Annotated in this window: 59 protein-coding genes and 1 other RNA gene (2 of these 60 cut by a window edge); 39 read left to right on the top strand and 21 right to left on the bottom strand. The window is 46.7% G+C overall.

The window, feature by feature from the left end:
* The 8 genes from L4D09_RS07110 to tldD form a co-directional block, all read left to right on the top strand.
* On the top strand, positions 1-801 hold the 3' portion of the coding sequence (locus L4D09_RS07110) for a rod shape-determining protein (RefSeq protein ID WP_428456797.1). It extends 243 nt beyond the left edge of the window; 801 of the gene's 1,044 nt are visible here — the last part of the coding sequence; its start codon lies beyond the left edge, outside the window; the stop codon is at positions 799-801.
* Between the two features lie 40 nt (positions 802-841).
* Positions 842-1,702, top strand: coding sequence for a rod shape-determining protein MreC (gene mreC, locus L4D09_RS07105; protein WP_428456796.1), 861 nt, complete (start codon positions 842-844; stop codon positions 1,700-1,702).
* On the top strand, positions 1,692-2,180 hold the full coding sequence (gene mreD / locus L4D09_RS07100) for a rod shape-determining protein MreD (protein ID WP_428456795.1): 489 nt from the start codon (positions 1,692-1,694) through the stop codon (positions 2,178-2,180). Before mreC ends, mreD begins: the two co-directional genes overlap by 11 nt.
* A 109-nt stretch (positions 2,181-2,289) precedes the next feature.
* Positions 2,290-2,868, top strand: coding sequence for a Maf family protein (locus L4D09_RS07095; protein ID WP_428456794.1), 579 nt, complete (start codon positions 2,290-2,292; stop codon positions 2,866-2,868).
* 8 nt (positions 2,869-2,876) lie between these two features.
* Complete coding sequence (gene rng / locus L4D09_RS07090) at positions 2,877-4,346, top strand: ribonuclease G (protein WP_428456793.1); 1,470 nt, start codon at positions 2,877-2,879, stop codon at positions 4,344-4,346.
* Between the two features lie 18 nt (positions 4,347-4,364).
* Entirely contained in the window at positions 4,365-8,261 is a 3,897-nt protein-coding gene (locus tag L4D09_RS07085; protein ID WP_428456792.1) for a YhdP family protein, read from the top strand.
* Positions 8,262-8,329: 68 nt separating this feature from the next.
* Positions 8,330-9,148, top strand: a complete 819-nt coding sequence (locus L4D09_RS07080; RefSeq protein WP_428456791.1) for a carbon-nitrogen hydrolase family protein — start codon at positions 8,330-8,332, stop codon at positions 9,146-9,148.
* 54 nt (positions 9,149-9,202) lie between these two features.
* Positions 9,203-10,648: a metalloprotease TldD gene (tldD, locus tag L4D09_RS07075; RefSeq protein ID WP_428456790.1), complete on the top strand. Its 1,446-nt coding sequence runs from the start codon at positions 9,203-9,205 to the stop codon at positions 10,646-10,648.
* 124 nt (positions 10,649-10,772) lie between these two features.
* Here the strand turns inward: tldD and yjgA are convergent, their stop codons facing one another.
* Positions 10,773-11,297 carry a ribosome biogenesis factor YjgA gene (gene yjgA, locus L4D09_RS07070; RefSeq protein WP_428456789.1) on the bottom strand — a complete coding sequence of 175 codons (525 nt, stop codon included), beginning with the start codon at positions 11,295-11,297 and terminating at the stop codon, positions 10,773-10,775.
* 168 nt (positions 11,298-11,465) lie between these two features.
* Here yjgA and pmbA point away from each other — a divergent pair, with 168 nt between their 5' ends.
* A complete protein-coding gene (gene pmbA, locus L4D09_RS07065; RefSeq protein WP_428456788.1) occupies positions 11,466-12,809 on the top strand; it encodes a metalloprotease PmbA in 1,344 nt (447 codons plus the stop codon).
* A 105-nt stretch (positions 12,810-12,914) separates the two neighbouring features.
* Here pmbA and mgtE read toward each other — a convergent pair whose 3' ends face one another.
* From mgtE to L4D09_RS07000, 13 genes are all read right to left on the bottom strand, one after another.
* On the bottom strand, positions 12,915-14,273 hold the full coding sequence (gene mgtE / locus L4D09_RS07060) for a magnesium transporter (RefSeq protein WP_428456787.1): 1,359 nt from the start codon (positions 14,271-14,273) through the stop codon (positions 12,915-12,917).
* Positions 14,274-14,468: 195 nt separating this feature from the next.
* Positions 14,469-14,744 (bottom strand): HPr family phosphocarrier protein, encoded by a 276-nt coding sequence (locus L4D09_RS07055; RefSeq protein WP_428456786.1) that lies wholly within the window; start codon positions 14,742-14,744, stop codon positions 14,469-14,471.
* Positions 14,741-15,592: an RNase adapter RapZ gene (gene rapZ / locus L4D09_RS07050; RefSeq protein ID WP_428456785.1), complete on the bottom strand. Its 852-nt coding sequence runs from the start codon at positions 15,590-15,592 to the stop codon at positions 14,741-14,743. Before rapZ ends, L4D09_RS07055 begins: the two co-directional genes overlap by 4 nt.
* A 40-nt stretch (positions 15,593-15,632) precedes the next feature.
* On the bottom strand, positions 15,633-16,082 hold the full coding sequence (gene ptsN / locus L4D09_RS07045) for a PTS IIA-like nitrogen regulatory protein PtsN (RefSeq protein ID WP_428456784.1): 450 nt from the start codon (positions 16,080-16,082) through the stop codon (positions 15,633-15,635).
* A 2-nt stretch (positions 16,083-16,084) separates the two neighbouring features.
* Positions 16,085-16,372 (bottom strand): ribosome hibernation promoting factor, encoded by a 288-nt coding sequence (gene hpf / locus L4D09_RS07040; RefSeq protein WP_428456783.1) that lies wholly within the window; start codon positions 16,370-16,372, stop codon positions 16,085-16,087.
* 26 nt (positions 16,373-16,398) lie between these two features.
* The gene (locus L4D09_RS07035) at positions 16,399-17,880 is read right to left on the bottom strand and encodes an RNA polymerase factor sigma-54 (protein WP_428456782.1); all 1,482 of its coding nucleotides are present in this window, start codon (positions 17,878-17,880) and stop codon (positions 16,399-16,401) included.
* A 114-nt stretch (positions 17,881-17,994) separates the two neighbouring features.
* Complete coding sequence (lptB, locus tag L4D09_RS07030; protein ID WP_428456781.1) at positions 17,995-18,720, bottom strand: LPS export ABC transporter ATP-binding protein; 726 nt, start codon at positions 18,718-18,720, stop codon at positions 17,995-17,997.
* Positions 18,721-18,727: 7 nt separating this feature from the next.
* Positions 18,728-19,231 carry a lipopolysaccharide transport periplasmic protein LptA gene (lptA, locus tag L4D09_RS07025; RefSeq protein WP_428456780.1) on the bottom strand — a complete coding sequence of 168 codons (504 nt, stop codon included), beginning with the start codon at positions 19,229-19,231 and terminating at the stop codon, positions 18,728-18,730.
* On the bottom strand, positions 19,218-19,775 hold the full coding sequence (gene lptC / locus L4D09_RS07020) for an LPS export ABC transporter periplasmic protein LptC (RefSeq protein ID WP_428456779.1): 558 nt from the start codon (positions 19,773-19,775) through the stop codon (positions 19,218-19,220). The genes lptA and lptC overlap by 14 nt, the downstream gene beginning before the upstream one ends.
* Positions 19,772-20,323: a 3-deoxy-manno-octulosonate-8-phosphatase KdsC gene (gene kdsC / locus L4D09_RS07015; protein WP_428456778.1), complete on the bottom strand. Its 552-nt coding sequence runs from the start codon at positions 20,321-20,323 to the stop codon at positions 19,772-19,774. The genes lptC and kdsC overlap by 4 nt, the downstream gene beginning before the upstream one ends.
* Positions 20,323-21,294: a KpsF/GutQ family sugar-phosphate isomerase gene (locus L4D09_RS07010; protein ID WP_428456777.1), complete on the bottom strand. Its 972-nt coding sequence runs from the start codon at positions 21,292-21,294 to the stop codon at positions 20,323-20,325. The genes kdsC and L4D09_RS07010 overlap by 1 nt, the downstream gene beginning before the upstream one ends.
* A 14-nt stretch (positions 21,295-21,308) precedes the next feature.
* Positions 21,309-22,274 (bottom strand): calcium/sodium antiporter, encoded by a 966-nt coding sequence (locus L4D09_RS07005; RefSeq protein ID WP_428456776.1) that lies wholly within the window; start codon positions 22,272-22,274, stop codon positions 21,309-21,311.
* 174 nt (positions 22,275-22,448) lie between these two features.
* The gene (locus L4D09_RS07000) at positions 22,449-22,607 is read right to left on the bottom strand and encodes a hypothetical protein (protein ID WP_428456775.1); all 159 of its coding nucleotides are present in this window, start codon (positions 22,605-22,607) and stop codon (positions 22,449-22,451) included.
* A 105-nt stretch (positions 22,608-22,712) separates the two neighbouring features.
* Here L4D09_RS07000 and mlaF point away from each other — a divergent pair, with 105 nt between their 5' ends.
* From mlaF to murA, 7 genes are read left to right on the top strand one after another with little or no spacing between them, the layout of a single operon-like run.
* Complete coding sequence (gene mlaF / locus L4D09_RS06995) at positions 22,713-23,564, top strand: phospholipid ABC transporter ATP-binding protein MlaF (RefSeq protein WP_428456774.1); 852 nt, start codon at positions 22,713-22,715, stop codon at positions 23,562-23,564.
* Positions 23,564-24,346 (top strand): lipid asymmetry maintenance ABC transporter permease subunit MlaE, encoded by a 783-nt coding sequence (mlaE, locus tag L4D09_RS06990; RefSeq protein ID WP_428456773.1) that lies wholly within the window; start codon positions 23,564-23,566, stop codon positions 24,344-24,346. Before mlaF ends, mlaE begins: the two co-directional genes overlap by 1 nt.
* Positions 24,347-24,382: 36 nt before the next feature.
* Positions 24,383-24,859 (top strand): outer membrane lipid asymmetry maintenance protein MlaD, encoded by a 477-nt coding sequence (gene mlaD, locus L4D09_RS06985; protein ID WP_428456772.1) that lies wholly within the window; start codon positions 24,383-24,385, stop codon positions 24,857-24,859.
* 11 nt (positions 24,860-24,870) lie between these two features.
* Complete coding sequence (gene mlaC / locus L4D09_RS06980) at positions 24,871-25,509, top strand: phospholipid-binding protein MlaC (RefSeq protein ID WP_428456771.1); 639 nt, start codon at positions 24,871-24,873, stop codon at positions 25,507-25,509.
* Positions 25,506-25,817, top strand: coding sequence for an STAS domain-containing protein (locus L4D09_RS06975; protein ID WP_428456770.1), 312 nt, complete (start codon positions 25,506-25,508; stop codon positions 25,815-25,817). The genes mlaC and L4D09_RS06975 overlap by 4 nt, the downstream gene beginning before the upstream one ends.
* A gap of 19 nt (positions 25,818-25,836) precedes the next feature.
* Positions 25,837-26,094: a BolA family iron metabolism protein IbaG gene (gene ibaG, locus L4D09_RS06970; protein ID WP_428456769.1), complete on the top strand. Its 258-nt coding sequence runs from the start codon at positions 25,837-25,839 to the stop codon at positions 26,092-26,094.
* A gap of 10 nt (positions 26,095-26,104) precedes the next feature.
* Positions 26,105-27,361 carry a UDP-N-acetylglucosamine 1-carboxyvinyltransferase gene (gene murA / locus L4D09_RS06965; protein WP_428456768.1) on the top strand — a complete coding sequence of 419 codons (1,257 nt, stop codon included), beginning with the start codon at positions 26,105-26,107 and terminating at the stop codon, positions 27,359-27,361.
* A gap of 78 nt (positions 27,362-27,439) precedes the next feature.
* On the opposite strand, the gene degS is transcribed toward murA, so the two are convergent.
* The 3 genes from degS to zapG form a co-directional block, all read right to left on the bottom strand.
* Positions 27,440-28,507: an outer membrane-stress sensor serine endopeptidase DegS gene (degS, locus tag L4D09_RS06960; RefSeq protein ID WP_428456767.1), complete on the bottom strand. Its 1,068-nt coding sequence runs from the start codon at positions 28,505-28,507 to the stop codon at positions 27,440-27,442.
* A gap of 157 nt (positions 28,508-28,664) precedes the next feature.
* Positions 28,665-30,032, bottom strand: a complete 1,368-nt coding sequence (locus L4D09_RS06955) for a Do family serine endopeptidase (protein WP_428456766.1) — start codon at positions 30,030-30,032, stop codon at positions 28,665-28,667.
* A gap of 121 nt (positions 30,033-30,153) precedes the next feature.
* Positions 30,154-30,579, bottom strand: coding sequence for a Z-ring associated protein ZapG (gene zapG / locus L4D09_RS06950; RefSeq protein WP_428456765.1), 426 nt, complete (start codon positions 30,577-30,579; stop codon positions 30,154-30,156).
* A gap of 225 nt (positions 30,580-30,804) precedes the next feature.
* Between zapG and zapE the strand changes: the two genes are divergently transcribed.
* From zapE to sspB, 8 genes are all read left to right on the top strand, one after another.
* Complete coding sequence (zapE, locus tag L4D09_RS06945) at positions 30,805-31,905, top strand: cell division protein ZapE (protein ID WP_428456764.1); 1,101 nt, start codon at positions 30,805-30,807, stop codon at positions 31,903-31,905.
* A 273-nt stretch (positions 31,906-32,178) separates the two neighbouring features.
* A complete protein-coding gene (gene rplM, locus L4D09_RS06940) occupies positions 32,179-32,607 on the top strand; it encodes a 50S ribosomal protein L13 (protein ID WP_428456763.1) in 429 nt (142 codons plus the stop codon).
* Positions 32,608-32,622: 15 nt separating this feature from the next.
* Positions 32,623-33,015 (top strand): 30S ribosomal protein S9, encoded by a 393-nt coding sequence (rpsI, locus tag L4D09_RS06935; protein ID WP_107300020.1) that lies wholly within the window; start codon positions 32,623-32,625, stop codon positions 33,013-33,015.
* A gap of 420 nt (positions 33,016-33,435) precedes the next feature.
* Positions 33,436-34,026 (top strand): ubiquinol-cytochrome c reductase iron-sulfur subunit, encoded by a 591-nt coding sequence (petA, locus tag L4D09_RS06930; protein WP_428456762.1) that lies wholly within the window; start codon positions 33,436-33,438, stop codon positions 34,024-34,026.
* Entirely contained in the window at positions 34,026-35,291 is a 1,266-nt protein-coding gene (locus L4D09_RS06925; RefSeq protein ID WP_428456761.1) for a cytochrome b, read from the top strand. Before petA ends, L4D09_RS06925 begins: the two co-directional genes overlap by 1 nt.
* Positions 35,288-36,025 carry a cytochrome c1 gene (locus L4D09_RS06920; protein ID WP_428456760.1) on the top strand — a complete coding sequence of 246 codons (738 nt, stop codon included), beginning with the start codon at positions 35,288-35,290 and terminating at the stop codon, positions 36,023-36,025. The genes L4D09_RS06925 and L4D09_RS06920 overlap by 4 nt, the downstream gene beginning before the upstream one ends.
* 85 nt (positions 36,026-36,110) lie before the next feature.
* Positions 36,111-36,749: a stringent starvation protein SspA gene (sspA, locus tag L4D09_RS06915; protein ID WP_428456759.1), complete on the top strand. Its 639-nt coding sequence runs from the start codon at positions 36,111-36,113 to the stop codon at positions 36,747-36,749.
* Positions 36,749-37,252, top strand: coding sequence for a ClpXP protease specificity-enhancing factor (gene sspB, locus L4D09_RS06910; RefSeq protein ID WP_428456758.1), 504 nt, complete (start codon positions 36,749-36,751; stop codon positions 37,250-37,252). The genes sspA and sspB overlap by 1 nt, the downstream gene beginning before the upstream one ends.
* A gap of 74 nt (positions 37,253-37,326) precedes the next feature.
* Here sspB and L4D09_RS06905 read toward each other — a convergent pair whose 3' ends face one another.
* The 4 genes from L4D09_RS06905 to L4D09_RS06890 are packed head-to-tail and all read right to left on the bottom strand — an operon-like array spanning position 37,327 to position 40,678.
* Complete coding sequence (locus tag L4D09_RS06905) at positions 37,327-37,881, bottom strand: BON domain-containing protein (RefSeq protein ID WP_428456757.1); 555 nt, start codon at positions 37,879-37,881, stop codon at positions 37,327-37,329.
* Positions 37,882-37,899: 18 nt separating this feature from the next.
* Positions 37,900-38,490 (bottom strand): phosphoheptose isomerase, encoded by a 591-nt coding sequence (locus tag L4D09_RS06900; protein ID WP_428456756.1) that lies wholly within the window; start codon positions 38,488-38,490, stop codon positions 37,900-37,902.
* 3 nt (positions 38,491-38,493) lie between these two features.
* On the bottom strand, positions 38,494-38,820 hold the full coding sequence (locus L4D09_RS06895; protein WP_428456824.1) for a YraN family protein: 327 nt from the start codon (positions 38,818-38,820) through the stop codon (positions 38,494-38,496).
* A 28-nt stretch (positions 38,821-38,848) separates the two neighbouring features.
* On the bottom strand, positions 38,849-40,678 hold the full coding sequence (locus tag L4D09_RS06890) for a penicillin-binding protein activator (protein ID WP_428456755.1): 1,830 nt from the start codon (positions 40,676-40,678) through the stop codon (positions 38,849-38,851).
* A gap of 61 nt (positions 40,679-40,739) precedes the next feature.
* On the opposite strand from L4D09_RS06890, the gene rsmI reads away from it, so the two are divergent.
* From rsmI to ftsZ, 15 genes are all read left to right on the top strand, one after another.
* Positions 40,740-41,600: a 16S rRNA (cytidine(1402)-2'-O)-methyltransferase gene (gene rsmI, locus L4D09_RS06885; RefSeq protein WP_428456754.1), complete on the top strand. Its 861-nt coding sequence runs from the start codon at positions 40,740-40,742 to the stop codon at positions 41,598-41,600.
* 152 nt (positions 41,601-41,752) lie between these two features.
* Positions 41,753-42,135, top strand: an RNA gene (rnpB, locus tag L4D09_RS06880) — RNase P RNA component class A.
* A 456-nt stretch (positions 42,136-42,591) separates the two neighbouring features.
* Positions 42,592-43,539 carry a 16S rRNA (cytosine(1402)-N(4))-methyltransferase RsmH gene (gene rsmH / locus L4D09_RS06875; protein ID WP_428456753.1) on the top strand — a complete coding sequence of 316 codons (948 nt, stop codon included), beginning with the start codon at positions 42,592-42,594 and terminating at the stop codon, positions 43,537-43,539.
* A complete protein-coding gene (gene ftsL, locus L4D09_RS06870; protein WP_428456752.1) occupies positions 43,536-43,856 on the top strand; it encodes a cell division protein FtsL in 321 nt (106 codons plus the stop codon). The genes rsmH and ftsL overlap by 4 nt, the downstream gene beginning before the upstream one ends.
* A gap of 9 nt (positions 43,857-43,865) precedes the next feature.
* Complete coding sequence (locus L4D09_RS06865; RefSeq protein ID WP_428456751.1) at positions 43,866-45,635, top strand: penicillin-binding transpeptidase domain-containing protein; 1,770 nt, start codon at positions 43,866-43,868, stop codon at positions 45,633-45,635.
* Positions 45,622-47,133 carry a UDP-N-acetylmuramoyl-L-alanyl-D-glutamate--2,6-diaminopimelate ligase gene (gene murE / locus L4D09_RS06860; protein WP_428456750.1) on the top strand — a complete coding sequence of 504 codons (1,512 nt, stop codon included), beginning with the start codon at positions 45,622-45,624 and terminating at the stop codon, positions 47,131-47,133. Before L4D09_RS06865 ends, murE begins: the two co-directional genes overlap by 14 nt.
* Entirely contained in the window at positions 47,130-48,521 is a 1,392-nt protein-coding gene (murF, locus tag L4D09_RS06855) for a UDP-N-acetylmuramoyl-tripeptide--D-alanyl-D-alanine ligase (protein ID WP_428456749.1), read from the top strand. The genes murE and murF overlap by 4 nt, the downstream gene beginning before the upstream one ends.
* Positions 48,521-49,603: a phospho-N-acetylmuramoyl-pentapeptide-transferase gene (mraY, locus tag L4D09_RS06850; protein WP_428456748.1), complete on the top strand. Its 1,083-nt coding sequence runs from the start codon at positions 48,521-48,523 to the stop codon at positions 49,601-49,603. Before murF ends, mraY begins: the two co-directional genes overlap by 1 nt.
* Positions 49,604-50,941 (top strand): UDP-N-acetylmuramoyl-L-alanine--D-glutamate ligase, encoded by a 1,338-nt coding sequence (gene murD, locus L4D09_RS06845; protein WP_428456747.1) that lies wholly within the window; start codon positions 49,604-49,606, stop codon positions 50,939-50,941. It begins immediately after the preceding gene.
* Positions 50,941-52,149, top strand: coding sequence for a cell division protein FtsW (ftsW, locus tag L4D09_RS06840; protein WP_428456746.1), 1,209 nt, complete (start codon positions 50,941-50,943; stop codon positions 52,147-52,149). The genes murD and ftsW overlap by 1 nt, the downstream gene beginning before the upstream one ends.
* A complete protein-coding gene (gene murG, locus L4D09_RS06835) occupies positions 52,136-53,200 on the top strand; it encodes an undecaprenyldiphospho-muramoylpentapeptide beta-N-acetylglucosaminyltransferase (protein ID WP_428456745.1) in 1,065 nt (354 codons plus the stop codon). The genes ftsW and murG overlap by 14 nt, the downstream gene beginning before the upstream one ends.
* A gap of 14 nt (positions 53,201-53,214) precedes the next feature.
* Positions 53,215-54,678 (top strand): UDP-N-acetylmuramate--L-alanine ligase, encoded by a 1,464-nt coding sequence (gene murC, locus L4D09_RS06830; protein WP_428456744.1) that lies wholly within the window; start codon positions 53,215-53,217, stop codon positions 54,676-54,678.
* A gap of 280 nt (positions 54,679-54,958) precedes the next feature.
* Complete coding sequence (locus tag L4D09_RS06825; protein ID WP_428456743.1) at positions 54,959-55,726, top strand: cell division protein FtsQ/DivIB; 768 nt, start codon at positions 54,959-54,961, stop codon at positions 55,724-55,726.
* Positions 55,727-55,781: 55 nt separating this feature from the next.
* The gene (gene ftsA / locus L4D09_RS06820; protein ID WP_428456742.1) at positions 55,782-57,038 is read left to right on the top strand and encodes a cell division protein FtsA; all 1,257 of its coding nucleotides are present in this window, start codon (positions 55,782-55,784) and stop codon (positions 57,036-57,038) included.
* Positions 57,039-57,072: 34 nt separating this feature from the next.
* Positions 57,073-57,377, top strand: the beginning of a protein-coding gene (gene ftsZ, locus L4D09_RS06815) for a cell division protein FtsZ (protein WP_428456741.1). It continues 892 nt past the right edge of the window; only the first 305 of its 1,197 coding nucleotides appear in the window; it begins with the start codon at positions 57,073-57,075; its stop codon lies off the right edge, out of view.

Raw genomic sequence — 57,377 nt, 5'->3', positions numbered from 1 at the left:
GCTGACTTCTACGTAACTGAAAAAATGCTTCAGCATTTTATCAAGCAGGTACACGACAATAGCCTGTTGCGTCCAAGTCCACGAGTTTTAGTCGCTGTACCGTGTGGTTCTACCCAAGTAGAGCGCCGTGCTATTCGTGAATCAGCACAAGGTGCTGGTGCGCGTGAAGTGTATTTGATTGACGAGCCAATGGCTGCGGCAATCGGTGCGGGAATGCCAGTCTCTGAAGCGACAGGTTCGATGGTTATCGATATCGGTGGTGGTACAACGGAAGTTGCCGTTATTTCACTTAACGGTGTGGTGTACTCATCATCTGTTCGTATTGGTGGTGACCGCTTCGATGAAGCTGTGATCAACTATGTTCGCCGTAACTACGGTAGCCTAATTGGTGAAGCAACAGCAGAGCGCATTAAGCACGAAATCGGTTCAGCTTACCCTGGCGATGAAGTACGTGAGATTGAAGTTCGAGGCCGTAACCTAGCAGAAGGTGTTCCTCGTAGCTTTACCCTTAATTCAAATGAAATTCTTGAAGCACTGCAAGAGCCGTTAACGGGTATTGTTTCTGCGGTTATGGTTGCACTTGAGCAGTGTCCGCCAGAGCTAGCTTCTGATATTTCAGAGCGCGGTATGGTGCTGACTGGTGGTGGTGCGCTTCTGCGTGACCTTGATCGTCTACTGACCGAAGAAACCGGTATTCCAGTTGTTGTGGCCGATGAACCACTGACTTGTGTTGCTCTAGGTGGCGGTAAGGCCTTAGAAATGATCGACATGCACGGTGGCGATCTATTCAGCGAAGAATAATGCCCTCTTGGGCATGTCAACAAACAGGTTATAGCGTTACATGAAACCTATATTTGGCAGGGGACCATCCCTGCAGTTACGCCTGTTTCTTGCCATTTTACTGTCGGTTGGCTTAATGCTGGCCGACAGTCGTCTTGATGCCTTCGCCAATGTCCGTTATTTATTGAACTCGGCCATTGCCCCTCTTCAATATGCTGCAAACTTACCCCGCGATATGCTAGATGGCGTATCAGGGCAGTTTAGCTCTCGCCAACGGTTATTGGTTGAAAATAAAGCACTGAAACGAGATTTGCTTGTTCAGCAGAGTGATGTTCTGTTGCTTGAGCAATTAAAGCAAGAAAACCAGCGTTTACGGGAGCTATTAGGCTCTCCATTTGTGCGTGATGAAAAAAAATTGATTGCTGAAGTTATGGCGGTCGATTCCGATCCTTATAGCCATCAAGTCATGATCGATAAAGGCCGGATTGACGGTGTTTACGAAGGTCAACCCGTGATCAACGAAAGAGGAATTGTTGGTCAGGTGTCGTATGTCGGCGCCCATAACAGTCGTGTGCTGTTGCTCATTGACCCATCGCACGCGATCCCGGTGCAAGTCGTTCGTAATGATATTCGCGTTATCGCTTCGGGCAGTGGACAAATCGGTCAGATCCAGCTTGAGCACGTACCAAGCAGTACTGATATCGAAGTGGGTGATCTCTTGGTCAGCTCAGGTTTAGGTGGGCGCTATCCTGAAGGTTACCCTGTTGGGTATATCACAGAGTTCTCATTTGATAATAAACGACCATTTGCTCAAATCAATGCAAGGCCTGCTGTACAGTTTGATCGTCTGCGTTATTTGCTGTTGGTTTGGCCAACACCGAATGAAACGTTAAGTGAAGGGGAGTTCAATAGTGGCGCATAGTAAACCTAATGGCCGCGTGTGGATTTGGCTGTCTTTCATTATTGCCTTGGTGCTACAAGCCGCGCCGTGGCCGGGTGAATTGGAATATTTTCGCCCATCTTGGGTAACCTTGGTGGCCTTTTATTGGGTGCTGGCACTACCACATCGCGTGAATGTTGGCACAGCACTGTTACTTGGCTTGCTATGGGACTTAATGCTGGGCTCAACCCTTGGTGTACGTGGACTGATGATGTCGGTGCTATGTTATATAGTAGCGTTGAACTTTCAGGTGCTGCGAAACCTTTCTTTGTGGCAACAAGCGATGCTGGTGGCACTATTAACGCTGGGTGGCAAGCTGGTCGAGTTTTGGGCGGAATACCTAGTTTCAGTGATCACGTTTGACCCGCAGCAACTTTGGTCTGTATTGCTTAACTTCCTGTTGTGGCCATGGCTGTTCTTACTGCTACGGCGAATGCGTCGTAAGTTCTCAATTCGTTAAACTTTTCTCCCAATACGATCTGTTCGATGCTAGTTTGTAACATTACCATCGAGTACCAATGAACAGGTCGTATTGATTTGTCATACTAAACAAAATTAATGTTATCATCATGTCGACACTGCAACTGTATTTAGCTTCTGGCTCTCCTCGCCGTAAGGAATTACTCACTCAACTAGGTTATACCTTTGAGCGAATCGTCGTTGATGTTGAAGAGCAACATCAACCAGGTGAATTGCCCGCTGACTATGTACAGCGTTTATCAAAAGAGAAAGCCACTGCTGGTGTAGCGGCTTCTGATGGGCAGCGGCCAGTATTGGGCGCCGATACCATCGTGGTGGTTGATGAAACAATTTTGGAGAAACCCCAAGACTTTGCGGATGCCAAGCGAATGTTATCGCTGCTTTCTGGGCGTCAGCATCAAGTCATGACTTCCGTGACATTGGCAACAGCTATGAGACAACAAACCACGCTTGTTATTACGAACGTTTGGTTTAAGACATTGTCTGATAAAGAAATTGAAGCCTATTGGCACAGTGGCGAGCCGCAAGATAAAGCCGGAAGTTATGGTATTCAGGGGATTGGCGGCAAATTTATCGAACGAATCGATGGCAGTTATTACGCTGTGGTGGGGTTACCTTTAGTGGAGACCGACATCATGGTTCAAGACTTTTTAAGTTTATCAATTTAGAGGCAACCATGAGCACAGAGCTGCTAATTAACGTCACGCCGAGTGAAACTCGCGTTGCAATGATTGAAGCGGGCAACCTTCAGGAAATCCATATCGAGCGCGAATCAAAGCGCGGTATTGTTGGCAATATTTATAAAGGCCGAGTGAGCCGCGTATTGCCAGGTATGCAAGCTGCATTTGTTGATATAGGTCTCGACAAAGCGGCATTTTTGCATGCTTCCGATATTGTTCCCCATACAGAATGTGTGGCAGAAAATGAAAAGCAGCAGTTTCAGGTACGTGATATATCTGAACTGGTGCGTCAAGGGCAAGATCTCGTTGTTCAGGTTGTCAAAGATCCATTAGGCACCAAAGGGGCACGTTTAACGACGGATGTGACATTGCCTTCTCGTTACTTAGTGTTCATGCCAGGGGCTGGTCACGTTGGTGTTTCTCAGCGTATTGAGAGCGAGAAAGAACGTGAACGCCTTAAGAAAGTAGTCAATAAACATTGTGACGACCTTGGTGGCTTTATCATTCGTACTGCCGCTGAAGGTGCTACGTCGGAAGAGCTTGCTCAAGATGCCGCTTTTCTAAAGCATTTATGGCGAAAAGTATTAGAGCGTCGCGCTAAACATAAGCCAAAATCAATGCTTTATGGTGAGTTAGGTCTGGCGCAACGTATTTTACGTGACTTTGTCGGCACAGAACTTGATTGTATTCAGGTTGATTCACGCTTAGGCTTCGAGAAGCTTAAAGAATTTACGGATGAATTTGTCCCTGAGTTGAGTGATAAACTTGAGTATTATGCTGGTGAGCAGCCTATCTTTGATCTATACGATACTGAAAATGAAATTCAGCGTTCTCTAGATCGCAAAGTTGAACTTAAATCAGGTGGTTACCTGATCATTGATCAGACTGAGGCGATGACAACGGTCGACATTAATACTGGTGCATTTGTCGGTCGCCGTAACCTTGAAGAGACTATTTTCAATACCAATATCGAGGCAACCAAGGCCATTGCTCGCCAACTACGCTTACGTAACCTTGGTGGCATCATTATTATCGACTTTATCGATATGGCCTTGGAAGATCACCAGCGTCGGGTACTGATTGCTCTTGAGCAAGCGCTATCTTATGATCGGGTTAAAACGAATATCAATGGCTTTACCCAGCTAGGTTTGGTCGAGATGACGCGTAAGCGTACGCGTGAAAGTATCGAGCATGTACTCTGTGATACCTGCCCGACCTGTGAAGGCCGTGGTACGGTGAAAACCGTTGAGAGTGTGTGTTACGAGATTTTACGTGAAATCACCCGAGTGAATCGTGCTTATGATGCAGATCGCTTCGTGGTATATGTCTCTCCTGCGGTTGCAGAAGCCTTGGCGGGTGACGAGTACCATGCACTGGCAGAGCTTGAAGTTTTCATTGGCAAACAAGTCAAGATCAAAGCTGAGCCACTGTATATTCAAGAACAGTTTGACGTCGTTATGATGTAAATATTGCGAGGCAATTGAGTGACAACAGTTCCAGTTCGTCTGGTACGTGGATTAATGTGGCTAGTGCTAATTTTATTAGTACTGGCCGCAATTGCTATTACAGGTCTGCGTCTTTTTCTCCCCCAGCTTAACGACTACCGTGAGCCTATTCGTCAATGGGCATCATCTCAAGCCAGTATGCAGCTTGAAATTTCTCATGTCGAAGGGCATTGGCTTAACTTCGGACCCTCTCTGGTTTTGAAAGGCGTTGGGGTCAATATGCCTGATAATCCAGACTCTCTGGTTGAGGTCGGCGATGTGTCAATGCAGCTGGATATGCTTGGGTCAATCATGGGCTTGAGTCCAGTATTCAAAGATATTCGGATTGATCAACTACGTTTGGATCTCACCCAGCTTTCAGGGCTGTCTAATCGTAGTACTTCTACCGCGAGCAATCGACAAACGTCAACCATTCGCCGTTTAGAAGAATTGCTCTTTGTTCAGCTAGGGCAGTTCTCCGTACGAAACTCTGCAGTGATATTGCTATCACCTGCTGGTGAGCGGATCACACTCAACATTGAAAACCTGCAGTGGGATACTCACAATAACCAGCGCCGTGCTGAAGGGGTTGTCAGCATTGCCGATACGCATTTCAGTCAAATGCGGGTGATTGCCAACCTGTCAGAAAATCGCTCATTGACCGAACTATCCGGTGAGCTTTATGTGCAGGCCCGTAATCTTTCTGTGACGCCATGGCTGAATAAAAAGCAGCTAACGGACGCCAATATTACGAGTAGTAATATCAATGCTGAGGTCTGGCTAACCGTTGATAGTGGTCGCTTACTTAGGAGCTTTGCAAGGCTCGATAGCAGCTACCTTCGTTGGCAACAGGGAGAAGAGAAGCACGAGTTTAGTATTCGTCAGGGCCTCGTTAACCTGACGCCGATCTCATTGAACAATGGTGAAATGGGCTGGCGTTTAGATAGTGACAAAATGGAGCTGCAAACCGACAATCTGCTCTGGCCGAGTTTTGATATAACGGCACGTTGGCAGCCGGAAAGCTGGCAGGTCGCGATTAGTCAATTATCACTATCTCACCTGCGACCTTTTATTAGCTTTTTACCCGATGACAACACTGCATTTGAGATGGTTAACACCTTGCAACCCAGTGGTACGTTAAGTGACATTCGGGCTATGGGCGGTAAGGATGTTCCACCGAGGTTTTCTTTCGCACTAAATCAGTTCGGTATGAAGCAATGGGAGTTATTGCCAGAAATCCATAAACTGGATGCTTTTGTCGCTGGTGATTTACAGGGCGGCAAAGCCGTGTTGTCACTAGAAGATGATGAACTGCCTTATGGTGATGTTTTTCAGGCCCCATTAAACATTGAACAAAGTGATGTAACGGCTTTTTGGCAAATTGATAATGATGGCTGGCGATTGTGGAGTGATCAGCTGGTCGTGAATACGCCACATTTGAGTGTCGATGGTCAGTTTCGCCTAGATTTTCCAGCCGATGCACCGTCGTGGCTATCATTTTATGGTGAGGCAACACTCAGTCAGGCGGGTGAAACTTGGCGTTATCTACCAACGCACGCACTGGGTCAAGATTTAACGAACTACCTGTCGGCAGCCATTCGTGGCGGGAAGGCTGAAGATGCCCAGCTATTGTGGTACGGCGAATTGGCCGATTTCCCATATAGCGATAATACAGGTGTATTTCAGGCTTATGTGCCGATGCGCAATGGTAAGTTTAGCTTTGATACCGCTTGGCCTGAACTCACTGAGCTCGACCTTGATCTATTGTTTGAAAATGACTTTATGTACCTTGACGCGAACCATGCGCAAACCATGGGCGCGACAGCATCGAAGGTTACAGGTGATGCTGAATTAAGTGGCGATGGCCACCTCAAGTTAGCTGTTGATATTTCTGCGCAAGGTGATCAAGTCCGAGATTATATGATGGCGACGCCATTGGTTGATTCGGTCGGGGCTGCGTTGACCACCGTACAGGTCAGTGGCCATGTCGACTCATCATTTCAGTTGGATATCCCGTTCGACGGCAGCGATGTCCGAGCATGGGGCAGTGCCACATTAGCGGGAAATCAAGTTGCTATTGATGCGCCACCTATCTCTCTAGAGCAGGTTAAAGGTACGATTTCTTTTGATAATGACATCGTCAATGGTGATGGCTTTACGGCATCGATGCTCACGCAGCCAGTTTCTTTTGGATTTGCAGGGAAAAGTGAAGATAGTGGCTATAAAGTGGGTGTTGAGTTAGACGGTGACTGGCAAGTTGCTCCTTTGCAGGCACAGTTACAAGATCCACTATTGGCGCACGTTTCTGGCAGCAGTCAGTGGCACACTAAAGTTGATATCGATTTGCATGACACGGGGTTTGATTACCTTGTTGACGTGCAAGCAGCTCTTGAAAAGGTTCACAGCCAGTTACCATACCCGTTGGCGCAAAAGGCTGGCAAAAATGATGACATAACGCTGGCAGTCCGTGGTAATGCACAGTCATTGACCGGATTGATTACGGCACCAGATATGAAATATCAAGCAATTATCAATCTTGTGCCTGAGCGTTTAGAAATTGATGCCAGCGAATGGGTTATTGGTGATGCTCGGACTCAATCTCTGGTCAAAGGAACACATGCGCTAACGATCAACAGCCCTAAACTAATAAATGGCGATCGTTGGGTTGATCTTTTCAGCGATATTGATGATAAACAGGCGCAGGTTGAGCGATCTGGTAAGCCAAGTGTGATGCCAATCATTCCATTACCTACCCAAGTTGATGCGAAAGTGCGGCAATTGAAACTGGCCACCCTTGACTGGAGTCGTGTTGATTTAACCCTTCGTAGACAGACCAAGCAATGGCATATGAAGTTAGCCAGCCGAGAGGTCACAGGCGAAGCTGTTTGGCCTGATAACGCTCCTATCAATATTATGCTCGATAATTTGCATCTCAATATTCCTAATATGGATGATTCTGAGATAAGTGATGGTCCTCGGAAAAAGTACCAACCACAGCGAGACATACCGCCAGCGACTGATTTTGACCGCAGCATGATGGTGAATATTCCAGAAATGGATATCACGATGAATGATGCATGGTTACAAGGCTATCGTCTGGGGAGTGTTTCTGGAAAGGTCCGCCGTGATGGCAGCATGCTTGAATTGGTCAACTTTACGATCGACTCTGGCGAGACATCACTCAACCTTGATGGACACTGGACACTGACCGATGATCGCAATGAAACCCAGATTGCTTTTGATATCGATGGTGAGAACAGCTCTGATCTTATGGGACGCTTTGGTATCTCCGGCGGGATCCAAGGAGCTAAGTTTAGTACTTATGCCTCTATTCAATGGCAAGGCTCACCGTGGTCAATGCACCGCGAGACGTTATCTGGCGAGATGAAATCAGAGACCGGACAAGGTGTGATCAGTGATATTGGTGGTGCAGGGCGCTTGCTTGGCCTATTTAGTATTGACTCGATTGTGCGCAAGATGCAGCTTGATTTCTCAGGGATCTTTGATGATGGCTTAGCATTTAACTATATCCGTGGTAGTGGTCAAATTGAGAATGGGCGCTTTGAAACCTCGAATATCAAAATGCAGGCACTGGCTGGTGATATGTTTATTCAGGGAAGTGCTAATCTTGTAAATGAGACCGTGGATGCAAGGGTCAGATTTACCCCGGACTTTACCTCTGGTATTCCGGTATTAACCGCATTTGCGGTAGCACCTCAAACGGCTATCTATGTGTTTGCTATATCAACGGCATTATCGCCAGTCTTGGATGTGTTTACTCAGGTTAACTATAGAGTTAAAGGGCCAATAGATTCGCCAATAGTGACTGAACAATCACGATTCACGGGTGAATATACCGTGCCTGAAGACTTAAAACAGCAAGAAAAATCAAAATAACGACAAGGCAGTGAGCTGCATTTTATCCAAGGGCATATCTTGGATGAAATGCCATTAGGGAGAAAGTTATGGCTAAAGTTGGCATCGTACAAATGAATTCAGGCGCCGATCCTGAAGTGAACCTTAAGCACCTTAAACTAAAGCTGAAAGGGCTGCAGTTACAAGGGGCTAAGCTGGTTCTAACCCCTGAAAACTGTTTGGTTTTTGGTTCTCGACATGATTATCAGCAACATGCTGAACCATTGGGGGATGGCCCTCTTCAGCAGGCTATCGCTCAATTGGCGAATCAGTTAGGCATTTGGATTCTGATTGGCTCTATGCCTATTCGTCATTCGAGTGGTGCAATCACTACAACGGCACTGCTGTTTGATGATAAAGGCGAGTGTCAGGGTCATTATAATAAGCTCCATATGTTTGATGTTGAAATTGAAGATAAGCATCATAGTTACCGTGAGTCCGATACCTTTTTACCGGGCAATGACGTCAAAGTGATCGCTACGCCTTATGGCAACATTGGCTTATCAATCTGTTATGATGTCAGGTTCCCGCAATTATATTCGGCCTTGCGAGAGCAAGGAGCGGACATCATTGTTGTGCCAGCTGCCTTTACCAAAGTAACAGGTAAAGCACACTGGGAGCTCCTGTTGAGGGCTAGAGCGGTAGAGACTCAGTGCTGGGTGATTGCTGCAGCACAATGGGGCGAACACAATGAGTCCCGAGAAACCTGGGGGCACTCAATGATTGTTGACCCTTGGGGGCAGGTTGTCGCTTGCCAGCAACAAGGAACTGGAGTGCTGCTGGCTGATGTTGATTTAGAGCTCAGCCAAGCAATAAGAACAAATATGCCATTGGTGAATCACGCAAGATTTAGTGTTCACCAACGCTAATACTGATACGCCTTCGCTATGTGTGGGCGGTCGGATATAACAAGAGCAAAGTAGATGACGCTGGAAACTGTAGAAGAGACAATGTTAGCCCAATCAGGGCTAGGACGTGAAGAGTTAAGCCAGACCTTGAGCATGATTGCTGCAAGGGATGTGGACTATGCTGATATTTATTTTCAGTCTTGCTGGCATGAGTCATTAGTGCTTGAAGATAGCATTATTAAAGATGGCTCATTTAATATCGATCGGGGTGTTGGTGTTCGAGCAGTTTCTGGCGAAAAAACCGGTTTTGCCTACTCCGATCAAATCAACCAGCTGGCATTAACCCAAAGTGCAAAAGCAGCACGAGGGATCACTCGCATCGGTGGTAGCGGTAAAGTAAGCGCATTCACACCAAGCAACCCAACCAACATCTATGCGCCAGTTAATCCGCTTAATAGTTTTGATAAATACCAGAAAATCGCATTACTGGAAGAGATTGACCGCTATATTCGTACCAAAGAGCCGATGGTCAAAGAAGTCTCGGTTAGTATTAATGGCGTTTACGAGCAGGTAATGGTTGCCGCACTTGATGGTACCTATGCGGCAGATATTCGCCCATTGGTACGCTTATCAATCAGTGTTTTAATCGAGAAAGGCGATAAACGCGAGCATGGTAGTGCGGGCGGTGGTGGTCGCTATGGTTATGAATATTTTCTAACTGAAGAAAACGGTAAGTCGATTGCTTTAAGTTATGCCGATGAAGCATTGCGTCAGGCGATTATCAACATTGATGCTGATGAAGCTCCTGCAGGTACTATGCCGGTTGTACTTGGTGCTGGCTGGCCTGGTGTCTTATTGCATGAAGCGGTCGGCCATGGCCTTGAGGGAGACTTTAACCGTAAAGGCTCTTCCATGTTCTCTGGTCAAATGGGCCAGCAAGTTACATCACCGCTTTGTACCATTGTCGATGATGGCACGCTCAAAGACCGTCGTGGTTCAATTAATATTGATGATGAAGGTACACCAGGCCAATACAATGTATTGGTTGAGGGCGGTAAGCTAAAAGGCTACATGCAAGATAAGCTGAATGCCCGCCTGATGGGCGTTGACCCGACAGGTAATGGTCGACGTGAATCGTATGCGCATTTGCCGATGCCGCGTATGACGAATACGTATATGCTGCCGGGTGAGCACTCACCGGAAGAGATTATCGCGAGTGTGAAGAAAGGTGTGTATGCGCCGAACTTTGGTGGTGGTCAGGTTGATATTACATCGGGCAAGTTTGTATTTTCTGCGTCGGAAGCTTACTTGATCGAGAATGGTAAAATAACGCGTCCAATCAAAGGTACGACCTTGATTGGTAGTGGTATCGAAGCGATGCAGCAGGTATCGATGGTCGGTAATGATCTGGATATTGACCGTGGTGTTGGCGTGTGTGGTAAAGCTGGCCAAAGTGTGCCTGTTGGCGTTGGGCAACCAACCCTGAAAGTTGACTCAATGACCGTTGGTGGTACACAGTAAGCGAAGGCTTAGTGTGGGCGTCATGCCAAAGGTTATAAAAAATGCCAGCAGTGATGCTGGCATTTTTTTATTATCGCGAGGCCGTGATGCTCAAGGCAAGACCGGATCTGTACTCACAAAGCGTTTAGTCTTTAATGTACAGTTCTTTTAGCACCTGAAAAATTTCACGATAAGCTTTGGCTGGCTTATTTTGAGCCTTTTCTTTGCTTGCTTGGCGAACTAGCTGGCGCAAGCGAGTACGATCGGCATTTGGATGGTCAACTAGAATTGCGTTGATCATACTGTCGCCATTCTCAATTAAACGATCACGTTTCTGCTCAAGTTTCTTTAACTCAAACGTTGCTTGAGAGTGCTTGTTGTTCAGCTTATCTAAAGCAGCTTGAATAGGTTCAATTTCCACATAACGCATAAGTTTACCGATGCGCTGTAGCTGACGGCGTCGTGCTTCGTTTTTAAAGCGCTGCGCGTCTTTGATCGCCTCAAACAGCTCTTCGTCTAATGGTATCTTAGCGAGTGCGTTAGGTTTGAGTTCGACCAGTTCTTCACCCAGTTTCTGTAGGGCATCCATGTCACGCTTCATCTCGGATTTACTGACCCAGATGATTTCTTCTTCCTCTTCCCAAGGGGCTTTTTGGTTTTTGCGGCTCATATCAGGCTCTTCGGAATTGCATTTGTTTTTATTTTACCAGTTTAATCGGGATTTGGGGCGCAAAATACGCACAGGGGGTGTTATCCTAAGAGTAATACCAATTTCATTGGCTTATTTGGTTACCCGATAAGGTATCTTAAAGGTAAGCGATTACTGAGAAAATAAAGTATGGACGTGAAAGAACAGGTTGCTCAACAGCGTGTTGAACTGGAAGCAGCGGTCGCTAAAGCGCTGGAGCTGGCTGGCCAACAGGCTGATGCGGCTGAAGTTGCGATAAATAAAACGACCGGGATCAGTATCTCGACGCGTATGTGCGAAGTTGAGAACGTTGAGTTTAATAGTGATGGCGCACTCGGTATTACCGTTTACCGTGGTCAGCGCAAAGGTAGTGCATCAACGTCTGATCTGAGTGAAGACGCGATTGCACAAACTGTTGCAGCAGCTCTGGATATTGCGCGTTATACCTCTGAAGATCCTTTTGCTGGTCCTGGCCCGAAAGAATTAATGGCGAAGGATATTCCAGAACTTGATTTGTTCCATCCTGATGAGCCAGAGCCCGATCATGCTGCCTCTATTGCGATTCAGGCTGAGCAGGCCGCCTTGGAGTCTGATCCTCGAATCAAAATGAGTGACGGCGCAAGCTATGATAGCCATTACGGCATTCGTGTTTATGGCAACAGTCATGGCATGCTCGCAAGTTATGCTTCAAGCCGTCACAGCACGAGTTGCTGCGTGATAGCGGAAGGCAAAAATGGTGAGATGGAGCGAGACTATAGCTATACCACAGCGCGCCGTGCTTCTGAACTCTGGACTCCAGAGAAAGTAGGGCGCCATGCGGCAGAGCGTACTGTTGGTCGAATTGATCCACAGAAGCTGTCTACTCGAGAAGCACCAATCATGTTTGCGGCGGATATTGCGACAGGGTTGTTTGGTCATTTAGTGATGGGGATCAGTGGCTCTAACCTTTATCGTAAATCTACATTTTTACTTGACCAACTGGGTGAGCAAATTTTCCCGGAGTGGCTCAATATTAGTGAGCGTCCACATATCTTACGTGGTATGGCGAGTACACCATTTGATAGTGAAGGGTTGGCGACACGCGATTGTGAAATCATCCAAGATGGTGTGCTTCAGACGTACCTGATGACAAGCTATGCGGCACGTAAGCTAAACCGTCAGCCAACAGGCCATGCCGGTGGTATCCATAACTGGATAGTGAAATCGACCGGTGAAAGCTTCGATCAGATGCTGAAAAAGATGGATCGCGGCTTGTTGGTCACTGAGCTCATGGGCCAAGGCGTGAATATCGTAACGGGTGACTATTCACGTGGCGCGGCTGGATTTTGGGTCGAAAATGGTGAAATCCAGTACCCTGTCAGTGAGGTTACTATTGCGGGTAACCTGAAAGACATGATGAAGAACATTGTCGCTATCGGTAGTGATACTGAAACGCGCAGCCAGATCCTAACGGGCTCCATGCTAATGGATACCATGAAGATTGCCGGTGAGTAATAAGCCGTTGTACTTATCTCAGGGCATGACAGTGGATTGATCAAAAAAGCGAGCTTGATAGGCTCGCTTTTTTATTGATGCTTGCTCACGGTGCGAACGGGTAGGCTATACCAAAAAGACGGTCGCGAGCCCAAGGAAGACGGATAAACCGACAATATCGGTAATGGTCGTTAGTGCCATACCGCCAGCTAACGCGGGATCGATGTTCATCTTTTTGAGGAATATCGGAATACAAACCCCCGCAATACCAGCGACCAATAAGTTGGTTAGCATTGCTCCGGCAATGATAGCGCCAAGCAGTAAACTCCCTTTCCAGAAGACTACGACACCACCAATAATTGCCGCCCATAAAATACCGTTAATTAAGCCGACGCGGGCTTCTTTACTTAATAACCAGCGAGTATTGGTATCACCGATGTGGCCGACAGCAAGGCCTCGAATGACCAGCGCGACGGTTTGGTTACCGGCGACGCCACCCATAGACGGTACAATCGTCATCAAGATGGCGATTGCAGCCATTTGCTCAAGCGTATCTTCAAACAGGTTGGAAACTGATGCGGCAGCCAATGCTGCGAGAACGTTGACGCCGAGCCAGATACTTCGACGCTTAGCGGATTTAACCACAGGGGCGAAAGTATCTTCGTCGTCATCCATACCCGCCATACTCATCATGGTATGCTCTGCATCTTCACGAATGATATCGACAACATCATCAATGGTAATACGACCAACAAGTTGATTGTCGGTATCAACAACGGGGGCTGACAGCCAGTTGCGGCGTTCAAACAGGGTGGCGACTTCGCTATCATCCATATCAACCGCAATGGCCTCATCGGCATCATCCATAACATCTTGGATTTGGATGTCGGGTTGAGTGGTGATAAGAGTGGCCAATGATAAGTGGCCAATCAGTTTTTCGTTTTGATCGACAACGTACAGGGCATCAGTAGCTTCCGGCAATTCGCTCTTCATTCGTAGGTAACGCAGAACCACATCTGCGGTTACATCCCCTCGAATAGTGATGAAATCGGTACTCATGATACCGCCGGCGGATTCTTCTGGGTAGGCTAGCGCTTTCTCAACCCGGTGGCGATCGGTTGCGTCCATCTGTGCCAGTACTTCCTGATATTTGCTATCAGGTAAGCTACGTAGGACGTAGGCAACGTCATCGGTTTCCATGCCTTCGGTAACAGCGGCCAGTTTATCTGGTGCCATTTGAGCGACAATGCCATCTTTTACGTCTTCTGAAAGCTCGTCGAGGATTTCACCTTGTTCTTCAGGATCGGTAAGTTGCCAAAGTACTTGACGCTCTTTAGGCGGAGAGGCTTCGAGAAGGTGTGCAATGTCCTCCGGCTCCATCTCTTGGAGCATTCGGCGAACGTGGACAAACATGCCGTTTTCAAGCGCTTGGTTGACTTCTTGTAGTGTTTGGTGGGTTTGGTCTTGCTCTATTACATCCGCCATTGCTTGCGATACCCCAAATAACCGTGATGCGATATACCTGAAGATACTTGATGGCTCAAAAGCCACTCAGTAATGCTGAGAGGTATAACAATGCAATAAGCTGAATTTTAACGCAATAGTGATACAGTGTCTCATCAGAACTGAGAGGAAATAAAGATTTAATGCTTTTACGTTGTTTTATTCTTCGCTATTGAGTTAGCTTTCTTCGTCAAAACCCGCTTCGATGAGCTGACTAACGGCGTCTAACGCGACGAGGGCGTCAGTCCCGTCTGCACTGACACTGATCTGTTGCCCTTGGGCTGATTCCAGCATTAATAGTCCCATAACACTATCTGCTGTGGCCGTTTTTTCACCATTGCAGATAGTAATACACGACTCGAAACTCTGCGCAAGTTCGACCAATTTGATGGCTGCTCTTGCATGTAGTCCTAGGCGGTTTTTAATAAACAATTCCCGGGAGCACTGGGTCATTTTTTAGCTTCCAACGTACGGTGGCGAATTTGAATTTGGTGCCCTTCGTATTTGAAATGTTCAGCCAGTTTCTGAGCGACATAAACGGAGCGATGTTGGCCGCCAGTACAACCTATCGCGACAGTAAGGTAGCTGCGATTGTTCTTTTCAAGCATAGGCAACCAGGTTTCGATAAAGTTGCGAATTTGATAGATCAACTGGTTAACTTCAGGCTGTGCAGAAAGATACTCTTTGACGTCTTGATCAAGGCCGGTTTGTGGTTTTAGTTCAGGAACCCAATGTGGGTTAGGTAAAAACCGCACGTCAAACACATAATCAGCGTCCGTAGGCAGGCCATGTTTAAAACCGAAAGATTCAAAGACCATGATGAGTTCGCGGGCATCCCGACCAAGCACACGAGAACGTACCGTTTCACTAAGATCATGGATCGATTTACTGGTGGTATCGATGACAAGATCGGCGTGTTCTTTTAATTCCGCAAGGTGATCGCTTTCAGACAAAATTGCTTGTTCAAGGCTCATGTTGTTGCGAGATAGCGGGTGTAAGCGCCGAGTTTCGCTATAGCGTTTGATTAGCTCTTTGTCATCTGCATCGAGGAACAGTACATTCACATCGACATCATCACCAAGCGAATCCAATGTTTCACGGATCACATCTGGCTCTGCTGGCATATTACGGACATCAATGCTGACGGCGACATTTTGCTGGTTACCTTCTAGCGTCTTGATAAATTGCGGCAGTAAAGTCACCGGTAAGTTATCAACGCAGTAATAACCAAGATCTTCAAGTACACGCAAGGCGATAGACTTACCTGAGCCAGAGCGCCCACTTACGACCATTAACATCATGGCTGAGATACCTCAACAATCGGGGAGTGTGTGATGATCATTATGAATCACAGGTTAGGATTTGATAAAGCTCTTCATCACTTTTTGCGGTGCGAAGTTGCTTACAAACTTGTTTACTGCTGAGCTTTTCAGCCATACAGGAAAGGGTTTGCAGATGCTCTTTACATTGTGCATCGGGCACGAGCAATGCAAATAGCAAATCAACTGGTTGGTTGTCGATAGCATCAAACTGAATCGGATCCTGACATTGGATCAATACAGCAACGGCTTGCTCACTATTATTGATGCGGCCATGAGGGATCGCGATGCCATTACCGATACCGGTACTGCCCATCTTTTCTCGGCTCAGCATACACTCAAAGAGAGGCTGGGGGTTCTGGTCAAGGTGCTCAGCAGCAATTTCACTGATAATTTCCAAAGCACGCTTTTTACTGGAGCAAGGGACTGCACTTTTAGTGCAGTCCAGGCTCAATACATTACTCAGTTGCATGATTAGTGACTATTGAGTTTATCTTTGTGTTTGTTTAGTTGACGAACCAGTTTATCAGTTAATGCGTCAATAGCAGCATACATATTTTCAGAATCCGCCTTTGCGTGGATTTCTCCCGAGTTAATATGCAGTGTAGCCTCTGCAACTTGCTGTAATTTTTCGACGTTGAGCACAACATTAACATTATTAATTTTATCGAAAAAGCGCTCCAACTTATCGAATTTCGTCAGGACATATTCGCGCATTGACGGTGTAATTTCGACATGGTGCCCGGTTAGGTTAATTTGCATAGACATCTTCCTTCTGTTGGCGCCTGTTAGAGCAGACGTTTTCGCTGATTAGACGGCGGAATGCCCAGAGATTCACGGTATTTGGCAATGGTTCTTCTTGCCACCACGATCCCTTGGTCCGCCAGTAATGTCGCTATTTTACTGTCACTCAGTGGCTTGACTTGGTTTTCTGCTGCTACCAGCTTTTTAACCAAGGCGCGGATAGCGGTTGACGAGCATTCGCCGCCGTTATCAGTACTTACGTGACTTGAGAAGAAGTATTTCAGTTCAAAAATGCCACGAGGGGTATGCATATATTTTTGCGTCGTTACCCTGGATATCGTGGACTCATGCATATCAACCGCCAGCGCAATATCGTTGAGTACCATTGGCTTCATGGCTTCTTCGCCATATTCGAAGAAGTCTTGTTGGTATTCGACAATACAGCGGGCGACTTTTAATAATGTTTCATTACGGCTTTCTAGGCTTTTGATCAGCCATTTTGCATCTTGTAGGTGCGTGCGGATAAACTGGCTATCAGCGGTGTTACGGGTACTTTTGCTTAATGCTGCATACTGTTGATTGACGCGAATGCGCGGTACGCTATCTGGATTGATAGTGACGACCCATTTGCCGTGATCTTTAAAGACAGATACATCAGGCACAACGTATTCAGTTTCTGACGCAACGACACGGTTACCAGGTCGAGGGTCTAGGCCATGAATCAGTTGCATTACGGCTTTTAGTTCGGACTCTTTCAGTTTGGTATCACGCATTAACTGACGGTAATCGCGGTTTGCCAGTAAGTTGATACAGTCGGTAAGCAGCATGCGGGCTTCAGGTAGCCAAGGTGTGTCTTTAGGAAACGTAGCCAATTGAAGCAAAAGGCATTCTTGCAGGTTACGTGATGCGACCCCTAATGGGTCAAACTGCTGAATGCGTTTAAGAACGGCTTCAACTTCATCAAGCTCGACATCTTCAGCGCCTAAACTTTCAAGGATTTCATCGGTTGAACAGGTTAGATAACCTTTATCATCGATACCATCAATAATTGCTGTGGCAATGGTATGGTCGGTATCACTGAATGGGGTGAGTTCAACTTGCCACATGAGGTAATCTTGCAGGCTTTCGGTGGTTTCACCTTGATAAACGGGCATTTCGTCATCAATAGCAATACCTGTGCTACCTGTCCCAGCGCTGTAGACATCATCCCAAGTCGTATCGACAGGGAGCTCTTCTGGCATCTCTCGTTGTTCAATGACATCTGAAGTGTCATAGGGTTCAGGTTCGCTGCTATCGGATTCTTGTGCAGATGCCTCTGTGTGCTCGGCGCTCTCAGGTTTGTGCTCTTCACCGGTTAAGGTTTCATGTGCACTTTCTTCAAGCTCCAGCAGTGGGTTGGCGTCTAGGGCTTCTTGAATTTCTTGCTGAAGATCCAAGGTAGACAATTGCAAAAGCCGAATTGCTTGTTGCAGTTGAGGCGTCATTGCCAATTGTTGGCCAAGTTTGAGCTGGAGCGAGGTTTTCATATATATGTATGTACCTTGTTATTATCTTTGGTGTTGGCTGCATAGCACCGGTAAGTGATACGGAATCCATTATTCGATTCTCGGTGCTAGCTCCTGGTACGTCCTTATGTATAACTATAGACGGAACTGGTCACCCAGATAGACTCGTTTTACATGTTCATCATTTAACACTTCGCTTGGGGTGCCATGCGCAATCAAATGTCCCTGGCTGACAATGTAAGCTTGCTCACAGACATCCAGCGTCTCTCGAACGTTATGATCGGTGATCAATACACCAAGACCGCGATCCCGTAGGTGCTCAATGATCTTTTTAATATCGATCACAGATATTGGATCAACCCCTGCAAATGGTTCATCTAAGAGAATGAATTTTGGGTTAGCGGCGAGTGCACGAGCGATTTCAACACGGCGACGCTCACCCCCAGATAGTGCCATACCTAAACTGTTGCGAATGTGCTGAATGTTGAATTCATCTAATAATTCTTCCAGCTTATCCTGACGCTCAGCCTTTGTTAGCTCTTTGCGTGTTTGCAATACAGCCATAAGATTATCGTGTACCGACAGTTTGCGGAAAATCGATGCTTCTTGTGGCAGGTAGCCGATCCCCATGCGAGAGCGGTTATGCATTGGTTGAAGACTGATGTCTTCATCATCAATGGTTATTGAACCTTCGTCACGCGCCACAAGGCCGACAATCATATAGAACGAGGTCGTTTTTCCAGCACCGTTTGGCCCTAATAGGCCAACGATTTTACCAGACTGAACCTCAAGGCTAACGTCGGACACTACTTTGCGGCCGTTATAGCTTTTTGCAAGATTTTGGGCTTTTAGCGTTGCCATGTCGTGATTACTTCTTGTTTTGATTCATTTGGTTAGGCTGCAAGATCGTGGTTACCCGTTTTTTCTTGCCACTCTCAGCAACGAGTTTTTGCTCGTCAATTTTGTAGCTAATAACCTTGCCTTGAATTTCACTACCATCCTGAATAAGAATGGCGTCGTCGGTCATTTTCAGAAACTCGATATTGGTTTCATAGCGCATTTTTTTAGCTGCGCCATCAATAGGCTTACCGTCATCCATCAGCTGGTGGAAGGTTGCCGGGTTACCATAAGCATCAATGGTTTCACTGCCTTCATTACCATTAGGTCGGGTAACAACCACTTTATCAGCTCGAATATCAATACTGCCCTGACGTAAGATAACATTGCCAGTGAAAGTCACGATATTTTTTTGAATATCAAGTTCTTGGTTGTCTGAGTCGATATAAATTGGTTGCTCTGTATCGCTTTTTAAAGCCCAGCTAGAGGTGCTGATACAAAGGCAGAGCAGGGTCGTAATTTTATAAAGCTTCATATCTACCTTTCACATTTTTTAATAAGGTGGCGACGCTACGATCCATATTTCCTTTCATCCCCAGCCCTTCATTTTGAAAAGCATCACCAGTAATAGTGACATGATCTGGGGTGTCAAAATCTTTGCTAACAAGATCAATGCGTAAGTTTTCGGTTTTAATTACTTTAACAGCAGACTCTGGTAATAAGTTGAAAATACGAACATTACCCGTCATTTGTAACACGTGGTTCTTATCGAGTCGCGCTGTGTTTGAGCTGATCCGCCATTCTGTTTCTGTCCCATCACGGTAGAGCCACAATACGGGTTCAACAAAATCAGTATTACCACTACTACTAAAGTGCTCAAGGTAATTGGCATCGATTTGGTAACTGCGTAACCCTGATTGATTGAAAGCCGTATTCACTACGCTTTTGCCTGTAAATATAGGCTTTTCTGTATCAGGCGCGACTTGAATATCTGCCTGCCAGTGCTTATCAAGCAGGTAGTAGCCAGTCCATGCACAGATCACAATGAGTAGTACATAGAGTAGCCTTTGTAAGGTCATATACTTAAGCCTTTATGTTTATCGAGCTCCCCTCTGGCCTCAAGGATTAAGTCGCACACTTCACGCACGGCACCATAACCGCCCTGAATACGGGTGGTGAAATCAGCACGGCGAGCCAAGAGAGGGTGGCCATCAGCCACACAAATAGACAGGCCAACTTTTTCCATAACCGGCCAGTCAATTAAATCATCGCCAATGTAGGCGGTGTGCTCAGGGGCGATGGCTAGGGTGTTGACGATATCGTCATAGGCAGCCAGTTTATTGTCTTGCCCTTGATAGATATGTTGGATGCCCAGCGCCGACATACGGTTTTCAACAATGGCTGACTTTCGCCCTGTAATGATGGCGATTTCAATGCCAGCCCCCATCAGAGACTTTATGCCATAGCCGTCACGAGTGTGGAACGTTTTAAGCTCTTCGCCATCGTTCCCCATGTAGATGCGGCCATCTGAAAAAACACCGTCGACATCGCAAATTAATAGCTTAATCTCTTTCGCTTTGGCCATGTTCGATTGGCATACAGGGCCATACAATGTATCAACTTGCATTACATGACTCCCGCTTTGAGTAGATCGTGCATGTTCAGCGCCCCGACCAGTTTGCCATGTTCAGTGACCAGTAGGCCATTGATTTTGCGATCTTCCATTTGTTTTAAACCTTCAGCTGCCAGTAACTGTGGAGAAATGGTAGCAGGGTTTCTGGTCATCACTTCACCAATTGTGGTGTTGTGAATATCAATACGGCTATCCAATAGGCGGCGAAGATCGCCATCAGTGAAGATGCCAAGAAGCTGCTGGTTACTATCAATGATAGCCGTCATTCCCAAGCCTTTACGAGAGACTTCAAGAAGTGCATCTTTTATTGAGGCTTCTTCCGTTACGACAGGTAGGAACTTGCCGCTATGCATAACATCGCTAATACGCATCAGCAACTTTCTGCCTAACGCGCCACCGGGGTGAGAGAGAGCAAAGTCATCAGCGGTGAATCCGCGTGATTCCATCAAGGCGATAGCGAGCGCATCCCCCATCGCTAATGTTGCCGTTGTGCTCGATGTTGGTGCTAAGTTTAATGGGCAGGCTTCTTTATCTACAGTGATCTGTAGATGGATTTGTGACAGCTTAGCCATACTTGATTCTGGCTTACCCGTCATGCTGATCAAGGGAATACCTAAGCGTTTGATCACCGGTAGCAGTGCCAGAACTTCGGATGCTTCGCCGGAATTAGAAATAGCCAAAACGACATCGCCTTTTTTGACCATGCCTAAGTCACCATGGCTCGCTTCTCCTGGGTGGACAAAGAATGCAGGTGTGCCAGTGCTTGCCAGCGTCGCAGCAATTTTGTTGCCAATATGCCCTGACTTGCCCATACCCATGATAATCACTTTGCCTGAGCAGCCTGCAATTAATTCACAGGCCTGAGTGAAACTACCGTTAATATATTGGGTTAAGTTTTTTAGGGCTTCTGCTTCAATTTCAATAACTTTGCGGCCAAAAGCGCAAAAATCAAACGTATTAGACATAATAGGGCTCTCCGTTAAGCCGCTACATTATAAAACAGATAACCTTGATAGGCGATAAAGCAGGTAACGAGAATGCTACCTTCTAGGCGATTGATTACTCGACTCTTTCCTAAAGCCATTATTACGAGCAGAATAGAAACCCCTAACATGACATAGTAATCTCGGCCCATGGCATACGGGCTCAACGTTGAAGGGTTTAATAGGCCTGGGATACCCATAACCGCCAATACATTGAAGACATTCGAACCGATGATATTGCCGACAGCCATATCATCTTCGCCTTTATAGATACTGGCGATAGAGGCTGCAAGCTCTGGCAGGCTGGTGCCAATCGCAATGATTGTTAGACCGATAACCAGATCGCTCATACCAAAGTATTTGGCAATCGTGACAGCTGAATCAACTAGCATACTTGCGGCATAAGGCAGTAAAACTATACCAATAGCGACCCAAATGAGTGCGGCTCGGTTGCTGACTCCTTCCGGAATTTCTGATTCTTGTTCTTCAACCAGAGGGTCACCTTCGGCTTTAGCTTGGCGGCTAATTTTGAGCATGGCTAGCAAGAAGATGATAAACAAAATAACCAGTAGCACCCCTTCATAGAAGCCGAGGTAACTATCCCACAATAGGGCACCCGCGATTAAGGTGACGGCCATCATTAGTGGCAATTCACGGCGGATGATCCCTGAGCTGATAGAAAGCGGTTTTAGCATGGCGGTTAAGCCTAAGATAAGGGCGATATTGGCGATGTTCGACCCTAAAACATTACCAATGGCGGTATCGGTTTTACCTTCAAGGGCTGCGGTGGCTGACACCATCATTTCAGGTGCTGATGATCCCATCGCCAGGATGGTCATACCGATAACCAAAGGGGCGACCCCTAGGTTCTTTGCAAGTGCTGCAGCACCATATACAAGTCGGTCTGCACTCCATACTAGTAATGCTAATCCGATACAAAGCAACACGATGGCTTCGAGCATGGTTATCCCTTATCTCTGTTATATTGATTGAGCCGAGCAATCACGGTATAGCCGTAAACCTGCTGGGGATTCAATGGGGTTAATCTTTGGTTAAGAGACTAATTTTGACGGTTCAGCCATAAAAAAGAAAGCAAAAGGCGTGATTAATTCACCAGAGCGAGATGTTTTTCTCTTCTAGTTTTTCGTTGCCACCAAACCCGTCAGTAATGACTCGAAAATGGGCGATAAGCCGATGGTTGGGGGGAATGGGCGAAGCGGTGCCGTAGGGAACGATTTCACATCGCTGTAAGAAATAACAGACTTCTTACCGTCAATGTCTTGAGTTGGTTGCATAATCTACCTATGATCAATAAAAAGCTGTTAAATTATTAATTATACTAATTATTCCTTTTTATTGCTGAAAGCTAAGCTTGAGTCTAAGGGCTATGTAGGGGGACTATGAAGCATACGGATGCGCTGGTGTCGATCCGGCACGTAACCTTCTCCCGAGGGGAGCGAAAAATATTTGATGATGTTTCTCTGGATGTGCCCAAAGGTAAAATTACCGCGATTATGGGCCCTTCAGGCATCGGCAAAACAACGTTATTGCGTTTAATCGGTGGGCAAATTCAACCCGATAGTGGTGAAATTTGGTTTGAAGGCGGCAATATTCCAGCCTTAAAGCGGGCTGAGCTTTATCAGGCCCGCAAGAAAATGAGCATGCTATTCCAGTCTGGCGCTTTGTTTACAGACATGAATGTCTTCGACAATGTGGCATTCCCATTGCGTGAACATACCGATTTACCGGAAGACTTGCTGCGCACTTTAGTCTTGCTGAAATTAGAATCGGTGGGCCTACGTGGCGCTGCGTTACTGATGCCAAATGAGCTTTCTGGCGGAATGGCTCGGCGTGCAGCACTTGCGCGTGCGATTGTACTTGATCCGGAATTGATCATGTACGACGAACCTTTTGTTGGGCAGGACCCTATTACGATGGGGGTCTTGGTTAAGTTGATAAAGGACATGAACCAAGCGTTGGGTATTACATCAGTGATTGTATCCCATGATGTGCCAGAGGTAATGAGCATTGCCGATCATGTGTATTTGCTGTCAGGAGGGAAGATCATCGGTCAAGGTTCGCCTGAAACTTTACAGCGAAACCCCGCTCCGCAAATTCGCCAGTTTCTTGATGGCGACGCAGATGGCCCAGTACCGTTCCAATTTCCAGCCCAGCCGATTGAGTCCGACCTGTTTGGCTTACCTGGCTCTTATGGGGATGAGCAAAGCGGAAGAAATAAGGTAGCGGATTAATGATATTGGATTTTATTGCCAAGCAAGGGCGTTGGGGCATTGAAAAGTGTCAAGCAACGGGGCGGGCAACCCTTTTATTGTATGGGGCACTGGTTAGTCGTCCGCAGCCTAAAAAAATGTTTCCCCTTTTACTTAAGCAGCTATATTCCGTTGGAGTACTGTCGGTTGCGATTATCTTAGTATCAGGGTTATTTATAGGTATGGTTTTAAGCCTGCAAGGCTATATCGTACTTGTCGATTTTGGAGCAGAGACCAGCCTCGGTCAAATGGTTGCTCTGTCATTATTACGAGAGCTTGGGCCTGTAGTAACGGCCTTGCTCTTTGCGGGGCGAGCTGGCTCTGCCTTAACCGCTGAAATCGGGTTGATGAAAGCAACCGAGCAGCTTTCTAGCATGGAAATGATGGCGGTCGATCCACTCCGTCGAGTCATTGCCCCCCGCTTTTGGGCTGGCGTGATTTCGATGCCACTATTAACGCTGTTGTTTTGCGCGGTAGGTATTTGGGGCGGGCAGCTGGTAGGGGTTGACTGGAAAGGAATTGATTACGGTAGCTTTTGGTCAGTAATGCAGTCATCTGTTGAGCTTGGCTACGATATCGGCAATAGCATTATAAAATCAGTGGTATTTGCCATTACAGTGACATGGATAGCGGTCTTTAACGGTTATGATGCCGTACCGACATCAGAGGGGATCAGCCGAGCGACAACGCGAACGGTCGTGAACTCGTCATTGGCGGTTTTGGGGTTGGACTTTGTCCTGACAGCCTTGATGTTTGGTAACTAAATAGGCCTTAAGGCTATGGAAGTTAGGAATATTCAGATGCAGCAAATAAAGAAACTAGAATTATGGGTAGGCAGCTTTATCTTAGCCGGTATCGCCGCATTGCTCGTCTTAGTATTTAAGGTCGCGGATGTTCAAAATCTAGGTGGTAATGACTCTTATCAATTGAAAGCGCAATTTCATAATATTGGCGGCTTGAAAGTGCGTTCTCCAATAAAAGTCGGTGGCGTGACCGTTGGTAAAATAACGGATATTACGCTTGATACTGAAAATTATATCCCGGTAGTCACCCTGTCAATCGAGACAAAGTATGGCTATTTCCCGGAAACAAGCTCCGCCGCGATTTTGACATCTGGGCTCTTGGGCGAGCAATACCTAGGTCTTGATCCTGGCTTTATTGATGATGATATTGAAATGCTGGGGGACGGTGATCTTATTGAAGATACGAAATCCGCATTAGTCTTAGAAGATATGATTGGCCAAGTGCTTTATAGCATTGGTGGTGATGGCGAGTAAGGAGACTTAAGATGAAGTTTGTGCGTTACGTAGTGATGTTGTTGGCTTGCTTGCCGTTGTTCTCAGTCGCGGCAGTAGATCAAAGTGATCCATATTTAATGATCAAGGCTGTTTCTGAAAAAACATTTTCGCGTATTAAAGCTGAGCAGCCACAAATTCAGCAAAACCCTGAGGTTTTACGACGTGTTGTGAAAGAGGAGTTGCTCCCTTATATCAATACACGCTATGCCGCTTATAAAGTGCTGGGGCCGAATTTAAAGAAAACCAGTAAATCGCAGCGCAATGATTTTGTTGCTGCGTTTTCTGATTATTTGGTCGCTTCTTATGCTCAGGTACTGACTCAGTACACGGATCAAGATATCAGAGTGGAATCAGCAAAGTCTGTACCAGCCGATCGAAGCATTGTTTCGGTGCGTGTCGACATTCTTGATACGAAGCGGCCGCCTATTCGCTTGGATTTTAAACTGCGCAAAAATAAAAAATCCAATGAATGGCAGGGATTTGACATGGTTGCCGAAGGAGTCAGTATGATTTCTACCAAACAAAGTGAATGGAGTGGACAACTCCGTAATCACGGTGTCGATGCTGTAACCGAAGATTTAAAAGTGCTAGCAGCCAAACCCATTCGCCGTGAGACAGAAAATCAATGAGTAAGCCAAAGATTGAGTGGCGAGTTCAGGAAAATGGCTATTATTGCTTGTCAGGAATATTGGAACGTGACACAGTTCCAGCTTTTTGGCGGCAAAATCATGAATGGATGCCCCAGGATTCTCAGGTTAAGCTCGATCTATCGGCTTTAACCCGGGTTGATTCTGCCGGTATGGTGATGCTGCTGCATGTATACCAACAGCTCCGCCAAAATGGCGCCGAGCTGACATTATTGAATGTGCCAGAACAGCTAATAACTTTGCTACGCCTGAGCCATATCGAAACAATGTTAGCTGCTTGTGTTGATTGAGCAGCAAAGAGGATAGCTTGTGGAAATCTCAGAAATTAAACAAATTCTGGAAAATGCTTTAGAACTTGATGAAGTCATCGTAAAAAGCGATGGCAGCCACTACGAAGTCATCGCGGTTGGCACCATGTTCGACGGTATGAGCCGTGTTAAAAAACAGCAGACCATTTATGGTCCACTGATGGGACACATTGCTGCTAACGATATTCATGCGTTAAGCATCAAGACATTCACGCCTGATGAGTGGGCGCGCGATAAAAAGTTGATGTCACTGTCCTAAGAGGTTAATGATGCAGAAGTTTCGAATCCAGGGCAGTGGCCCATTATGTGGCGAAGTCTCTATTTCTGGTGCTAAGAATGCAGCATTGCCAATTCTGTTTGCTTCTCTACTGGCTGAAGAGCCGGTTGAGGTAGCGAATGTTCCTCAGTTGCGTGATATCGATACAACGATGGAATTGCTGAGCCGTTTAGGTGCGAAAGTATCTCGTAATGGTTCAGTACATGTTGATGCAGGACCGGTTAATGAGTTCTGTGCGCCGTATGATTTGGTTAAAACCATGCGCGCATCAATTTGGGCGCTTGGTCCATTAGTCGCACGCTTTGGCCAAGGACAGGTTTCTTTACCTGGTGGTTGTGCGATTGGCGCTCGTCCCGTTGATTTACATATTCACGGTTTAGAGCAGCTAGGTGCCGAAATCACCTTAGAAGAAGGCTACGTTAAAGCTTCGGTCGATGGACGCCTAAAAGGTGCGCATATCGTTATGGATAAGGTCAGCGTTGGCGCGACAGTTACCATTATGTCTGCAGCAACCTTGGCTGAAGGCACTACGGTGATTGAAAATGCAGCGCGTGAGCCTGAAATTATCGATACCGCAGACTTCCTGAATACGCTAGGTGCGAAAATCACAGGTGCGGGTACCGACACCATCACGATTGAAGGTGTTGAGCGCTTAGGTGGTGGTTACCATGAAGTAGTTGCTGATCGCATTGAAACAGGAACATTCCTTGTTGCTGCTGCTGTTTCTGGCGGTAACATTATCTGCCGTAACACGCGTCCTTCATTGCTTGAAGCTGCTCTGGCTAAGCTAGAAGAGGCGGGTGCAAAAGTTGAGACCGGTGACGATTGGATCAGCCTTGATATGACAGATCGAGAGCTTAAAGCGGTTAATATCCGTACTGCACCGCATCCTGGCTTTCCGACAGATATGCAGGCACAGTTCTCATTGCTAAACTTGATGGCAAAAGGCACTGGGATCATTACTGAAACGATTTTTGAAAATCGTTTTATGCATATCCCTGAGTTGATCCGTATGGGCGCTCATGCTGAAATCGAAGGTAATACTGTAATTTGTGGTGATACTGACGGTTTAAGTGGCGCACAAGTGATGGCAACTGACTTACGAGCGTCAGCCAGTCTTGTGATTGCAGGAAGCATCGCAGAAGGTGAGACGATTGTTGATCGTATCTATCATATCGACCGCGGTTATGAACATATTGAAGATAAGTTCAGTGCCCTTGGCATGAAGATTGAGCGCTTTAGCGATTAATTACCGCTCTTGCTAATTTGCCAATAAAAAAGCCTCGCATTGCGAGGCTTTTTTTATGTTTTCTAACCCGTCAGTTAATTAATAATCATTAGGTTCATCGCCAATTAACACGGTTAATGACACCGGTTGGCCGTTACGTAACACCTTCATTTCAACATTGGTGCCAGGGCGCAGTTCAGTGACAATATCGAGCACATTGCGACGGTCAGTGACTCGTTTACCGTCAACTTCGATAAGAATATCTTGTACTTTGAAGCCGGCACCTGCCGCGGGGCCACTTGGATCCATACCCATGACAATGATGCCGCTAACCTGCTCTGCATCATAAAGGCGTGCCATTACTGGATTGATATCACGTGCTTCAATACCGATATAACCTCGAATGACTCGCCCGTCGGCAATTAACTTATTCATGATCTTCTGGGTTAACTCATAAGGAATCGCGAACGAGATGCCATAGGTTTCAATATCTGTTGTTTGCTGAAAAGAAGCGGTATTGATCCCAACGAGTTCACCACGGGTGTTAACCAGTGCACCACCGGAGTTACCTTCATTGATTGCCGCATCGGTTTGCAGGAAATCTTGTCGGCCATAAAAGCTCATGCCAGAGCGGCCTGTTGCCGAAATGATGCCGTAAGTTGTTGTTTGACCAAGGTTGTACGGGTTGCCGATAGCTAAGACTACATCACCGACAGCTGGTTTGTATTGTGGGCTCAAAGGAATGACGGGTAAATTATCTGCTTGAATTTTAAGTACTGCTAAGTCAGTACGTTGATCTTTACCGATAAGTTGAGCCGTTAAAATTCGACCATCTTGCAAGGCAACAATGACCTGATCGGCTTCAGCAACAACATGATAATTTGTCATGATGTAGCCTTTATCGCTCATGATCACGCCAGATCCCAACCCTTGGGTGCTAAGTTTCAAGCGGTCTTCTGCATTGTAGCGACGGTTGTATATATTAACGACGGCTGGTGATGCTCTTCGTACGGCATAGTTGAACGAGATTTGAGCTTGGCTAGGCTCTATCGGCGTTAGAGCTGCTGGGGCTTCGAATACTTGGGTACGAAGGTTGGGGAAAAGGGCAAGTAAGGCTACGGCCGTGACGACACCAATAATGATGGATCGACGAAAAAAAGCCAGCATGAACGCACCCCTGAAATAAACCACCTAGTATCATTGTGAGGGTATCATTACCATCACCAGATACCAAATTTCGTTGTGTCTTGTTGAATGCAGTGGAAAGAGGGGCTGGTCTGTGAGGGAAATAGCTGGGCACGTTGGCCCAGCAAATGATCAAACGTTAGCGAATTATCAAGTAAAGTACGTTGTTATTGCGTTGCACTTCAAGGGCAAGTACATTCGGTTGCGCTTCAAGCTCTTTCCTTAACTCACCTAAATTGCTGACGGTCTGGCGATTGACGCCGAGAATGATGTCGTCTTTTAGTAGGCCATAGCGGGCTGCCATCGAGTCCTTTTGTAGCTCGGTGACTTTGACTCCCTTCACGCCATCTGCGTCAGTAGTATTGCTGAACTCCGCCCCTGCAAGTCCTGGATGAAGGTTATCGGCTTTAACTTTATTTTGGGTAGCTTCTTGGAGTGTTACCTTAACGGTTTTCTCTTTACCATCACGGATTAAACCAAGTGTGGTTTGCTTGCCAGCCCCAAGTGTCGCAATTTTTGCGCGCAGTTCACCAAAGGTTCTAATTTGCTTCCCGTTAACCGAGACAATAATATCGCCAGCCTTTAACCCGGCTTTTTCTGCTGCCGATTCTGGCATAACTTGATTAACAAATGCACCGAGGTTAGTTTCATACCCAAAGGCTTCTGCGAGTTCAGAGGTTAACTCACCACCTTGTACACCCAGTACGCCGCGTTTTACTTCACCAAACTCTAAAATTTGCTCAGTGAGGTTACGAACCATATTCACTGGGATGGCAAAACCGATCCCGACGTTACCGCCATTTGGCCCAAGGATAGCGGTATTGATCCCGACGAGCTCACCATTGAGGTTAACTAGCGCACCACCAGAGTTACCGCTATTAATCGCCGCATCTGTTTGAATAAAGTTTTCGAAATTTTCGAGATTCAGCCCACTGCGACCAAGCGCTGAAATGATCCCGGATGTGACTGTTTGGCCGAGGCCAAACGGGTTGCCAATGGCGAGAGCAAAATCCCCCACACGTAATTGGTCGGAATCAGCGAGCTTAATTTCAGTGAGGTCGCTGGTTTCTTTTAATTTTAGTAACGCAATGTCAGACATCTGGTCGCTACCAATCAATTCTGCCGTAAGTTCTCGGCCATCATGAAGTTGCACCATTATTTTATCGGCGCCGCCAATTACATGGTGGTTAGTGACGATATAGCCTTTATCAGCATCGACGATCACCCCAGAGCCTAGGCCTCGGAAAGGGCGCTCTCTCACTTGTTCTTCAGGGAAGTCTGGGCCGAAAAAGAATCGGAAGGAATCGGGTAGGCGCTGCTTTGAGACTTGCTTACCTTCAACGGCTATTGTCACAACGGCAGGGGTTACTTGTTCTAGCATTGGGGCAAGGCTAGGTAGCTGTTGATTATTCGCTATTTGAGGAAGGGCGGCGGTAGCTGTTAATGGGGTAATAACAGAACTGATGCCGAGTGCTAGGGCACTGAATATAAGCAAAGGTTTTTTCATTATTACTAAACTCCGATTTTCAAGTCATAAAGCAGGTAACGCTAGATAGCTGAATTGCCTGCTATAAGTGAGACTTGAAAACCGGTGTTTAGTTCATAAGAAATAAGACATTAACGATGTGCTAGCTTGCTTTCGGGGTTTCAACAACTGGCTCTGGCTCACCTTTAAGTAGGCCTGTTGCACCGTTAGCGTAGTCACGAGGCTGATCCTGAGCTTCTTCAGCAAGCTCTTTGACTGCTGAAAGTTTACTTACGCGAGGTGAGAAAGGATTATCTTGCTCAGGTAAGTTTGGCATTAGCTCGGTAGAGGTCTTTGACATGTGATCGTAGAGCTTGCTGTAGTCTTTGGCGATATTTTCTAAAAGCTCAGAGCTTTGTGCGAAGTGATCAACCAAATCCTGACGGAATTGCTCTAGTTCGTATTTTGACTTTTCTAAGTCTTTTTTCAGTTCTTTTTGCTGTTTTAGACCTTTATTGCCAAGTCGAGTAGCGAAGGCACCGATAGCCGCACCCACAATAAAGATAAGAAGCGCATAAAACCAAGTCATGAATAACTCCTTTTGACTCAATAAAAACAGGGGGTGGCTAATTTCCTCAGATATGTCTGAGGGGGAAGTATAGCCAATATATGACACCCTTGTTGTACACCATTGAGAATTAATTGGCGCTGAATAATCGCCAAATAAATCGTATTTGTATAGTTACTATACATGCTCAATCGCTAGCGTGGTACTATCGAAACAAAGGAAAGGAGAATAATGAGGCACGTGAGGATGACGCCGCAACAAAAATACCAACAAGATCTCAAACGCCCGGATTTTTATGCCGATAATGCTCAAGCCATGGCGGTTCGCCATCTTGAAGATCTATACCAACGCCTATTATTACCTCCCGAGGTTCCCCAAAAGTCACTTTTCTCCCGCTGGTTTAAGCGAGAGAGCAGCGAGGCTGCCACCCCTGAAAAAGGGCTGTATTTCTGGGGCGGTGTAGGCAGAGGTAAAACATATTTGGTTGATACGTTTTTCGATTGCCTCCCAACTGAACGAAAAATGCGAGTGCACTTTCACCGTTTTATGCATCGAGTCCATCATGAAATGCAGCAATTGGGACAGCAAGCTGATCCCCTGGAAGTCGTTGCAGATCGGTTTAAGCTTGAAACTGATATTATCTGCTTTGATGAGTTCTTTGTCTCGGATATTACCGACGCCATGATTTTGGGTACGCTGTTTGATGCGCTGTTCCGTCGCGGTATTACCTTGGTGGCAACATCAAATATTCCGCCGGACGAGCTATACCGTAATGGGTTGCAGCGTGCGCGCTTTCTTCCTGCAATTGCATTGATTAACACGCATTGCGAGGTGGTAAATGTTGATTCAGGTGTTGATTATAGATTGCGGACATTAGAGCAGGCTGAGATCTACCACGCTCCGTTAGATAGCCAGGCCGAACAAAATCTGCTGCATTACTTTGAGCAACTCACGGTAGAGCCAAGAACCGAAGGAAAGGCGATTGAAATCAACCACCGTATGCTGCCAACCCGGCATGAGGCGGATGGGGTGGTGCATTTTGATTTCGCCACGTTATGCCAAACAGCACGTAGTCAATCAGACTACATGGAGATCGCTCAGCTTTACCATACGGTGCTGCTGTCAGATGTTCGGCAGATGGGGGAGCAAGAGAGTGATGCTGCTCGTCGTTTCATTGCATTAGTTGATGAATTTTATGAGCGAAACGTCAAACTTATTATTTCAGCGGAAAGCGGGTGGGAGCATTTATACCAAGGGCAGCGGTTAGCGTTTGAATTTAAGCGTTGTTGCTCAAGGTTGGTGGAAATGCAAAGCCATGACTATCTAGCCTTGCCACATTTAGCTTAACCCCCTTTATTTCTCTTAAATAGAGAGTAAAAGCGGGGAGTAAAGAAACGCCATTGAAGGTTAAAACGAGAAGAAGAGAAAAAAACGCATTTTTTTTTGAAAAAAAGGTGATTTTTTCTCCACCCTTCCCTATAATCTTGCGACCCACCGTACCTGTGTCGGCGAAAGCCGGGAGCACCAACCGCTCGAAGGGGTGATGACTGGGCTCTGAACAGAGGGAGTGCTTCGGCGCTCCTGTGAAGTGAAACTATTTAATTTTGGGTAATAATTAGCATGAAAACTTTCGTTGCTAAACCAGAAACTGTAAAACGTGACTGGTATGTTGTTGACGCTGAAGGTAAAACTCTTGGTCGTCTTGCAACTGAAATCGCATCTCGTCTACGTGGTAAGCATAAGCCGGAGTACACTCCGCACGTTGACACTGGTGACTACATTGTAGTTATCAACGCTGAAAAAGTAGCTGTAACTGGCGCTAAGAAGACTGACAAAATGTACTACCACCACACTGGTTACATCGGTGGCATTAAGTCAATCAGCTTCGAGAAGCTTATCGATAAGAAGCCAGAAATGGTTATCGAAACTGCTGTTAAAGGCATGCTTCCTAAAGGTCCTCTAGGCCGTGCTATGTACCGTAAGCTTAAGGTTTACGCAGGTACTGAGCACAATCATGCTGCACAGCAGCCTAAAGTTCTAGACATCTAATTGGGGAAGATGACAATGGCAGAGAATCAATACTACGGCACTGGTCGCCGCAAAAGCTCAGCTGCTCGCGTTTTCATTAAACCGGGTACTGGCAACATCGTAATCAATAAGCGCAGCATCGAAGAATACTTCGGTCGCGAAACTGCTCGCATGGTTGTTCGTCAGCCACTAGAGCTAGTTGAAATGATTGAAAAACTAGATCTATACATCACTGTTAAAGGTGGTGGTATTACTGGTCAATCTGGTGCTATCCGTCACGGTATCACTCGTGCTCTTATGGAATACGATGAAACTCTACGTCCAGCACTACGCGCTGCGGGTTATGTAACTCGTGATGCACGTAAAGTTGAGCGTAAGAAAGTCGGTCTACGTAAAGCACGTCGTCGTCCACAGTTCTCTAAGCGTTAATATTACGCTCCAGAATGTATGTTCTGGAAAACTGTGTGCAAAAAGCTCAACCTTCGGGTTGGGCTTTTTTTATGCGCGCTATTTTTAATGTTATTTCTATCACAAGTAAATAACAATTTTGTCTTCACCAGTCGTTATTATTTTGCTTGTCTCTTCACTGTATTCCCCTGTAAACACATCAATTAACCGCGTGTTTTGTTGTTATTAATAACAAAAAGAACATACCTCTCACATTTGTTGCGAAAAGGTAGCTTTATCTTGTCAAAAAGTGGGCTTTTCTTTATCATTTGGTGCGATAAATAACAGCTTTAGAATGACCTGATCTGTTATTTTTTTTTCTGTTGAAAGTTAGCCGTAAGCTCCAGGGACGCACAAGGACATAATAAAAATCCAGAGCGGGAGCACATGGGAGAATGTTGGATGAGCAATGCGCCAGTAAGTAACGGCCGACGCCGCTTCCTAACTGCGACGACTTCGGTTGTTGGAGGCTTAGGTGCAGCCGCTGTAGCCGTGCCTTTTATCAAATCTTGGAACCCGAGCGCGAGAGCAAAAGCCGCCGGTGCACCAGTAGAAGTTGATATCAGTAAGTTGGAAGATGGCCAGATGGTTCGCGTCGAGTGGCGAGGGAAGCCTGTTTGGGTTGTCCGCCGTAGCGATGCAATTTTAGAAGAGTTGGGTGGCCATGATAGCCAGCTTCGTGACCCGTCATCGGCGGAACCACAGCAACCTGAATATGCCCAAAATAAATTTCGTTCAGTTAAACCTGAAATCTTTTTAGCCGTAGGTATTTGTACCCACCTAGGCTGTTCCCCTACCTATTTACCCGACACCTTTAATGAGCAAGTCAGCGGTGTAACGGCAGGATTTTTCTGCCCATGTCATGGCTCTAAGTTTGATTTGGCAGGTCGTGTATTTGCAGGGGTTCCGGCACCACTTAACTTGGTCGTGCCGCCTCACACATTCCTGGATGATAATACCATTCTGGTTGGTGTCGATGAGGAGATAGCTTAATGGAAGGGTTACTCGGTTGGATTGAAAAACGTTTGCCAGTGATGGATGCCTACAAAAAGCATCTATCTGAATACCCGATGCCAAAAAACTTTAACTTTTGGTATATCTTTGGTTCCCTCGCCATGTTGGTGCTGGTAAACCAGTTAGTAACAGGTGTTTGGCTAACTATGAATTATGTACCATCTGGCGATGGTGCTTTTGCCTCTGTAGAATACATCATGCGTGATGTTGAATACGGTTGGTTGTTGCGTTATATGCACTCAACGGGCGCTTCTGCGTTCTTTATTGTTGTGTATCTGCATATGTTCCGTGGCCTGATTTATGGGTCATATCAAAAGCCGCGCGAGTTGCTGTGGCTGTTTGGTATGTTGATTTTCTTAGTACTAATGGCTGAAGCCTTTATGGGCTACCTACTACCTTGGGGACAGATGTCTTACTGGGGTGCGCAGGTAATTATTTCGCTATTTGGTGCTATTCCTGTTATCGGTGATGACTTAACACTATGGATTCGTGGTGATTATGTTATTTCCGGAGCAACGCTGAACCGTTTCTTCGCATTGCATGTTATTGCTCTGCCTATTGTATTGCTTTTGCTTATTGTTCTACATGTATTGGCACTGCACGAGGTTGGATCTAATAACCCTGATGGTATCGATACGAAGCTACCTAAAGGCAGTAAAGGGGAAGGGTACAAGACACAGTTCCCATTCCATAAGCAGTACAGCGGCAAATATGACATCATCGATTCTATCCCGTTCCACCCTTATGGCACGGTGAAAGATATGGTGGGGGTAGCAGTATTCTTATTCTTCTTCTGTTACGTGCTGTTCTTTAATCCAGAGATGGGCGGTTATTTCCTTGAGCCACCAAACTTTGAAGCGGCTAACCCATTAAAGACACCTGAGCATATCGCCCCAGTATGGTACTTCACACCATTCTACGCCATATTGCGTGCTGTTCCTGATAAGTTACTTGGTGTTGTTGCTATGGGTGCATCGATTGTTGTGCTATTCCTGCTGCCGTGGCTCGATCGCTGTAAAGTGCGTTCTTACCGTTACCGTAGCAAGCTGCACCTGATCAACATTGTTCAGTTTACTATCAGCTTCATTGCTTTAGGTGTGTTAGGTGCGCTACCAGCGACACCAACGTATACCTTAATGGCGCAGATTTTCAGCTTGGGCTATTTCATGTTCTTCGTTTTACTGTATTTCTACAGTAAAAATGAAGCAACCAAACCATTACCAGAGAGGGTGACATTCAAATGAAAACATTGATTGTAATGCTATTTGCCCTGTTGCCATCTCTGTCTATGGCGGCAGGTCCAGCAGTACCTTTGGATGCGGCAAACAATGATTTGTCTGATAAGGCATCGTTGCAGCGTGGTGCGCAAACGTTCATGAATTATTGCTTTGCATGTCATGCGACGCAATATCAGCGTTATGAGCGTGTTGCTACAGATTTAGATATTCCGGCAGATCTTATGAAAGAACATATGATCTTTAACCCGGAGGCTAAAATCGGTGAGCTAATGCTGAATGCGATTCCTACTGAATATGCGGCGGCTTCATTTGGTGCGCCAGCACCGGATCTCACCATGGTCGCGCGTGTTCGAGGTACTGACTGGCTATATACCTATCTTCGTTCTTTTTATGCGGATCCAAGCCGACCATTTGGGGTGAATAATGTTGTTTTCCCAAGTGTTGGTATGCCTCACGTATTGGAAGAGCTTCAAGGTGTACCTACGAAGGTGTATGAAACGCGTCTGATTGATGGTGTTGAAACACAAGTGTATGTGGGTATTGAGTCAGACGGTACTGGTGAGCTAAACCAAGAAGAATATGATGAGGTTGTTCGTGATCTTGTCAATTTCCTCGATTACTCAGCAGAACCAATGAAACTTGAACGCCAGCGCATGGGTTATTGGGTACTGGGCTTTATTGCTGTGTTCTTTGTACTAACATTACTGTTGAAGAAAGAATATTGGCGTGATGTCCACTGATCAGGTAATCTAGTGGGTTAGGATCTCGCAATGGGGGCAGGCGCCCCCATTGCTTTTTATGTATTTAAGTATACTGGAGGGGTTAATGGCTGTTGCTGCCAATAAACGCTCTGTGATGACTCTGTATTCTGATGCTTCGGACATCTACAGCCATCAGGTGCGTATCGTACTAGCAGAGAAAGGTGTTAGCGTTGAAATTGAGCTGGTTGATCCAAACAACTTGCCAGAAGATTTGCTTGACCTGAACCCGTACAACTCAGTGCCAACCCTGGTTGACCGTGAGCTTGCACTTTACCAAGCAAGTATCATTATGGAGTACTTGGATGAGCGTTTCCCTCATCCACCACTGATGCCTGTTTACCCTGTTGCTCGTGGTAACAGCCGTCTGATGATGTACCGTGTTGAACGTAACTGGTACACCCTTGCTGAGAAAGTGAACAAGGGTACAGCAGACGAAGCTGAGAAGGCGCGTAAGCAACTTCGTGAAGAACTATTGGCTCTAGCACCTGTATTTGCTGAATTCCCATACTTTATGAGTGATGAATTCAGTTTAGTCGATTGCTACCTTGCTCCGTTATTATGGCGTTTGCCTGAAATGGGCATTGAGCTGACAGGTGCAGGTTCAAAAGAAGTGAAAGCTTATATGACTCGTGTATTCGAACGCGATTCATTCTTAGCATCACTGACTGAAGCAGAGCGCGAAATGCGTTTGGCTGGAAAGTAATGGATATGGAAAACATGACGCCGCGTCGCCCGTATTTGCTGCGCGCGTTTTACGATTGGCTGGTGGACAATGATTTGACGCCACATTTAGTGGTTGATGCCACTTTGCCAGGCGTAAAAGTACCTATGGAGTTTGTTAGTGACGGCCAGATCGTGCTGAACATTGCTCCTCGTGCAGTCGGTAACCTAGAACTTGGTAATGAAGCTGTTAGCTTCAGTGCTCGTTTTAGTGGCCGTCCGCATACGGTGATCGTCCCTCTATATGCTGCTCTGGCAGTTTATGCCCGTGAAAACGGTGCAGGTACTATGTTTGAACCTGAAGCGGCTTATACGGCAGAGATGTCTGATATTGTCGAGCTTGACGGTGAAGATGATGGTTTTGAAGAACAACCGGTAGAAACTCTTTCGCCTGTGGCGGAAGTAACGGAAGTGATCTCAGAATCTACGCCAGACGATGAACCACCTCGACCTCGCGGGCGACCAAGCCTAAGAGTTGTGAAGTAGCATTCATCGCTTTCTTGCATAAAAAAACGCAGCCTAGGCTGCGTTTTTTCTTATCTGTTACTACATTTTATTCTTTACTGTGGATACTCAAATACCCTAACCACTTTTTTTACCCCAGACACATTACGAGCTATCTCTGTGGCAATGTCGGCTTGCTCCCGAGTAATATAGCCCAGAAGGTACACTTCCTTTCCTTCCGTGATCACCTTAATGGTTGCATCCCGTAGTTGCTTACTACCGATAAGCTGTGTCTTCACTTTTGTGGTTAGCCAGCCATCGCTACTAACTTCACCAAGCTGTGGCAATGGCCGAATTTGCAGCTGGTTATAAACCGTATTAACGTTCTTGAGCTCTCTTACCTGCTGTTCGAGCTGCTGACTTGTGCCCTTATCAATACTCTGACCGACAAGTAGCACCTTACCTTCGACAGAAACGGTATTCACCCGAGCTTTTTGTTGAAAGGGAGGTTTATTGGCCAGTCCGGCGATCTCCATTTCAATTTGCTGGTCATGCCATTGCTGAGTGGTTGTCCGCGTGTCGGCGGGATTAATCATTGAGCATGCTTGAAGCGTCAGGGCTAAAAATGCGATAAAAAAAGAACGCCAACTTATGCTGCTTACCATTATCATGCCACTATCCTTGTTTAATTAGCCTTCATGCTGGGGGAATAGTACTTTATCTATTAAGTCGCACAAGCAATGTACGGTGAGTAGGTGTCCTTCCTGAATACGAGCAGTACGCTGGGATGGGATCCGAATTTCAACGTCTTGGATACCCAGTAGGCCAGCCATTTCACCGCCGTCTTTACCCGTAAGGGCAATGATGGTCATATCACGCGTTAATGCAGCTTCCATGGCTTTAATGATGTTCTTGCTGTTACCACTGGTTGAAAGCACAAATAGGATATCACCAGCCTGCCCTAGAGCGCGTACCTGCTTGGAGAAGACCTCATCATGGTGATAGTCATTGGCAACGGCTGTTAGTGTTGTGGTATCAGCCGTTAAAGACAATGCGGGTAGGCTAGGGCGTTCGGTCTCAAAGCGATTGATCAGGCATGATGCAAAATGCTGAGCGTTGGCCGCTGAGCCGCCATTACCGCAGGTGAGGATCTTATTGCCATTGAGCAGGCTTTGCACCATGACCTGGGCTGCCTGCGATATGGCGTCGGGTAGCGCCTCCGCTGCGGCAATTTGGGTTTGGATGCTTTCGGTGAAACTTTCTTTGATGCTCTCTAGCATGGATTAACCTTCAACTAGGGTATTGGTAAACCAATCGATTTTTGGGTGCTGTGCTCCTTCGATAGAGACAACATCAAATCGAAATTCAGTGTGTTCAATGGCATGGCCATTTTTTTTCAGCCAAAACAATGCAGCACGTTTTAGTCGCTGTTGTTTCCGCCAGTTTACCGCTTCTGCGGCTGAACCGTAATGGTTGTTTTTACGGAATTTTACTTCGATAAATACCCAACAGGATTTATCTCGCATGATCAGGTCAATTTCACCACTGCGGCATTGAAAGTTTTTGGCACAAGAAATTAAACCATGGCGGCAGAGGAACTGCTCTGCCATGGCTTCGTAAGCTTGCCCTTGCTGCCGTTTATTGAGTTGGCTCAATCCCGTCCCCAGAGAAAACGGCCCAGCTAAGTTGACGCTGGATAACGCATTCATCATCAAGGCTTAGCTGACCGGTTTTACCTTGCGTTGTGTAGTTATCCACAACACGCATTTGTGGTAATTCCGCAATCATCTTATACGCGTCCATCCCAAAGGCATGAAGGCGCAAATCGGTATTTCTAGAGTTTGGCCACAGTTCATCATAATGCGACATAAAGTTATGGTCGGCATTTATTAGCAGTGGAATATCACTAAACTCAATACCACGCAGTTCACTGGTATCGCCTGAGCGGTCAGGGTAGCTACGCGAACTTGCATAAAGTGCTGGTGGCTGAACACCAGGGTTTATTGCAACCTCGATAAATGGCTTAAGCAAGGTTAGCTCATTCATATTCGCAATGAGGTAAACCGCATCAGTATCCCGTCGGCTACGAGGCTGAGCTTCAAGTTCGATACCAAGCAACTGTTGCATTTGATTGATCCGTGCTTGACTCTCTGTCAGGCCAAAGACCGCAGCAATTTCTTGTTGGATTTGCTTACGAGAACTGAACTGTCGGCTGGTTGGCGTTTTAGCGGTTAATTGCTGCCACTGCTCTGTAAACGCATCACTGACCCGTTGACCAAAGTTATTACTCGGTGCCAATACCATCGGTGATTGATGACCTTTAGCGAATAAGTGGCGGGCCGCCTGCTCGGCTTCTTGCTCTGGTGAAAGCGCGAAGTAACATGCATTGCCCTGAATCATATTGGTCTGCTCAGGCTCATTTAGCGCAAGCAAAGTGATATTACCTTGGTTAACTTGCTGGAACTCCATAATTTTATCTTTACGAAGTGGGCCTATCACTAATTCAACGCCATCTTGCTCAAGCTTACCCATAATGCTGGTAATTGGCTCTGCTTCTGTATCGTAGACCGCAAGTTCAGTATTTGCGTCACGGCCACTGTCGTCGAGCATCGCGTTGATAAAACCATCGCGAACGGCCTTGCCTGATTTCTCATGGCGACCTGATAGCGGTAGAAGTAGGGCAACATTGTTCAATTGGGCTATTTCTAGCGCCATAATTGCCTCAAGCTCCGCGGGTAAATATTGGTTAGCAGGATGGTAAGGGTTGTTCGCTAACCAGTCTTCAACCATGGTTTTAAGCTTGGCGGGACGTTGGGAATAGGTGTTTTTGAGTACACTTAGCTGAATCCAGCCTCGCAGAACCGTTTCACTTTCATTAAGTGTGACCGTTTGTAGCTGATTATTGTTATAATTAGCCAGATCACGCCACACGTTTTGCCAGTTAGCCGCTTTTTGTTCACTCTTTAAATACTGATCGAGTGCTGTTCGCTCTCGAGCGGCTTTGAGCGACTGAGCTGATTGTGCATACAGTTCTGCTCGAAGCATGTGATAGCGCAAGTACTGGCTGTCAGCGAGTGTCCACCATGGTTGGAAGTTAAGTGTTGCCAAGGCTTCCTTCGGTTGGCCTTGTTGGTAACGCAACGTTGCACGTGCGAGTTGCCATTCAGCCATTTGAAGGGAATCCATCGACATACGACTAAGGCGGTTAGCTTGCTGCTCTGCCTGAGCCCATCGACCTTCTTTGATAAACGCTTTTAAGGCAAAGATATGCCAGTTAACACTTTCAGCTCCTTCACTTGCTTCAGCTTTAATTAAATAATCAGCCGCACTTTCAGAGGCAGCTGCTGTAATATCAGTGGCCACGACCTGCTGTTGGTTAGGCGTACTACAGCCAGCCAAAATCACAGCAAGGGCTACAGGTGCTAACAGTCGTGATACACTTTTACGCTTATGGGTAAAATTGAGCATTGAATTCATTCAACTGTGACAAATTACTCTCTATATTAATTGCAGATGAGATCTTAGACAAATGAGTGAGACCAATTCATGCACGGTAGATGTCGCAACTTTGTACATCGTACCTACACCAATCGGTAATTTGGGCGACATTACACAGCGTGCATTGGATGTATTAGCAAATGTGGACCTAATTGCCGCAGAAGATACTCGCCATACATCACGCTTGTTGACCCATTTTTCGATCTCGACCCGCACCTTTGCGCTTCACGATCATAATGAGCAGCAAAAAGCTGATTATCTGATCGAAAAACTTCAAGCTGGTACAAGCATAGCCTTAGTATCGGATGCCGGTACACCGCTGATCAGTGATCCAGGATACCACCTTGTAAACCGTTGTCGTCAGGCGGGTGTTAAAGTTGTTCCTCTTCCTGGACCATGTGCTGTGATTACAGCATTGAGTGGTGCGGGTCTGCCATCAGATCGTTTTAGCTTTGAAGGGTTTTTACCGCCTAAGAGCAAAGGTCGCCGTGACCGTTTCCAAGCGTTGGCCGATGATGAGCGAACAATGATTTTTTATGAATCTCCGCACCGGATCACAGATTCGCTGGCAGATATGCTGGCGGTACTGGGACCTGAACGTCAAGTTGTATTGGCGCGAGAGCTAACCAAAACGTTCGAGACGATTCACGGCGCGCCGCTTGGCGAGTTAATTGACTGGTTGGGGGAAGACAGTAACCGTACCCGTGGTGAGATGGTTTTATTGGTTGCTGGCCACCGAGCAGAGAAAGAAGACTTGCCCGCCGATGCATTACGTACCGTGACATTGTTAGTCAAAGAGTTACCGCTTAAAAAAGCGGCGGCATTAGCGGCTGAAATCCATGGTGTAAAGAAAAATGCGCTATACAAGTGGGGCCTAGATAACCTCGACTAAAGCGGTGCGACGACCAAGCGAGGGATGTTTGTATGCCTATTGAACTGTTCGGCCGTTGCTGTTTGAGTAGAATTGTTGCCTTTTTAACCGCTCTTGAATGTTGTTAGACTTTTCACTGGTAACTGTGACTTGAGTCAGATAAACTCTGCTCCGGAGTTGGCCAAGGTAACCGCTGCTTTGTTGATATCTCTTGAGGTATTGATGAAGGGGAGGAAAGTCCGGGCTCCAAAGGGCAGGGTGCCAGATAACGTCTGGGGGGCGCGAGCCCACGACCAGTGCAGCAGAGAGTAAACCGCCGATGGCTCGCTTGCGAGAACAGGTAAGGGTGAAAGGGTGCGGTAAGAGCGCACCGCGCGACTAGTAATAGTTCGTGGCACGGTAAACTCCACCCGGAGCAAGACCAAATAGGTCCCTAATGGCGTGGCCCGCGTTGGGGACGGGTAGGTTGCTTGAGCCTGTGAGCGATTGCAGGCCTAGATGAATGGTTACCACCGCGTAAGCGGGACAGAACCCGGCTCATCGGCCAACTCCCCTCTTTTGAGTATGAAAGGTGATGTGGTACTGCATATTTTGCTGTATCGCATCACCTTTTGTCGTTTCTGGGCAATCATTTTTGCACCACGTACCGATACAAAAGATGAAGAGATGCCTATCACATCAGGCTTCAGTAAGTTTGGTGTTATATTCAACAGGCTTCTATTCTAAGATCAATCAGGTAAGTTGAAGTTTGGGGATTTACCGCAGTACTGGCCTCAAAGACCGATATTGGACAGTATCAATATCAATTGATTGTTAGAAATGCGGGCTCCTGCTTGACATCTTTTTTGTCAAATACGTACACTTTGCGGTGGAATTTTGTGGGTAATGCTGTGAGAACGCGGTTTTAATAGCATAAGTTGATGAATTTCCTTCCTAATACTTTTTTACGCTGGAATGCTCTCGCTATTTGTAGAGGGTTTTAGCTAGCTTCACTAGAGCTGAATTAATAGTTATGTCTGAACAGTTTGAGCACGTCTCGGTTTTACTTCATGAATCAGTGGATGGCCTAGCCATTAAACCTGATGGAATTTACATTGATGGTACTTTTGGCCGTGGTGGTCATAGCCGTCTGATCCTGTCTCAGCTCGGAGAAAATGGACGCCTTTATGGTATTGACCGTGATCCACAGGCAATAGCAGAAGCGCAAACCATCGATGATCCTCGCTTTAGTATCATTCATGGCCCTTTTTCGGGCATGGAAAAGTACATGGAAGAACGCGATCTTATTGGGCGTGTTGACGGTGTACTGCTTGATCTTGGCGTATCATCACCGCAGTTAGATGACGCAGAACGTGGCTTCAGCTTTATGCGTGACGGCCCGCTAGATATGCGTATGGATCCAACATCTGGTATTCCTGCTTCGGAATGGCTGGCAGAAGCAGAAGCTGATGACATTGCGTGGGTACTGAAAGAGTTTGGTGAAGAGCGCTTTGCGAAACGTATTGCCCGTGGCATTGTTGCTCATCGTGAAAATCCAGAGAATGAACCACTGACCCGTACAACCCAATTGGCAAAACTGATTGCGGAAGTATCACCGTTTAAAGATCGCCATAAGCACCCTGCTACGCGTAGCTTCCAAGCGATCCGCATTTATATCAATAGTGAACTGGAAGAGATTGATACTGCACTTCATGGTGCGATGAACGTACTTGCACCTGAAGGGCGTTTATCAGTGATTAGCTTCCATTCTCTGGAAGATCGCATGGTTAAGCGTTTTATCCGTAAGCAAAGTAAAGGGCCTGAAGTACCAGCTGGCCTTCCTTTGACTGAGGATCAAATTAAGGCATTGGGCACCGCTTCGATGAAAACAATAAGCAAAGCCATTAAACCTTCTCAGGGTGAAGTGAGCGGCAATGCGCGTTCTCGTAGTTCAGTTCTACGCTTGGCTGAACGCGTATGAGCCAAACACCGGAACCGACCAAAAATCTTGCTCACCTGATTGGACAGGATTTATTGTCTGTTGGGCGCGTGCCTTTGGTATTACTGGTTCTGGTGTTAACGTCGGCTATGGGGGTGGTGTTAATTACCCACCACTCCCGCCAATTAATTGCTCAGCAGGAGCTGTTGTTGATCGAGCGCGATCAACTCGATATTGAATGGCGTAATCAAATTCTGGAAGAGAACTCTCTTGCTGAACATAGTCGTATCGAGCGATTGGCAGAGCAAGAATTGGAAATGAGACGACCATCGAGAGACAGTGAAGTCATAGTGCAGTAATGAGTTTTGATGAATATATTTAAACGTTCAGCCAAACAGAACCAACGTCGCCAGAAAGCGCCACCGGCATTTATTCCGTGGCGCTTTGGTATTATATGCGCCTGTATTATCTTGGCTTTGGCCGCGCTGATTGGCCGCTCGGCATATATCCAAGTATTAGAACCGGGCAAATTGATCCAAGAAGGCGATTTGCGTTCTTTACGGGTTAAAGCGATGCCCTCTGCCCGCGGGATTATTTCTGATCGTAATGATGAGCAACTTGCCGTTAGTGTGCCTGTTCAGGCGGTGTGGGCCGATCCGGTTCAGATCTATAAAAATGGCGGTATTACACAAACCGAACGCTGGCATGCACTTGCCGATGTTTTGGGGCTTGACCGTAAAAGATTACTCGAACGTTTAGAGCAGAACAAAAAGCGTCGCTTTATATATTTACAGCGGCAAGTTAGCCCTGCTATGGCTGCCTATGTTGGTCGGCTCAAGTTACCCGGTGTTGGCTTAAAAGATGAATCCCGGCGTTTTTATCCATCAGGTGAGGTTAGTGCCCATTTGATTGGGGTGACGGGTATTGATAGTCATGGCTTAGAAGGCGTTGAGCGCACTTATGACGGCTGGCTTACTGGCGAGCCAGGCCGACGCACGGTACGTAAAGACCGTTATGGACGGGTTGTTGAAAATATCTCTCTCCAAAAGCGTGAACCAGGCAAGCCATTGAATTTAAGTATTGATCAGCGTTTGCAGGCTGTGGCCTACCGGGCTGTAAAACAAGCCATCACTGACTATCAAGCAACATCCGCGACCATTATTATGGCTGATGTGCAGACCGGTGAAATTCTTGCCATGGTTAATGCGCCATCTTATAACCCGAATAATCGCGCACAATTGCAGAGTTACCGGATGCGTAACCGCTCCATTACCGATGCGATGGAGCCGGGTTCGACAATCAAGCCGTTTATTGTCTTGGCTGCAATGGAAAACGGCGTGGCAGACGAAGATACCATTATTGATACTGGTAATGGTCTGATGCAAGTCGGCGGCAGCCGAGTCCGTGACGTTTCACGTGTAGGCAAAGCCAACCTGAGCAAAATCCTCCAGAAATCGAGTAATATCGGGGTGAGTAAACTTTCGCTCGCCATGCCAATCGATGCTGTACTGGGCATGTATAGCAGCGTTGGGCTTGGTGATGCATCAGGTATAAACCTGATTGGTGAAGCACAAGGGTTCTTCCCTGACAGGCGTCGATGGTCTGATTTTGAGCGTGCAACCCTATCATTTGGTTATGGCATATCTGTTACCCCAATCCAGTTAGTGCGTGCTTACGCCACCTTAGGGGCTATGGGGGTAAACCGTCCGCTTTCAATTTTGAAAACGGAAGATGTGGTGCCTGGACGTCAGGTCGTGTCGACAGAAAACACCCGAAAACTGCTTAATATGCTGGAAACGGTTACCCATAAAGGCGGTAGTGCGGTTCGTGCTGCAGTACCTGGGTATCGTGTTGGCGCCAAAACAGGTACTGCTGTAAAAGCCGCTGCGGGTGGTTATAGTGATGAATACATCGCGATGACAGCGGGCTTAGCACCGATTAGTGATCCTCGCTTGGCGATGGTGGTGGTAGTGAATGAACCTCAAGGTGACAAATACTACGGGGGATTAATTGCGGCACCTATTTTTTCTGAAGTCATGAAAAGTGCGCTGCAAATATTGAACATTCCGCCAGATGCTGGCACCCGCGAAGAATTAAATATTGTGAACCGTAGAGACAAGGCAAATGCCGGTACTTAAACAAATGAATAAGCTGGGTGAGCTTCTCTCACCATGGCTAGATGATATTGAATTGCCTGCGTCAGTGGCAGAGCAAACGATCCAAGGCATGTCGTTAGATAGCCGTAACATAACAAGCGGCGAGCTGTTTGTCGCTGTAAATGGACATGCGGTTGATGGTCGTCGGTTTATTCCTGCTGCGATTGCAGCTGGTGCGACCGCCATCTTGGCTGAAGCGGAACAGACTCAGGCTTCAATTAGGTTGCAAGATGGTGTTCCGGTGATATCGCTCGTTGATTTGGGGGCCAATCTTTCTGAAATAGCAAAGCGATTCTATGGTTCTCCCGACCAAGCATTGAACTTGGTTGCGGTCACGGGCACCAATGGCAAGACCACGATCAGCCAGATTTTGGCACAATGGGCACAGCTTATAGGCTACCGGGCCGGCGTAATGGGGACAACTGGAAACGGCTTGCTTGATGACGTTCAACCTGCCGTCAATACCACGGGCAGTGCACTCGAGATTCCACAGGTATTAGCCTCAATGGTGGATACTGGCGCAAATTATGCCGCTATGGAAGTCTCTTCTCATGGCTTGGTGCAAGGCCGAGTTAAGTCATTGCAGTTTGTCGCCAGTATTTTTACAAATCTAAGTCGAGATCACTTGGACTACCATGGTGATATGGCCAGTTACGCAGGTGCCAAGAAAACGCTGTTTACGGATCATAAATCTGGTGTTGCCGTTATAAATGCTGATGATCCTGTTGGACGAGAGTGGCTTAATTGTCTCCCCAACGCGGTTGCTGTTGCGACAGTACATGACAACCTCGTACTGCATCAAGGTCAAAAACTGTGGTTAGAGCACGTTGAGTACAGTACTCAAGGTGTCACGATTGGTTTTGACTCCAGCTGGGGGAAAGGACAGTTTACTGCACCATTGGTTGGGGCATTTAATGTGGTGAACTTGATGCTGGCGTTGGCAACACTGCTTGCGACAGGGCATTCATTGCAGGCGTTATTGGCGACGGCCCCGCAGCTGCAAGCCGTGACGGGCAGAATGGAAGTTTTTCAGCGGCCTGACAAACCTATGATGGTTGTTGATTATGCTCATACACCAGATGCTCTCGAAAAAGCGCTACAAGCCTTACAGGTGCATTGCACTGGTAAGCTGTGGTGTATTTTTGGCTGCGGTGGTGATCGCGATACAGGCAAGCGGCCAATGATGGCACGTATTGCCGAGCAATTAGCGGATCACATTATCCTGACCGATGATAATCCTCGGACGGAAGACCCTACCGTAATAATGAGCGATATGCTCGCGGGTCTGAATCAACCAGAGCAAGCTGTTGTACATCATGACCGCTATCAAGCGTGTTTGTGGGCAGCCACGCATGCCGCACCAGATGATATTGTGCTGGTAGCAGGTAAAGGACATGAAGATTATCAAGTGTTGGCCGGCCGAACGATCCATTATTCTGATCGTGAAACCGTGCGGACATTATTGGAGACGAATGGATGATACACGTTCAGCTATCACAATTAGCGACTATCCTTGGCGCGGAATTTATAGGCGACGATACTCGCATTGCTGATGTATCGACGGATACCCGTACCATTGGTGCTGACACCCTGTTTGTTGCACTGATTGGTGAGCGCTTTGATGCTCATGATTTCTGTCAAAACGCAATGGATAACGGTGCTAAGGCATTACTTGTAAGTAAACACTTACCTATTGCTTTGCCGCAGCTTGTTGTTGCAGATACTCTTAAAGCATTGGGGTTATTAGGTGCTTGGCTAAAGGCTGAAATGGAAAGTCGGCATGGTTTGAAAACCTTAGCTTTAACTGGTAGTTGTGGCAAAACCACCGTGAAAGAAATGGTTGCTGCTATCTTGAGCCAGAAAGGCAATGTTTTGGCGACGGCAGGTAATTTCAATAATGAAATCGGAGTGCCTTTAACGCTGCTTCGGCTTCAGCCTGAGCATGAGTTTGCTGTTATCGAGCTAGGGGCGAACCATCAGCAAGAAATTGCTTACACTACGAGCCTTGTAAAGCCTCAAGTTGCTCTCATTAATAATTTGGCCGCGGCTCACCTTGAAGGGTTTGGCTCTTTAGCAGGGGTTGCGAAAGCAAAAGGTGAGATCTTTGAAGGGCTGACTTCACTGGATCAACCAAGCGTGGCGATTGTTAACCTTGACTCGAACTCGTTGGAGACTTGGCAGCCGTTATTGGCGGAACACCAGTTGGTGACCTTCTCTGCAACACAGAAAGAAGCAGATTATGCCGCAGACGACATAATTATTAACGCTCAAGGGCTAGCTTGTTTTACAATGCGCACCCCAAGCGGGGCTTTTCCGGTTAGTCTGACGATGGCTGGCGCGCATAATGTTGCAAATGCACTTGCTGCCGCCGCGTTAGCGATGGCTATTGGTGCAACCTCTGAGCAGGTTATCGCTGGTTTGGGCTGTGTCGAAAACGTCAAAGGGCGAGTTGATATCACTGAGCCGAGGGCTAACTTGCGCTTAATTGATGATACCTATAATGCGAGTGTTGCCTCTGTAAAAGCTGCCATTGATCTATTGGCAAGTTTTGCTGGCCAGCGCTGGTTTGTGCTCGGTGACATGGCCGAATTGGGCGAAGATAGTGCAGCTTTGCACCGCGAGATTGCAGAATATGCACAAAATAAAACACTAGATAAAGTGTTGACCTTCGGTAAAGCAAGCCAAGTGGTGAGTGAGCTGAATAATGGTCAGCATTTTGACGATAAAACCGCATTGATTGAGCTGCTAAAACAGCAGTTAGACCAACCGCAATACAATGAAAATAACACCCAAGTGACAGTGCTAGCAAAAGGGGCGCGTAGCTCCCGCATGGAAGATGTCATTGCCGCACTGCAGGAAAACAACTAATGATTTACTGGCTTGCCGATTTACTAGAATCCACATTTCCTTTTTTCCGTCTGTTTGAATACCTGACGTTCCGCGCCATTATTAGCATCTTAACGGCACTGGTACTGTCGTTATGGATGGGACCACGCCTCATTGCTCGTTTGCAAATGCTGCAGATCGGTCAGGTTGTTCGTCATGACGGCCCTGAGTCACACTTTAGCAAGCGTGGTACACCAACCATGGGTGGCATTATGATACTTGCTGCAATAACCATTACGGTGTTGCTGTGGGCCGATCTTAGTAACCCGTACGTATGGGCTGTATTGGTCGTCATGCTTGGCTATGGCGCGGTGGGTTTCGTTGACGACTACCGTAAAGTGGTTCGTAAAAATACAGATGGACTGATTGCGCGTTGGAAGTACTTTTGGCAGTCGGTCATTGCACTTGGTGTTGCTTTTGCTCTGTATGTGCACGGCCAAGATACCGTCGCAACCCAGTTAGTTGTTCCATTCTTTAAAGATGTCATGCCACAACTTGGCTTGTTTTATATTATTTTTACTTATTTTGTGATTGTTGGCACCAGTAATGCAGTAAACCTGACTGATGGTCTCGACGGCCTCGCGATCATGCCGACAGTTATGGTTGCTGGCGGTATGGCCTTCATCGCTTGGGCAACAGGCAACGTTAATTTTGCTAACTACCTGCATATTCCTTATTTGAAAGATGCCAGTGAGCTGGTCATTGTTTGTACTGCAATTGTAGGGGCGGGCCTTGGTTTCCTATGGTTTAACACCTACCCAGCACAGGTCTTTATGGGCGATGTGGGCTCATTAGCATTAGGTGGCGCCCTAGGTACGATTGCAGTATTAGTTCGTCAAGAATTGCTACTGGTTATTATGGGTGGTGTTTTCGTGATGGAAACTGTGTCGGTGATCTTGCAGGTAGGTTCGTACAAGCTGCGAGGCCAACGTATTTTCCGTATGGCGCCTATTCACCACCACTATGAATTAAAAGGTTGGCCAGAACCACGTGTGATCGTTCGCTTCTGGATCATCACTTTAATGCTAGTATTGATTGCTCTGGCAACACTTAAGGTTCGATAAATGAAAGGCTTGGATGGCGTGAAAAAGGTTGTTGTTATTGGACTAGGAATGACAGGCCTATCGGTTATCAACCATTTATTGCGGTTGCCGCAATCACTGGATATCAAGGTGATTGACACCCGTGATACGCCTCCTGGCCAAGAACAATTACCAGCAAGCGTTGAGTTGTGCAGCGGTGAATGGCAGATGGCATGGCTGCTATCGGCTGATCTTATCGTTGCTAGCCCAGGTATTGCACTCGCCACTCCCGCATTGCTAGAAGCCGCCAATGCCGGTATTGAAATTGTTGGTGATATTGAGCTGTTTGCCCGCGCGGTGAATAAACCCGTTGTCGCTATCACCGGTTCAAATGGTAAAAGTACGGTGACTAGCTTGGTTGGCGAAATGGCCAAAGAAGCAGGTATTAACGTTGGCGTTGGCGGTAATATTGGCTTTGCAGCTCTTGATCTGCTGGCTCAAAAGCATGACTTATATGTGCTTGAATTATCAAGCTTTCAGCTTGAAACTACCTCGACATTACGCCTTAATGCTGCGGTTTACCTGAATTTGTCAGAAGATCATATGGATCGCTACCCAGAAGGTCTAGAGCAGTATAGCCAAGCAAAAATGCGGATCTTCCATCATGCCGAATTGGCAGTGTACAACCGTGATGATCTGGCAACCCGTCCTGACTTTACTGGTGAGATGACCAGTTTTGGCTTTGACAGCGAGCTGTATGGGCTAACCATCGTAGATAATGTGGAATGGTTAGCTTATGCGGGTGAACCTCTGATGCCAAGTGCTGACATTGCGTTAGTGGGTCGACACAATGTCGCCAACAGCCTTGCTGCACTCGCACTGGCAGATGCTGCAGGGATCAACCGTGAATCAGCATATCGTGCATTGCGCCGTTATAACGGGCTTGCTCACCGTTGCCAGTTGGTAGCGGATCAGCACGGTGTGAAGTGGGTTAATGACTCAAAAGCCACGAATGTAGCCAGTACACTGGCGGCACTCGATGGTTTGAATATCTCTGGTAAATTGCATTTACTGGTTGGTGGTGACGGTAAAGGGGCGGATTTCTCGTCATTGAAATCGGTACTGCTTCCTCTGGATGTTCAGTTGTACTGCTATGGGCGTGATGGTCATTTATTCTTAGATTTGGCTGAGCAGTCAGTAGCCGTTGAAACCATGGCTGAAGCGATGGAAATGGTGGCTGGTACCGCAAACGAGGGTGATATGGTTTTACTGTCTCCTGCCTGTGCGAGCTTTGACCAATACCCAAACTTTATGGCGAGAGGTGACGCCTTTGTCGCTTTAGCTCAAACGTTGCAGCACCATGTCGGTAAGGGGAGCTAATGCTGGGTGCTCTGCGTGAAGGGATTGCCTCGTTATCTGCTTGGTTGACTCGCCCTGCAGCACCGAGCATGTATGATCGACAACTGGTCTGGATTGCCTTGGCGTTGATGGTGACAGGGCTCGTTATGGTTACCTCCGCGTCGGTGCCCGTTGCGACGCGTTTAACGGATATGCCATTCTACTTTGCATTTCGTCATGGCTTTTTTCTGGTTTGCTCAATTGTGATCGCAAGCTTTGTGGTGATGATCCCACTCGAAAAATGGCGCCAATTCAGCGTGCCAATGTTATTGATTTCTTTCGCTTTATTAGTTGTTGTATTGGTGGCTGGCCGTTCGGTGAATGGTGCTGCTCGTTGGATCCCGCTTGGGATCTTTAATTTACAGCCTGCGGAAGTTGCAAAACTGTCTCTATTTATCTTCTTATCCGGTTACCTTGTTCGTCAGTATGAACAGGTACGAGAAAGCTTCCTTGGTTTCTTTAAGCCATTGCTAGTGCTTGGTTTATTAGCTTTGTTGCTGTTGGCTCAGCCTGATTTGGGGTCATTTGTAGTGATGTTTGTTACTACGGTTGGCATGCTATTTATTGCTGGCGCCAAACTATGGCAGTTCATGGTCATGTTGGTTACTGCAATTGGTGGGATCATCTTACTGATTGTCTTTGAACCATACCGATTACGCCGAGTAACTTCCTTTATGGATCCATGGGAAGATCCTTTTGGTAGTGGTTATCAGCTTACGCAGTCGCTAATGGCGTTTGGACGCGGTGAATGGTTTGGACAAGGGTTAGGAAATTCGATTCAGAAACTTGAGTATCTTCCTGAAGCCCATACTGACTTTGTGTTTGCAGTATTAGCCGAAGAAGTTGGGCTAATAGGGGTAACGGTTGTACTACTATTGCTTTTTGCGTTGGTGTTTAAGGCCATGTTTATTGGCCGTAAATGCTTGCAGACACAACAACTTTTTGGCGGTTTTTTAGCCTTTGGTTTTGCGTTTTGGTTTGCCTTCCAGACGCTGGTGAACGTCGGTGCTGCTGCGGGTATTGTGCCGACAAAAGGACTGACATTGCCACTGATAAGTTACGGTGGTTCAAGTTTATTTATTATGGCAACGGCGGTTGCGATATTAATTCGGATTGATTACGAGCAGCGCATTGCGGTTAAGTATGGTCTGATTAATAACACAGAAGATGATGACAATGAACAAGAGTAAGCGCCTACTGGTGATGGCTGGTGGTACTGGGGGGCATGTTTTCCCTGGCTTGGCCGTCGCGAAGAAATTGCAGCAGGAAGGCTGGGAAATCCGCTGGTTGGGCACGGCCGACCGAATGGAAGCAGAGCTGGTACCAAAGCATGGGATCGAGATTGATTTTATCAAGGTAAAAGGCCTACGAGGCCAAGGGGCAGCACGTTTACTCGCGGCACCTTTTAAGATTGTTAACGCTATTTTCCAAGCTCGAAAATATATCAAAGCTTGGCAACCCGATGCCGTATTGGGTATGGGTGGCTATGTGAGTGGGCCGGGTGGCGTCGCAGCTTGGCTTTCTGGCGTTCCTGTTATCTTGCATGAACAAAATGCGGTTGCAGGCCTAACAAACCAGTGGTTATCTAAAATAGCCGCTCGTGTGTTACAGGCGTTTCCTGGCGCTTTCAAAGACCGTGAAGTCGTGGGTAACCCAGTGCGTCAGGATGTCGTTGAGCTACCAGAGCCGACGGCGCGCTTTGCACAGCGTGAAGGGCCAATCCGTGTCTTGGTTATGGGTGGTAGTCAAGGTGCCCGCATTTTAAATCAGACGATGCCTAAAGTGGCCGCTATCTTATGTGATAAAGTGACGATTTGGCATCAGGCTGGTAAAGGCGCACAGCAAGACACTGAGCAGGCTTACCAGGAAAATACAGAAACACAGCATAACGTAACTGAGTTTATTGACGATATTGCCGCAGCTTATGCTTGGGCGGATATTGTCGTTTGCCGTTCAGGGGCATTGACGGTCTCTGAACTATCTGCGGCTGGCATTGGGGCTATTTTTGTCCCATTTATGCATAAAGATCGCCAGCAAGCTTTGAATGCCGATCACTTAGTACAATGCGGCGCGGCAAAAATGATTGAACAACCAGAGCTGACACCACAAGGTTTGGCTCAAGAAATAGACCAATTAAACCGTGACAAGCTTACCGAAATGGCACTTGCTGCACGGGAAGCGGCGATCCTTGACGCTGACAGTAGAGTTGCTGAAGTGATTAAATCGTTAGCGAAACAATAAGATGAGACAAAGTGATGAGTAAACTGGATAACCAGCAATTAGCAAAAATTAGAACTATGGTGCCAGAGATGCGCCGTGTTGAGCGTATTCACTTTGTTGGTATCGGTGGTGCCGGAATGAGTGGCATTGCTGAGGTCTTGGTCAATGAAGGCTATCGGATCAGCGGCTCTGACATTGCACCGAACGCCGTAACTAACCGTCTTGAAAGCAAAGGGGCCGAGGTGTTCTTTGGTCATCGTAGCGAGAATGTTGAGCAGGCCAGTGTGGTTGTGGTATCGACGGCAATCTCACAAGATAACCCTGAGCTTGTCGCAGCTCGCGAGCTACGTATTCCTGTTGTTCGCCGTGCCGAAATGTTGGCGGAACTGATGCGCTACCGCCATGGTATCGCAATCGCAGGAACGCATGGTAAAACAACGACCACAGCACTAATGACCCAAATTTATTCAGAAGCGGGTCTTGATCCAACGTTTGTGAATGGCGGTTTAGTGAAAAGTGCAGGCACGAATGCGCGCTTAGGTTCAAGCCGTTACTTAATTGCAGAAGCCGACGAAAGTGATGCCTCATTCTTGCATTTACAGCCAATGGTTTGTGTCGTAACTAACATTGAAGCTGATCATATGGATACTTATGGCGGTGACTTTGAAGTACTGAAGCAGACCTTCATTGATTTTTTACATAATTTACCATTCTACGGGCTGGCGATTATGTGTATCGATGATCCGGTTGTACGTGAGCTACTACCGAAGATTGGCCGTCAGGTGATCACTTATGGTTTTTCTGAGGATGCCGATGTTCGATTGGTTGATTATTGTCAGTACGGCCAACAGGGACATTTCTCCATTCTGCGTAAAGGTAAGCCTGCGCTGAAAGTGAAATTGAACATTCCTGGTAAGCACAATGCACTTAACGCCACGGCTGCCGTTGCTGCTGCAACTGAAGAAGGCGTTGCTGACGACGCGCTTATTCGCGCCTTGGTCGAATTTGAAGGTACGGGACGTCGCTTTGATCAACTGGGTGAATTTGAGACCGGAAATGGTAAAGTCATGTTAGTTGATGACTACGGTCATCATCCAAGTGAAGTTGACGTGACTATTCAGGCAGCTCGTGCTGGTTGGGATGAAAAGCGTTTGGTGATGATTTTCCAGCCACACCGCTTTAGCCGAACGCGTGACTTATATGATGATTTTGCTAACGTGTTAGAGCAGGTTGATGTTTTGGTGATGCTCGATGTTTATTCGGCAGGTGAAGCACCAATCGCAGGTGCGGATGGCCGTGCACTATGTCGTACGATTCGTGGGCGTGGCAAAATAGACCCGATTTTTGTACCAAATAACGACGCATTACCATCAGCACTTGCCAATATTTTGCAGAATGACGACCTGTTATTGACACAAGGTGCTGGAGATGTAGGCAAAATTGCGCGTCAATTGGCTGACATGAAGTTAAATATTGCTGAAATGCGTCAGAGTCAATAATGGTTTATTAATGCTTGGTTGATAACTCTAAAAAAATCAGAAAAACTAAGTTATACGAACACTTAGCGATATTGTAAGCTTGGTTGTTTTTGGCCAAATTCTTAGGTCTTGCTCTCAGGATGTGCAAGGAATCGAGTAACAGGTGTTGGAGTGCTGCTGGTTGGTCGGTATAATCGTCCAACTTTGCTCAATAAGTTGCTCGCTTCTCGATACGAAAAGGTAGTATAGAACCCACTTTTTCGGGAAATATCGGCTATTTTGGTAAAGGTAAAAACTATTTATGGCTGATAGTGTCTTAAATAAAATACCACGATCACCTACAGTTGCGATTGGGCGCTGGGGGGGATTGGCTTTTTTTGTCTTTGTTATCATTTTTGTTGCTTGGATTTTTAGTGCTGCAATAAACTGGATGACAGATGCAAATCGACTCCCCTTATCACAACTTGTGATACAGGGTGAATTAAGCTACCTCACGCCAAACGATGTGCGAGATGGGATCTTACAGCTAGAGCAACTGGGCAGTTTTATGACCCAAGATGTCGATGACATCCAACATGCGCTAGAGTCGATGCCGTGGATTGCTCGAGCTGCAGTTCGTAAGCAGTGGCCAGAAACGCTGAAAGTTTTTTTGGTTGAACACGAGCCAGTAGCGTTCTGGAATGAGCAGTATTTGGTCAATACCAGTGGCGATGTATTTTATGCGCCTTTAGAACAAGCGGGTAAGTCGCTTATCGGCTTGGCAGGACCAGAAGGCTCAAGTCAGCAAGTATTGAGCGCGATGCACGAAATGCAACCAAGATTACAGCTTGCGGGCTTTGAAATTGCTACGCTGGCATTAAACGAACGTCGAGCCTGGCGAGTTTGGTTAACAAACGGCATCAGGCTTGAACTGGGACGTGAAGCAAGAATGGAGCGGCTTAACCGCTTTATTAGCTTATACCCAGAATTGGAGCAGCAAGGAAAAGCCATTGAGTACGTAGACTTACGTTACGATACAGGGGCTGCTGTTGGCTGGACAGACGATCCAGAGCAAAACGAAACTAAATAGTCTCGGCTTTATTGACGGACTGTTTGGCCGAGTCGAACAATAAGAGCGTGCGCTAATGACGAAGGCGACAGATAAAAAACTGATAGTAGGCCTAGATATTGGCACTTCCAAAGTCTGTGCTTTGGTCGGGGAAGTGTTGCCTGATGGCGGTGTGAACGTCATTGGTGAAGGCAGCAGCTCATCTGGTGGTATGGACAAAGGTGGGGTTAATGACCTTGAGTCCGTTGTTAAGTCAGTTCAGAGTGCGGTTTATAAAGCTGAATTGATGGCCGACTGCCAGATCTCCTCGGTATTTTTGTCATTATCCGGTAAGCATATACGTTGCCAGAACGAGAAAGGCATGGTGCCAATCTCTGACAAAGAGGTAACGCAAGACGACGTTGACAATGTTATTCATACAGCGAAGTCAGTAAAAATTAGCGATGAACATAAAACTTTACATGTAATTCCTCAGGAATTTGCTATTGATTATCAGGAGGGAATAAAAAACCCTGTTGGTTTATCAGGTGTACGGATGGAAGCGAGTGTTCATTTGATTACTTGCCATAACGACATGGCACGTAATATCGTTAAAGCGGTAGAGCGGTGTGATTTGAAAGTTGATCACCTGATTTTCTCAGGGTTAGCTGCCAGTCATGCAGTACTAACGGCTGATGAGAGAGAGCTTGGGGTTTGTGTTGTTGATATCGGTGGTGGCACCATGGATCTCGCAATATGGACCGGTGGTGCATTGCGCCATGCTGAAGTTATCCCTTATGCCGGCAACGTAGTAACCAGTGATATTGCTTATGCTTTCGGTACACCTCCAAGTGATGCTGAAGAGATTAAAGTGAAATATGGCTGCGCACTGAGCGAGCTGGTGAGTAAGGACGCAAAAGTTGATGTACCGAGTGTTGGTGGTCGACCTTCGCGAAGCTTACAAAGCCAAACATTGGCGGAAGTGATAGAGCCTCGTTATAGCGAATTGCTTGGGCTGGTTAATCAGAAGCTGATAGAAAAACAAGAACAACTGCGTAATGCGGGCGTCAAGCACCAGTTGGCTGCAGGCATTGTCCTGACGGGTGGTGCTGCTCAGATGGAAGGTTTGGTTGAATGCGCAGAGCGTGTCTTCCGTAACCAAGTAAGGGTAGGGCTTCCCTTGGAAGTGTCTGGCCTGACTGAGCATGTTCAGTCTCCGCGTTATGCGACTGCAGTAGGATTACTGCATTATGGAAAGGACAGTCAAACATTTGATGATAGTGATTTGGAGCCGAAACGATCGGTGACAGGTATTTTCACTAAGATTAGTGGTTGGCTAAGAAAAGAATTTTAAAACCTGATGCGAACAGGATGAACGGAGAGAACAAATGTTTGAACCGATGATGGAAATGTCTGATGAAGCGGTAATTAAGGTCATTGGCGTTGGCGGCGGCGGCGGTAATGCTGTCGATCACATGGTACGTGAGTCGATTGAAGGCGTTGAGTTCATCAGTGTAAATACTGATGCTCAAGCACTTCGTAAAAGTAGTGTTAGTACAGTAATCCAGATCGGTGGTGATATCACTAAAGGTTTGGGCGCTGGCGCGAACCCACAAGTGGGCCGTGATTCTGCACTGGAAGATCGTGAAGCAATCAAAGCAGAGCTTCAAGGTTCTGATATGATTTTCATTGC

It is taken from the genome of Photobacterium makurazakiensis, assembly GCF_050336715.1.
GTDB lineage: Bacteria > Pseudomonadota > Gammaproteobacteria > Enterobacterales > Vibrionaceae > Photobacterium > Photobacterium makurazakiensis.
The sequence above is the reverse complement of the archived record's forward strand: the minus strand, read 5'-3'. Positions and strand labels throughout refer to the sequence as shown.

Bases quoted from the DNA above. Each gene is read 5' to 3' on its own strand.
- L4D09_RS06925 (WP_428456761.1), top strand. From the start codon at position 34,026: ATGGAAGGGTTACTCGGTTGGATTGAAAAACGTTTGCCAGTGATGGAT.
- mlaF (WP_428456774.1), top strand. From the start codon at position 22,713: ATGAAGCATACGGATGCGCTGGTGTCGATCCGGCACGTAACCTTCTCC.
- L4D09_RS06890 (WP_428456755.1), bottom strand. From the start codon at position 40,678: ATGCTCAATTTTACCCATAAGCGTAAAAGTGTATCACGACTGTTAGCA.
- L4D09_RS06905 (WP_428456757.1), bottom strand. From the start codon at position 37,881: ATGATAATGGTAAGCAGCATAAGTTGGCGTTCTTTTTTTATCGCATTT.
- rng (WP_428456793.1), top strand. From the start codon at position 2,877: ATGAGCACAGAGCTGCTAATTAACGTCACGCCGAGTGAAACTCGCGTT.
- L4D09_RS07005 (WP_428456776.1), bottom strand. From the start codon at position 22,274: ATGCTCGAAGCCATCGTGTTGCTTTGTATCGGATTAGCATTACTAGTA.
- lptB (WP_428456781.1), bottom strand. From the start codon at position 18,720: ATGGCAACGCTAAAAGCCCAAAATCTTGCAAAAAGCTATAACGGCCGC.
- rpsI (WP_107300020.1), top strand. From the start codon at position 32,623: ATGGCAGAGAATCAATACTACGGCACTGGTCGCCGCAAAAGCTCAGCT.
- ftsA (WP_428456742.1), top strand. From the start codon at position 55,782: ATGACGAAGGCGACAGATAAAAAACTGATAGTAGGCCTAGATATTGGC.
- murC (WP_428456744.1), top strand. From the start codon at position 53,215: ATGAGTAAACTGGATAACCAGCAATTAGCAAAAATTAGAACTATGGTG.
- rplM (WP_428456763.1), top strand. From the start codon at position 32,179: ATGAAAACTTTCGTTGCTAAACCAGAAACTGTAAAACGTGACTGGTAT.
- murF (WP_428456749.1), top strand. From the start codon at position 47,130: ATGATACACGTTCAGCTATCACAATTAGCGACTATCCTTGGCGCGGAA.
- sspB (WP_428456758.1), top strand. From the start codon at position 36,749: ATGGATATGGAAAACATGACGCCGCGTCGCCCGTATTTGCTGCGCGCG.
- murE (WP_428456750.1), top strand. From the start codon at position 45,622: ATGCCGGTACTTAAACAAATGAATAAGCTGGGTGAGCTTCTCTCACCA.
- sspA (WP_428456759.1), top strand. From the start codon at position 36,111: ATGGCTGTTGCTGCCAATAAACGCTCTGTGATGACTCTGTATTCTGAT.
- L4D09_RS06895 (WP_428456824.1), bottom strand. From the start codon at position 38,820: ATGGCAGAGCAGTTCCTCTGCCGCCATGGTTTAATTTCTTGTGCCAAA.
- kdsC (WP_428456778.1), bottom strand. From the start codon at position 20,323: ATGCAAGTTGATACATTGTATGGCCCTGTATGCCAATCGAACATGGCC.
- rapZ (WP_428456785.1), bottom strand. From the start codon at position 15,592: ATGATGTTAATGGTCGTAAGTGGGCGCTCTGGCTCAGGTAAGTCTATC.
- L4D09_RS07010 (WP_428456777.1), bottom strand. From the start codon at position 21,294: ATGTCTAATACGTTTGATTTTTGCGCTTTTGGCCGCAAAGTTATTGAA.
- mlaE (WP_428456773.1), top strand. From the start codon at position 23,564: ATGATATTGGATTTTATTGCCAAGCAAGGGCGTTGGGGCATTGAAAAG.
- L4D09_RS07035 (WP_428456782.1), bottom strand. From the start codon at position 17,880: ATGAAAACCTCGCTCCAGCTCAAACTTGGCCAACAATTGGCAATGACG.
- mlaD (WP_428456772.1), top strand. From the start codon at position 24,383: ATGCAGCAAATAAAGAAACTAGAATTATGGGTAGGCAGCTTTATCTTA.
- degS (WP_428456767.1), bottom strand. From the start codon at position 28,507: ATGCTGGCTTTTTTTCGTCGATCCATCATTATTGGTGTCGTCACGGCC.
- rsmH (WP_428456753.1), top strand. From the start codon at position 42,592: ATGTCTGAACAGTTTGAGCACGTCTCGGTTTTACTTCATGAATCAGTG.
- pmbA (WP_428456788.1), top strand. From the start codon at position 11,466: ATGGACGTGAAAGAACAGGTTGCTCAACAGCGTGTTGAACTGGAAGCA.
- murG (WP_428456745.1), top strand. From the start codon at position 52,136: ATGAACAAGAGTAAGCGCCTACTGGTGATGGCTGGTGGTACTGGGGGG.
- L4D09_RS06955 (WP_428456766.1), bottom strand. From the start codon at position 30,032: ATGAAAAAACCTTTGCTTATATTCAGTGCCCTAGCACTCGGCATCAGT.
- ftsL (WP_428456752.1), top strand. From the start codon at position 43,536: ATGAGCCAAACACCGGAACCGACCAAAAATCTTGCTCACCTGATTGGA.
- L4D09_RS06825 (WP_428456743.1), top strand. From the start codon at position 54,959: ATGGCTGATAGTGTCTTAAATAAAATACCACGATCACCTACAGTTGCG.
- yjgA (WP_428456789.1), bottom strand. From the start codon at position 11,297: ATGAGCCGCAAAAACCAAAAAGCCCCTTGGGAAGAGGAAGAAGAAATC.
- murD (WP_428456747.1), top strand. From the start codon at position 49,604: ATGAAAGGCTTGGATGGCGTGAAAAAGGTTGTTGTTATTGGACTAGGA.
- L4D09_RS07055 (WP_428456786.1), bottom strand. From the start codon at position 14,744: ATGACCCAGTGCTCCCGGGAATTGTTTATTAAAAACCGCCTAGGACTA.
- mlaC (WP_428456771.1), top strand. From the start codon at position 24,871: ATGAAGTTTGTGCGTTACGTAGTGATGTTGTTGGCTTGCTTGCCGTTG.
- L4D09_RS06900 (WP_428456756.1), bottom strand. From the start codon at position 38,490: ATGCTAGAGAGCATCAAAGAAAGTTTCACCGAAAGCATCCAAACCCAA.
- lptC (WP_428456779.1), bottom strand. From the start codon at position 19,775: ATGACCTTACAAAGGCTACTCTATGTACTACTCATTGTGATCTGTGCA.
- L4D09_RS07000 (WP_428456775.1), bottom strand. From the start codon at position 22,607: ATGCAACCAACTCAAGACATTGACGGTAAGAAGTCTGTTATTTCTTAC.
- ftsW (WP_428456746.1), top strand. From the start codon at position 50,941: ATGCTGGGTGCTCTGCGTGAAGGGATTGCCTCGTTATCTGCTTGGTTG.
- mraY (WP_428456748.1), top strand. From the start codon at position 48,521: ATGATTTACTGGCTTGCCGATTTACTAGAATCCACATTTCCTTTTTTC.
- L4D09_RS06975 (WP_428456770.1), top strand. From the start codon at position 25,506: ATGAGTAAGCCAAAGATTGAGTGGCGAGTTCAGGAAAATGGCTATTAT.
- hpf (WP_428456783.1), bottom strand. From the start codon at position 16,372: ATGCAAATTAACCTAACCGGGCACCATGTCGAAATTACACCGTCAATG.
- mreC (WP_428456796.1), top strand. From the start codon at position 842: ATGAAACCTATATTTGGCAGGGGACCATCCCTGCAGTTACGCCTGTTT.
- L4D09_RS07080 (WP_428456791.1), top strand. From the start codon at position 8,330: ATGGCTAAAGTTGGCATCGTACAAATGAATTCAGGCGCCGATCCTGAA.
- zapG (WP_428456765.1), bottom strand. From the start codon at position 30,579: ATGACTTGGTTTTATGCGCTTCTTATCTTTATTGTGGGTGCGGCTATC.
- rsmI (WP_428456754.1), top strand. From the start codon at position 40,740: ATGAGTGAGACCAATTCATGCACGGTAGATGTCGCAACTTTGTACATC.
- ptsN (WP_428456784.1), bottom strand. From the start codon at position 16,082: ATGCAACTGAGTAATGTATTGAGCCTGGACTGCACTAAAAGTGCAGTC.
- L4D09_RS07095 (WP_428456794.1), top strand. From the start codon at position 2,290: ATGTCGACACTGCAACTGTATTTAGCTTCTGGCTCTCCTCGCCGTAAG.
- zapE (WP_428456764.1), top strand. From the start codon at position 30,805: ATGACGCCGCAACAAAAATACCAACAAGATCTCAAACGCCCGGATTTT.
- petA (WP_428456762.1), top strand. From the start codon at position 33,436: ATGAGCAATGCGCCAGTAAGTAACGGCCGACGCCGCTTCCTAACTGCG.
- lptA (WP_428456780.1), bottom strand. From the start codon at position 19,231: ATGAAGCTTTATAAAATTACGACCCTGCTCTGCCTTTGTATCAGCACC.
- L4D09_RS06920 (WP_428456760.1), top strand. From the start codon at position 35,288: ATGAAAACATTGATTGTAATGCTATTTGCCCTGTTGCCATCTCTGTCT.
- murA (WP_428456768.1), top strand. From the start codon at position 26,105: ATGCAGAAGTTTCGAATCCAGGGCAGTGGCCCATTATGTGGCGAAGTC.
- tldD (WP_428456790.1), top strand. From the start codon at position 9,203: ATGACGCTGGAAACTGTAGAAGAGACAATGTTAGCCCAATCAGGGCTA.
- L4D09_RS06865 (WP_428456751.1), top strand. From the start codon at position 43,866: ATGAATATATTTAAACGTTCAGCCAAACAGAACCAACGTCGCCAGAAA.
- mgtE (WP_428456787.1), bottom strand. From the start codon at position 14,273: ATGGCGGATGTAATAGAGCAAGACCAAACCCACCAAACACTACAAGAA.